This window comes from Kocuria sp. KD4, from assembly GCF_011769905.1.
Classification (GTDB): domain Bacteria; phylum Actinomycetota; class Actinomycetes; order Actinomycetales; family Micrococcaceae; genus Kocuria; species Kocuria marina.
Map to the genome: position 1 here is coordinate 2468723 of NZ_CP050449.1, position 57066 is coordinate 2525788.

56 protein-coding genes and 1 riboswitch (2 of these 57 only partly in view) are annotated in these 57066 nt (G+C 69.7%); of the genes, 27 read left to right on the forward strand and 29 right to left on the reverse strand.

Annotated elements, in window-relative coordinates:
- The 6 genes from HBK84_RS11015 to HBK84_RS11040 form a co-directional block, all read right to left on the reverse strand.
- Positions 1-340, reverse strand: the start of a protein-coding gene (locus tag HBK84_RS11015) for a hypothetical protein (protein ID WP_167318905.1). The gene continues 602 nt to the left of window position 1, outside the view; the window shows 340 of its 942 coding nt (coding positions 1-340); it begins with the start codon at positions 338-340; its stop codon lies beyond the left edge, outside the window.
- Entirely contained in the window at positions 337-1542 is a 1206-nt protein-coding gene (locus tag HBK84_RS11020) for an acyl-CoA dehydrogenase family protein (protein ID WP_098053639.1), read from the reverse strand. The genes HBK84_RS11015 and HBK84_RS11020 overlap by 4 nt, the downstream gene beginning before the upstream one ends.
- Positions 1535-1789 carry an acyl carrier protein gene (locus tag HBK84_RS11025; RefSeq protein WP_167318906.1) on the reverse strand — a complete coding sequence of 85 codons (255 nt, stop codon included), beginning with the start codon at positions 1787-1789 and terminating at the stop codon, positions 1535-1537. The genes HBK84_RS11020 and HBK84_RS11025 overlap by 8 nt, the downstream gene beginning before the upstream one ends.
- Before the next feature lie 82 nt (positions 1790-1871).
- Positions 1872-2327: a holo-ACP synthase gene (locus tag HBK84_RS11030; protein ID WP_129699753.1), complete on the reverse strand. Its 456-nt coding sequence runs from the start codon at positions 2325-2327 to the stop codon at positions 1872-1874.
- Positions 2324-3469, reverse strand: a complete 1146-nt coding sequence (locus HBK84_RS11035) for an alpha/beta hydrolase family protein (RefSeq protein WP_167318907.1) — start codon at positions 3467-3469, stop codon at positions 2324-2326. Before HBK84_RS11035 ends, HBK84_RS11030 begins: the two co-directional genes overlap by 4 nt.
- Positions 3457-5103: a hypothetical protein gene (locus tag HBK84_RS11040; RefSeq protein WP_167318908.1), complete on the reverse strand. Its 1647-nt coding sequence runs from the start codon at positions 5101-5103 to the stop codon at positions 3457-3459. Before HBK84_RS11040 ends, HBK84_RS11035 begins: the two co-directional genes overlap by 13 nt.
- A gap of 550 nt (positions 5104-5653) precedes the next feature.
- Between HBK84_RS11040 and HBK84_RS11045 the strand changes: the two genes are divergently transcribed.
- The 5 genes from HBK84_RS11045 (at position 5654) to HBK84_RS11060 (ending at position 9885) form a co-directional block, all read left to right on the forward strand.
- Entirely contained in the window at positions 5654-6913 is a 1260-nt protein-coding gene (locus HBK84_RS11045) for a glycosyltransferase family 4 protein (RefSeq protein WP_131333603.1), read from the forward strand.
- A gap of 51 nt (positions 6914-6964) precedes the next feature.
- Positions 6965-8005, forward strand: a complete 1041-nt coding sequence (gene gmd, locus HBK84_RS11050; protein WP_035964951.1) for a GDP-mannose 4,6-dehydratase — start codon at positions 6965-6967, stop codon at positions 8003-8005.
- A 59-nt stretch (positions 8006-8064) separates the two neighbouring features.
- Positions 8065-9066, forward strand: a complete 1002-nt coding sequence (locus HBK84_RS11055) for a GDP-L-fucose synthase (RefSeq protein ID WP_167319209.1) — start codon at positions 8065-8067, stop codon at positions 9064-9066.
- 140 nt (positions 9067-9206) lie between these two features.
- Entirely contained in the window at positions 9207-9413 is a 207-nt protein-coding gene (locus HBK84_RS12920; protein WP_240918991.1) for a hypothetical protein, read from the forward strand.
- A gap of 10 nt (positions 9414-9423) precedes the next feature.
- A complete protein-coding gene (locus HBK84_RS11060) occupies positions 9424-9885 on the forward strand; it encodes a zinc-binding dehydrogenase (protein ID WP_240918992.1) in 462 nt (153 codons plus the stop codon).
- Here HBK84_RS11060 and HBK84_RS11065 read toward each other — a convergent pair.
- The 3 genes from HBK84_RS11065 to HBK84_RS11075 all read right to left on the reverse strand — a co-directional run bounded on the left by HBK84_RS11065 (position 9872) and on the right by HBK84_RS11075 (position 12369).
- A complete protein-coding gene (locus tag HBK84_RS11065; protein ID WP_167318909.1) occupies positions 9872-10021 on the reverse strand; it encodes a phosphatase PAP2 family protein in 150 nt (49 codons plus the stop codon). The genes HBK84_RS11060 and HBK84_RS11065 overlap by 14 nt on opposite strands.
- Positions 10022-10261: 240 nt before the next feature.
- Positions 10262-11521 (reverse strand): lipopolysaccharide biosynthesis protein, encoded by a 1260-nt coding sequence (locus HBK84_RS11070; protein ID WP_064845616.1) that lies wholly within the window; start codon positions 11519-11521, stop codon positions 10262-10264.
- A complete protein-coding gene (locus HBK84_RS11075) occupies positions 11515-12369 on the reverse strand; it encodes a glycosyltransferase family 2 protein (protein ID WP_167318910.1) in 855 nt (284 codons plus the stop codon). Before HBK84_RS11075 ends, HBK84_RS11070 begins: the two co-directional genes overlap by 7 nt.
- Before the next feature lie 376 nt (positions 12370-12745).
- On the opposite strand from HBK84_RS11075, the gene HBK84_RS11080 reads away from it, so the two are divergent.
- The 7 genes from HBK84_RS11080 to HBK84_RS11110 all read left to right on the forward strand — a co-directional run bounded on the left by HBK84_RS11080 (position 12746) and on the right by HBK84_RS11110 (position 21088).
- Positions 12746-13390: a YveK family protein gene (locus HBK84_RS11080; protein ID WP_167318911.1), complete on the forward strand. Its 645-nt coding sequence runs from the start codon at positions 12746-12748 to the stop codon at positions 13388-13390.
- A complete protein-coding gene (locus tag HBK84_RS11085) occupies positions 13387-14649 on the forward strand; it encodes a hypothetical protein (RefSeq protein ID WP_167318912.1) in 1263 nt (420 codons plus the stop codon). The genes HBK84_RS11080 and HBK84_RS11085 overlap by 4 nt, the downstream gene beginning before the upstream one ends.
- Positions 14650-14689: 40 nt before the next feature.
- Positions 14690-16339 (forward strand): hypothetical protein, encoded by a 1650-nt coding sequence (locus HBK84_RS11090; protein WP_167318913.1) that lies wholly within the window; start codon positions 14690-14692, stop codon positions 16337-16339.
- Between the two features lie 80 nt (positions 16340-16419).
- Positions 16420-16956, forward strand: a complete 537-nt coding sequence (locus tag HBK84_RS11095; RefSeq protein WP_085106563.1) for a putative colanic acid biosynthesis acetyltransferase — start codon at positions 16420-16422, stop codon at positions 16954-16956.
- Positions 16957-16961: 5 nt separating this feature from the next.
- Entirely contained in the window at positions 16962-18077 is a 1116-nt protein-coding gene (locus HBK84_RS11100) for a glycosyltransferase (RefSeq protein ID WP_167318914.1), read from the forward strand.
- Positions 18078-18204: 127 nt separating this feature from the next.
- On the forward strand, positions 18205-19401 hold the full coding sequence (gene serA / locus HBK84_RS11105) for a phosphoglycerate dehydrogenase (protein ID WP_167318915.1): 1197 nt from the start codon (positions 18205-18207) through the stop codon (positions 19399-19401).
- Positions 19402-19459: 58 nt separating this feature from the next.
- Positions 19460-21088, forward strand: coding sequence for a DASS family sodium-coupled anion symporter (locus tag HBK84_RS11110; protein ID WP_167318916.1), 1629 nt, complete (start codon positions 19460-19462; stop codon positions 21086-21088).
- 172 nt (positions 21089-21260) lie between these two features.
- Here the strand turns inward: HBK84_RS11110 and HBK84_RS11115 are convergent, their stop codons facing one another.
- Positions 21261-21845 carry a Dps family protein gene (locus HBK84_RS11115; RefSeq protein ID WP_162229868.1) on the reverse strand — a complete coding sequence of 195 codons (585 nt, stop codon included), beginning with the start codon at positions 21843-21845 and terminating at the stop codon, positions 21261-21263.
- Between the two features lie 501 nt (positions 21846-22346).
- On the opposite strand from HBK84_RS11115, the gene HBK84_RS11120 reads away from it, so the two are divergent.
- On the forward strand, positions 22347-22607 hold the full coding sequence (locus tag HBK84_RS11120) for a hypothetical protein (RefSeq protein WP_240918993.1): 261 nt from the start codon (positions 22347-22349) through the stop codon (positions 22605-22607).
- Positions 22608-22659: 52 nt separating this feature from the next.
- Positions 22660-24708, forward strand: a complete 2049-nt coding sequence (locus tag HBK84_RS11125; RefSeq protein ID WP_167318917.1) for an NADPH-dependent 2,4-dienoyl-CoA reductase — start codon at positions 22660-22662, stop codon at positions 24706-24708.
- A 167-nt stretch (positions 24709-24875) separates the two neighbouring features.
- On the opposite strand, the gene HBK84_RS11130 is transcribed toward HBK84_RS11125, so the two are convergent.
- Complete coding sequence (locus tag HBK84_RS11130; protein WP_167317864.1) at positions 24876-25607, reverse strand: hypothetical protein; 732 nt, start codon at positions 25605-25607, stop codon at positions 24876-24878.
- Between the two features lie 281 nt (positions 25608-25888).
- On the opposite strand from HBK84_RS11130, the gene HBK84_RS11135 reads away from it, so the two are divergent.
- The 7 genes from HBK84_RS11135 to pknB are packed head-to-tail and all read left to right on the forward strand — an operon-like array spanning position 25889 to position 35800.
- Positions 25889-26734 (forward strand): DUF3662 and FHA domain-containing protein, encoded by an 846-nt coding sequence (locus HBK84_RS11135; protein ID WP_167318918.1) that lies wholly within the window; start codon positions 25889-25891, stop codon positions 26732-26734.
- 1 nt (position 26735) lies between these two features.
- Positions 26736-27257 (forward strand): FHA domain-containing protein, encoded by a 522-nt coding sequence (locus HBK84_RS11140; protein ID WP_131333633.1) that lies wholly within the window; start codon positions 26736-26738, stop codon positions 27255-27257.
- 3 nt (positions 27258-27260) lie between these two features.
- The gene (locus HBK84_RS11145) at positions 27261-28835 is read left to right on the forward strand and encodes a PP2C family serine/threonine-protein phosphatase (RefSeq protein ID WP_144998546.1); all 1575 of its coding nucleotides are present in this window, start codon (positions 27261-27263) and stop codon (positions 28833-28835) included.
- Positions 28832-30562 (forward strand): FtsW/RodA/SpoVE family cell cycle protein, encoded by a 1731-nt coding sequence (locus HBK84_RS11150; protein ID WP_144998549.1) that lies wholly within the window; start codon positions 28832-28834, stop codon positions 30560-30562. The genes HBK84_RS11145 and HBK84_RS11150 overlap by 4 nt, the downstream gene beginning before the upstream one ends.
- A complete protein-coding gene (locus tag HBK84_RS11155) occupies positions 30559-32001 on the forward strand; it encodes a penicillin-binding protein 2 (protein WP_064845630.1) in 1443 nt (480 codons plus the stop codon). The genes HBK84_RS11150 and HBK84_RS11155 overlap by 4 nt, the downstream gene beginning before the upstream one ends.
- Positions 31998-33809 carry a protein kinase gene (locus HBK84_RS11160; protein WP_144998555.1) on the forward strand — a complete coding sequence of 604 codons (1812 nt, stop codon included), beginning with the start codon at positions 31998-32000 and terminating at the stop codon, positions 33807-33809. The genes HBK84_RS11155 and HBK84_RS11160 overlap by 4 nt, the downstream gene beginning before the upstream one ends.
- A gap of 5 nt (positions 33810-33814) precedes the next feature.
- Complete coding sequence (gene pknB / locus HBK84_RS11165; RefSeq protein ID WP_167318919.1) at positions 33815-35800, forward strand: Stk1 family PASTA domain-containing Ser/Thr kinase; 1986 nt, start codon at positions 33815-33817, stop codon at positions 35798-35800.
- Positions 35801-35891: 91 nt separating this feature from the next.
- Here pknB and HBK84_RS11170 read toward each other — a convergent pair whose 3' ends face one another.
- Positions 35892-36533 (reverse strand): aminodeoxychorismate/anthranilate synthase component II, encoded by a 642-nt coding sequence (locus HBK84_RS11170; RefSeq protein ID WP_144998561.1) that lies wholly within the window; start codon positions 36531-36533, stop codon positions 35892-35894.
- 189 nt (positions 36534-36722) lie between these two features.
- On the opposite strand from HBK84_RS11170, the gene HBK84_RS12705 reads away from it, so the two are divergent.
- A complete protein-coding gene (locus HBK84_RS12705; RefSeq protein WP_186317209.1) occupies positions 36723-37466 on the forward strand; it encodes a cell division protein CrgA in 744 nt (247 codons plus the stop codon).
- Positions 37467-37506: 40 nt separating this feature from the next.
- Positions 37507-37758: a hypothetical protein gene (locus HBK84_RS11180; protein ID WP_144998563.1), complete on the forward strand. Its 252-nt coding sequence runs from the start codon at positions 37507-37509 to the stop codon at positions 37756-37758.
- A 111-nt stretch (positions 37759-37869) separates the two neighbouring features.
- On the opposite strand, the gene HBK84_RS11185 is transcribed toward HBK84_RS11180, so the two are convergent.
- The 4 genes from HBK84_RS11185 to HBK84_RS11200 form a co-directional block, all read right to left on the reverse strand.
- The gene (locus HBK84_RS11185) at positions 37870-38424 is read right to left on the reverse strand and encodes a YceI family protein (protein WP_167318920.1); all 555 of its coding nucleotides are present in this window, start codon (positions 38422-38424) and stop codon (positions 37870-37872) included.
- A 152-nt stretch (positions 38425-38576) separates the two neighbouring features.
- Positions 38577-39236, reverse strand: a complete 660-nt coding sequence (locus HBK84_RS11190; RefSeq protein WP_183085804.1) for a flavin reductase family protein — start codon at positions 39234-39236, stop codon at positions 38577-38579.
- A 222-nt stretch (positions 39237-39458) separates the two neighbouring features.
- Positions 39459-39986: a flavin reductase family protein gene (locus tag HBK84_RS11195; protein ID WP_144998569.1), complete on the reverse strand. Its 528-nt coding sequence runs from the start codon at positions 39984-39986 to the stop codon at positions 39459-39461.
- 141 nt (positions 39987-40127) lie between these two features.
- Positions 40128-40838 (reverse strand): alpha-ketoglutarate-dependent dioxygenase AlkB, encoded by a 711-nt coding sequence (locus HBK84_RS11200; RefSeq protein ID WP_064845637.1) that lies wholly within the window; start codon positions 40836-40838, stop codon positions 40128-40130.
- 281 nt (positions 40839-41119) lie between these two features.
- Between HBK84_RS11200 and HBK84_RS11205 the strand changes: the two genes are divergently transcribed.
- Positions 41120-42097 (forward strand): LLM class flavin-dependent oxidoreductase, encoded by a 978-nt coding sequence (locus HBK84_RS11205; protein ID WP_167318921.1) that lies wholly within the window; start codon positions 41120-41122, stop codon positions 42095-42097.
- 125 nt (positions 42098-42222) lie between these two features.
- Here HBK84_RS11205 and HBK84_RS11210 read toward each other — a convergent pair whose 3' ends face one another.
- The 12 genes from HBK84_RS11210 to HBK84_RS11265 form a co-directional block, all read right to left on the reverse strand.
- Positions 42223-43038, reverse strand: a complete 816-nt coding sequence (locus tag HBK84_RS11210) for an alpha/beta fold hydrolase (protein WP_167318922.1) — start codon at positions 43036-43038, stop codon at positions 42223-42225.
- Between the two features lie 140 nt (positions 43039-43178).
- Positions 43179-43934: a hypothetical protein gene (locus HBK84_RS11215; protein ID WP_167318923.1), complete on the reverse strand. Its 756-nt coding sequence runs from the start codon at positions 43932-43934 to the stop codon at positions 43179-43181.
- Positions 43934-44869, reverse strand: a complete 936-nt coding sequence (locus HBK84_RS11220) for an ABC transporter ATP-binding protein (RefSeq protein ID WP_240918994.1) — start codon at positions 44867-44869, stop codon at positions 43934-43936. The genes HBK84_RS11215 and HBK84_RS11220 overlap by 1 nt, the downstream gene beginning before the upstream one ends.
- Positions 44866-45228 carry a GntR family transcriptional regulator gene (locus tag HBK84_RS11225; protein ID WP_098053664.1) on the reverse strand — a complete coding sequence of 121 codons (363 nt, stop codon included), beginning with the start codon at positions 45226-45228 and terminating at the stop codon, positions 44866-44868. The genes HBK84_RS11220 and HBK84_RS11225 overlap by 4 nt, the downstream gene beginning before the upstream one ends.
- A gap of 149 nt (positions 45229-45377) precedes the next feature.
- Positions 45378-46253: a prenyltransferase gene (locus tag HBK84_RS11230; protein ID WP_085106584.1), complete on the reverse strand. Its 876-nt coding sequence runs from the start codon at positions 46251-46253 to the stop codon at positions 45378-45380.
- Positions 46243-46662 (reverse strand): lycopene cyclase domain-containing protein, encoded by a 420-nt coding sequence (locus tag HBK84_RS11235; RefSeq protein WP_167318924.1) that lies wholly within the window; start codon positions 46660-46662, stop codon positions 46243-46245. Before HBK84_RS11235 ends, HBK84_RS11230 begins: the two co-directional genes overlap by 11 nt.
- Positions 46659-47024: a lycopene cyclase domain-containing protein gene (locus tag HBK84_RS11240; protein ID WP_085106586.1), complete on the reverse strand. Its 366-nt coding sequence runs from the start codon at positions 47022-47024 to the stop codon at positions 46659-46661. The genes HBK84_RS11235 and HBK84_RS11240 overlap by 4 nt, the downstream gene beginning before the upstream one ends.
- Positions 47024-48652: a phytoene desaturase family protein gene (gene crtI, locus HBK84_RS11245; protein ID WP_035964988.1), complete on the reverse strand. Its 1629-nt coding sequence runs from the start codon at positions 48650-48652 to the stop codon at positions 47024-47026. Before crtI ends, HBK84_RS11240 begins: the two co-directional genes overlap by 1 nt.
- On the reverse strand, positions 48649-49548 hold the full coding sequence (locus HBK84_RS11250) for a phytoene/squalene synthase family protein (RefSeq protein ID WP_098053666.1): 900 nt from the start codon (positions 49546-49548) through the stop codon (positions 48649-48651). Before HBK84_RS11250 ends, crtI begins: the two co-directional genes overlap by 4 nt.
- A gap of 11 nt (positions 49549-49559) precedes the next feature.
- Entirely contained in the window at positions 49560-50846 is a 1287-nt protein-coding gene (locus HBK84_RS11255; protein ID WP_240918995.1) for a polyprenyl synthetase family protein, read from the reverse strand.
- Positions 50843-51349, reverse strand: coding sequence for a MarR family winged helix-turn-helix transcriptional regulator (locus tag HBK84_RS11260; RefSeq protein ID WP_167318925.1), 507 nt, complete (start codon positions 51347-51349; stop codon positions 50843-50845). The genes HBK84_RS11255 and HBK84_RS11260 overlap by 4 nt, the downstream gene beginning before the upstream one ends.
- 172 nt (positions 51350-51521) lie before the next feature.
- The gene (locus tag HBK84_RS11265) at positions 51522-52391 is read right to left on the reverse strand and encodes a fructosamine kinase family protein (RefSeq protein WP_167318926.1); all 870 of its coding nucleotides are present in this window, start codon (positions 52389-52391) and stop codon (positions 51522-51524) included.
- 48 nt (positions 52392-52439) lie between these two features.
- Here HBK84_RS11265 and HBK84_RS12710 point away from each other — a divergent pair, with 48 nt between their 5' ends.
- Positions 52440-53228 carry a thermonuclease family protein gene (locus HBK84_RS12710; RefSeq protein ID WP_206069155.1) on the forward strand — a complete coding sequence of 263 codons (789 nt, stop codon included), beginning with the start codon at positions 52440-52442 and terminating at the stop codon, positions 53226-53228.
- Positions 53229-53351: 123 nt separating this feature from the next.
- Here HBK84_RS12710 and HBK84_RS11275 read toward each other — a convergent pair whose 3' ends face one another.
- A complete protein-coding gene (locus HBK84_RS11275) occupies positions 53352-53504 on the reverse strand; it encodes a hypothetical protein (RefSeq protein WP_167318927.1) in 153 nt (50 codons plus the stop codon).
- A gap of 166 nt (positions 53505-53670) precedes the next feature.
- Positions 53671-53787, forward strand: a riboswitch (SAM riboswitch).
- A 44-nt stretch (positions 53788-53831) separates the two neighbouring features.
- On the opposite strand from HBK84_RS11275, the gene HBK84_RS11280 reads away from it, so the two are divergent.
- Complete coding sequence (locus tag HBK84_RS11280) at positions 53832-54821, forward strand: methylenetetrahydrofolate reductase (RefSeq protein ID WP_035964997.1); 990 nt, start codon at positions 53832-53834, stop codon at positions 54819-54821.
- 197 nt (positions 54822-55018) lie between these two features.
- Positions 55019-57066: the 5' portion of a 5-methyltetrahydropteroyltriglutamate--homocysteine S-methyltransferase gene (gene metE, locus HBK84_RS11285; protein ID WP_167318928.1), read on the forward strand. The gene runs 442 nt beyond the window's last position; only the first 2048 of its 2490 coding nucleotides appear in the window; its start codon is at positions 55019-55021; its stop codon lies beyond the right edge, outside the window.

Here is a 57066-nt window from a genome sequence, read left to right on the forward strand (position 1 = left end):
CGTACGTGGCGAGCAGCTCACGGTGGGCCTTGTTGTCGCCCTCGAACGCGGAGATGGTCCCGAGTAGTTGCGGGAAGGACGCGACGTAGTCGGTGCGCTCGAGCAACCGGGTCCCGTTGACCGGTGGGAAGCGCAACCGGCGCGTTCCCGCGTCCGGGGACAGCCGCGCCGCGACCTTGCGGGCCGCCGCGGCGATGCCCTGCACGACGTCCTCGGCCTGCGGACCGAGCCCAATCACGCCGTCCCCGAGGGTGGGCAGAAACCAGCCGTGGGCTTCGAGGCCCTCGCGGAAGGTGTCCTGCAGCTGGGAGAGGTCCTGTGTGGTGTCCGTGGCGCTCATCGTTGCCCCCTGGAAACGAGTTGGAGTGTGGCGGTGTGGAGCAGGATGCGGTCGTTGTTGACCATGACCGAGGGCCCGATGCTGTCCCGGTACAACCGGGCCAGGCTCACGGGCGAACGATTGGCGAAAGCGGTGATGCCCACGATCACCATGGCGTCCCCCACGATCCGGCGCACTGCTTCCGCGCCCGAGACCTTGAGGGTGTTCATGGCGATCGCGAACTGCATGGACTCGGTCACGGCCGGATCGTCCCACGCGGCCTCGTAGCGGGCCACGCTCGCACGCACCACGTCTGTCATGGACTGCAGCTGCACCTCGAGTTCCGCGAGTCGCAGCGCGGACGGCGGTGTGGTCCCCGGGGTCTTACGCGCGGCCTTTTGCACGACGGACCGGGCGGTGAGCCCGGCCTGGGTAGCCATGCCCAACCACGCGGAGGCCCACAGACAGTGGGCCGCCGGGAGCATGGTCTGCGCGGAGATCGTCTCGAACAGCACCGTGAACATGGCGTCCGCGGGCGTGGTGGCGTCCAGCTCGAAGGACTCGGAGCACGTGCCCCGCATCCCCAGGGCGTCCCAGCCACGCTGGCGGTCCAGCTGCAGGTTCTCGGCCTCGACCACCAACAGCACCTGGTCGCTCGACGCCGCGTCCTCGCTGCGCCGCGCGGTCACCAGGATCGCGTCCGCGTACGCACCGTAGGAGATCACGGGGCAGCTCTTGTGCAGGGCCACCCGGCCGTCCTCGATCGGGCGCACGGCGCACGTGGAATTGCGGGTGTCCCCGCCGATCTGGGCCTCGGTCGTGGCGGAGGCCAACAACAGCCCCTCGGCGGCCACACGGCGGGTGTAGTCCCGCAGGAAGTCGGTGTCCGCGTGGCGGGTGAGGCACAGCACCTGGGAGTGGTGCATGGCCAGGATCATGGCCGTGGAGGTGCACTCCCGACCCACGCGCTCGAGCATCCGACACAGCTCGGTGATGCTGTAGCCCAGCCCGCCGTCCGCCTCCGGGATCGGCGCGGCCAACAGGCCCTGGGCGCGGGCCTCCTCGATGGCCTCCCGCGGGAACCGGGACTCCGAGTCCACCGCGTCCGCGAACTCGCGGGCCACGGCGGCCACGGCCTCCGCGCGCGCGGCGACCCGCTCGGCCCGGTCGGTGTCCTCGGCACCCCGCTGCGGGGTGTCGGTCAGTACTGCATGATCAGTCATTGTTGATCGCCTCCACGGCCTCGGTGATGGAGTTGATGGACGTGAACGTGGCCTTGGTCAGGCGCTCCTCAGGAAACTCGATGTCGAACTCGTCCTCCAGGCCCAGCATCACGTTCACGGACGCGTGGGAGGTCATGCCTGCGCGGTACAGGTCCGCATCCGCGGCGATCGTCCCGGCGTCCTCGGACAGCTTCCCGTGCTGGCCCAGCACGGAGCGGACGGTGGTCTCGATGGTGGTGGAATCCATGGGGTGAACCTCTTTCGGTTGATGTGGTGGTTTTCGATGTCCGCGCCCCGGGTACCGGTCGGCGCGGTGGTCTGGCCTCCGGTCAGGGCTGGGGTGAGCGGATGGCCAGGGCCACGGCCATCGCGAAGCCTCCGTCGTGGGACGTGCTCACGCTCCACGCCCCGAGTCCGGCGCCGCGGGCCAGGCGGGCGGCCGTGCCCCGCAGTTCCACGCGAGGGGCACCGTGGGCGTCCGAGCGGATCATGATCTGGGGCCAGGCCACGGCGTCGTCGGCGCTCGGGCGCAAGACCTTCAGCACGGCCTCCTTGGCCGCGAAGCGCCCCGCCACGGACTCCGCCGCGAGCGGGCGTCCGTCCGGACGCGTGAGGTCGGCGATCTCCTCGGGCGCAAACAGTGCCCGCAGGTACCGCTGCCCGCGCTGCGCGAGCGCTTCGGCCACGGGCGCGACCTCCTGCAGGTCGCAGCCCACGCGGGGTACGCCGACGACGCCGTCCCCTGCCTCGGTCCCGCGTGTCACGGCCACGGGCGCGCTCGTCATGACGAACTCCGTGAGGTCACGTCCTCGAATGCCGAGGGCACCGACGGCTGGGGCGAGGTGTGCTTCACGCCCACCCGATCGGCCCAGCGCCCGAGGGCGACCGTGGCCGCGGGGGTCCAGCACGGGAACTCGTGGCCGCCGTTGCACTGGCCCGCCTGGCCGTACTCGGTGTACTGGTAATCCACTCCCTGTGACTCGAGCTCGCGCGCCATGGTCACCGTGGTGTCCTTCAGAGCGGGTTCGATGTCCCCCTCCTGGCCGTTGCCCCGACCGGCGAAGAGTTGCACGTGGACATTCTTGAGCTCTCCGCTCCGGACCGCGGGATCGTTCGCACGCCACTGTTCCTCGGTCGTGACCGAGCCGTTGCCGAACACCGAATCGGTGCGGCCCGTGGCCTCCTGGGATCCCGTGGCGATCGTCTGCTTGGCCTCATCCGAGGACAGGTCCAGCAACCCGGACAGGCTCACGGCCTCCCCGAAGAGATCGGGACGTTGCTCGGCGTAGCGCATGGCGCCGTACCCGCCCATCGAGTTGCCGATGATCACGCGGTGCTCGCGGTCCGCCCTGGTGGACAGGTGCTGATCCACCCACGGGACCACCTGGTCCAGGTGGAATGTCTCCCAGTTCTGCGTGAGTTCCTCCTGGGACGCCCAGTCCGAGTACCAGCCCACCTTGCCCCCGCTCACGATGACAGTGATCACGGGCAGACCCTGGGTGAGCTGCTCGGCCTGACCCGCCTCGTACCACTGCAGGGCAGGGGACTCCGTGGCACCGCTGCCCGGGAGGAGATACACCACCGGGTACTTCTTCGCGGGGTCGTAGTCCTGCGGGGTGATCACCACCACCGAGTTGCGCCCGCCCGGGGCCTCGGCAGAGACCTGGTCCGTGCTCACCGCGAGTTCCGCGGCCCGCTCCGAGAGCCCCCGCGCACCCGTCACGGTGATCCCGTGGGACGGTTGCGTGAGTTGCTGCGGGTCCGCGAAACCCACCTGGGACAGCGCGGCGTCGTCGAAACCCAGGCTCTCACCGGAGGAGGACGGCGCGTGGTCGCCGGACCCGCCGGCCGCGCAGCCGCTCAGCAGCACGGCCGTGAGGGCGCACCCGGCGAGCGCGCGGGCGCTGCGTGTTCTCAGACGGCGCACGGGACGACCACCTCGGCGGGTGAGGGGCTCAGGCCCAGGGCGGCGTCCACGATCTCGAGGGCCGTGAGGCGTGAGGCGTGGGCCTGGAGGGAGTGGTCCAGGGCGGGCACGTGGGCCACCCTGATCCGGCGGCCCTGGCGCTGCAACCGGGCCAGACCCTCCTCCCCGCGTTCCTGCTGGAAGAGCAGACCGTCCTCCGGCCCGAAGTAGAACGTGACCTCGGCGCCCCGGGACGCGTACTCCATGACCACCTCGGGAACGTTGGGGATGTTGCGCCGGCCCAGCACGAGCCACGCGATGTACGGCATGCGGCGGCGCACCCGGTCCTTGGCGCGCGTGCGCCAGCTCGTGGTGACCTCCACGTCGCTCATGGTGCGCAGCTGTTCCAGCACGGCGTCCACGTCCCAGTTGCGATAGAGCTTGTCGTAGTAGCTCTCCGCCGCGCGCCACGCCACGTTGTTGAGCACCACGCGGGTGGTCATGGCGCTCGTGGGCGGGGCCATGGCGACCAGCCAGCCGCCCACGCACAGCCCCACCCCGGTGACTTTTTCCCCGGTGCGCTCGGCCAGCCACGCGGCACCCAGGTCCAGGTCCGCCACGCCCTGCCCCGTGTAAGGGTTGATGTCCTTGACCTCGTCCAGGCCAGCGGCGTCACCGCAGTGGTGACGCTCGATGCGCAGCGCGGGGACACCGCGCGCGGCGAGTCGGCGTGCCTGCACGGTCCACAGTCCCGTGGGCCCGTCCTTGGGGTCCGCGGACGGCGGTGCGAGCACCACCGCGCCGGCCCCGGTGCCGTCGCGGCCCACGGGGTGGGTGTAGGAGGCCGGCAAGTGGTCCGGGCCCAGCTCCAGCAGGTCCTCCTGGACCTCCGCGCCGAACTCCGCCACATGGAAGCACGCGGTCGTCGTGGGACGCCAGCCGCTCACGTCCACCCAGTCCTCCCTGTGGGACGTCGTGGGGACGGAATCGTCCAGTCGACCCACGAGGGCGGCGATCGCCTCCGGACTCGCCTTCGCGTAGATCGCGGCCACGCCGTATAACTTCTTGGCGATGCGCCGGTCCTCCTCGCGCACCGTGATCAGACCCGGGGTCTTGATCTTGCGGGGATCCGGTAGGGCGCGGATGGCCGCGGCTTCGGCGTCGGTGAAGTGTGCGCCGCCGATCTCCACGCCGTCGGGGACCTCAGGCGGCAGGATCAACCCGCTCGTGCGCCGCAGGCCCGTGTACTGGCGCATGTAGACGGCGCCCGAGACCGGTTCCCACAGCACGCGCCGATCGAACGGCAGGGGTGAGGTCGCGAGCACACCCGCACCGATGCGCAGCCCGATCCCGTGCACGGGCAGATCAGGTCCTACGAGCTCCCGCGCGGCACTGTGGGCCACCGCGAGGTCCTCGTGCCACACCTCGAGCGGGTTGCTCAGGGCCGGACGCGCACCGGATTCGGAGGTCCCGCTCCACGCCAGGCGGATCACGAGCCACCCGGATTCCGCGGCGCGCGCGGCCACGAGGCGCATGCTGCGGTGACTCACGACCTCCTCGCGCGCCAAGGCCGGCGCCACGATCACGGCGCCGCGCACACGATCGTCCGCGGGGCCGTGGACCCACGCGTGGATGGTGTGGTCGTGGTCCGTCAAGAAAGTTGCCTGCCCGGCAATACGCATGAAATCTCCCCCAGTTCTGCTCCGGTGCGCCTCAGCCGCGCCCCTTCGCACGTCCCCCGTGGTGATGGGTGCCCTCTCGAAGACCGGGCCCCACCCCGAAGTGCGGATCGATGCCCCGAACTCCGCGTCACTTTCGCGTTCCCCCGCGGGAGTCGTGCATGTTTGCACTCATAAAGCATAGCCAGGGAGACACCGGTCGTGACCGAGATTACCGTCCCCTAATGTGTGGTTTTACATCAAGATCACTGTTTTTCGCGCTCCCACCTGAGGTGATACCCACGTGTACCTATATGAGCCCACACAGAATTGTCATCACTGTGGTGTTAGGTGCTTGTGCACACGATTATGATGGCAAACGTCGGGACACGCGGGATTCGTGTTTCGGCGACATTCACCGCTCCCGGTGGGACAGCCATGAGGCATTGCTGCACCACGTGGCGCGGAGGCGGACTGGGGAAGTCCGCCCATTCGGGAAAAGCGGCAGCGGCTGAGCTGTTCCGCTTTTCATGGGGGAGGAGATAGCGTGGCAGCACGCGTCCTGATCATCGGACTCAACTATTCACCGGAACACACGGGCATCGCCCCGTACACCGCCGGCATGGCTCGCGCGCTGCGCGAGGAGGGATGGGACGCCCGGGTCATCACGGGTCTCCCGCACTACCCGCAGTGGCGCGTCCACGAAGGGTATTCGCACCGCCGCGCCGCGCACGAGGAGATCGACGGCGTACCCGTCCTCCGCGTGCCGCACCCCGTTCCCCACGACGCCGGACAGCTGCGCCGGCTGGGAATGGAGATCGTCTTCGGTCTGCGTGCCGCGACCGCCGCGTGGGGCGATCCCGACGCCGTCGTGGTCGTGAGCCCCGCCCTGTTCTCGTCGGCGATCGTGCGGGTGCGCGCCGCGCTGAGCCGCACGCCGGTAATCGCGTGGGTGCAGGACATCTACACCGCCGGGCTCACCGAGACTGGCGCGGCGAGCGGACCCGTGGCGCGCGTCATGCGCGGTATCGAGAGCACCTTCCTGCGCTCGTGCCAGGGGGTGGTCGTGATCCACGACCGCTTCTCGGACTACCTGCGCCGCGAGATGGCCGTGCCCGCGCGCCGGATCAGCACCGTGCGCAACTGGACCCACATCTCCCAGACCCCCTCGGTGGACACCGACGAACTACGGCGTCGTTTCGGGTGGGGCGCGGGCGACGTCGTCGTCCTGCATACGGGCAACATGGGGGCCAAACAGGACCTCGCGAACGTCGCCGCGGCCGCGGACGTTGCCGAGCGCACGGGAGCGCCGCTGCGGTTTGTGCTCGTGGGCGGCGGGCACCAGCGCCCGCAGCTCGAGGAGCTGGCCCGACGCACGCCGCGCTTCGAGGTCCTGCCCGGGGTCGACGACGAGACCTACGCCGGACTGCTGCGCGCCGCGGACGTCCTGCTGGTCAACGAACGACCGGGGCTCAAGGAGATGTGCGTCCCGAGCAAGCTCACGAGCTACTTCACCGCTGGCCGTCCCGTGCTCGCGGCCGTCGAGGCCGAGAGCCCGTCCGCCGCCGAGCTCGACGCCGCGGACGCGGGCATCCGTGTGGCGCCCGGGGATCCCGAGGCACTCGTGGCGGGCGCCCTACAACTGCACGAGGAGTGGATCGCGACCGGCGGCGCCACGCACCGCGGCGGACGCCGCTACGTGCGCGACGTCCTCAGCGCCGGCGCCGCGGTCCGCGCCTTCAGCACCGCGCTGCGCGCACTGCTACCCACCGAGACCACCGCACCTGCGGCGGCACTGCATTCCTGATCGGCCGGGACACCCGTCCCGACGTACCACGTCACACAGGGGAGACCACTCATGACCAAGAAAGCACTCATCACCGGCATCACCGGGCAGGACGGTTCCTACCTCGCGGAGCTGTTGCTCGCCAAGGGCTACGAGGTCCACGGCCTGATCCGCCGCGCGTCCACGTTCAACACGTCCCGCATCGACCACCTGTACCAGGACCCGCACGACCCGCAGGCGCGGCTGTTCCTGCACTACGGCGATCTTTCCGACGCCGCCCGTCTGGTCACGCTGCTGGGCGAGATAGACCCGGACGAGGTCTACAACCTCGCGGCCCAGTCGCACGTGCGCGTGTCCTTCGACGAGCCCGAGCACACGGGTGACACCACGGGCCTCGGCACCGTGCGTCTGCTCGAGGCCGTGCGCCGCGCCGGGGTGAAGTGCCGCTTCTACCAGGCCTCGACGTCCGAGCTGTTCGGGGCCACTCCCCCGCCGCAGAACGAGGACACCCCGTTCTACCCGCGCTCCCCGTACGGCGCGGCCAAGATCTACTCCTACTGGATCACCAAGAACTACCGCGAGGCGTACGACATGTTCGCCGTGAACGGGATCCTCTTCAACCACGAGTCCCCGCGCCGCGGCGAGACGTTCGTGACCCGCAAGATCACGCGTGCCGTGGCCGCGATCGCGGCGGGCAAGCAGGACCTGCTCTACATGGGCAACCTGGACGCCGTGCGCGACTGGGGCTACGCGGCGGAGTACGTGGAGGGCATGTGGCGCATGCTCCAGGTGGACGAACCGGAGGACTTCGTGCTGGCCACGGGCCGCCCGTCCACGGTGCGCGAGTTCCTGGAGACCGCGTTCGAGCACGCCGGGCTGGACTGGGAGAAGCACGTCCGCTTCGACGACCGTTACCTGCGCCCCACCGAGGTGGACGCGCTCATCGGTGACCCGTCCAAGGCCGAGCAGAAGCTCGGGTGGAAGGCCACGGTGCACGCCCCGGAGCTCGCGCGGATCATGGTGGACGCGGACCGCGCTGCCCTGGAGTGCGCCGGTTCCCCGTGGATCGACACCGTGTCCGAGCGCATCTGGACGCCGGAGCACGCGGCGTGAGCGCGGACGTGGCGAACCGCCGGGACACCTCTGCCGGCCAGGAGCACTGGCCGCACACGGTGAGCGACCCGGCCGATGCCCGCACGACCGACGACGTCGCCTACACCCCCGGCGCGCTGGACCGCTCCGCGCCGTTCTACGTGGCCGGTCACCGCGGTCTCGTGGGTTCCGCCATCTGGCGTCACCTCCAGGACGAGGGTTTCGAGAACCTGATCGGTGCGAGCTCCCGTGAGCTGGACCTGCGGGACCGTGCGGCCGTGGAGGCGTTCATGGCCGAACACAGGCCGCGCTACCTCGTGCTCGCGGCGGCCAAGGTGGGCGGGATCGGCGCGAACAATTCCCAGCCCGTGGACTTCCTGTCCGACAACCTGCGGATCCAGCTCAACATCCTGGACGCCGCACGCACCGCGGGCGTGGAACGCGTGCTATTCCTGGGCTCCTCCTGCATCTACCCCAAACTCGCGGAACAACCGCTGCGCGAGGACTCGCTGCTCACGGGGTACCTGGAGCCCACCAACGACGCCTACGCGATCGCCAAGATCGCCGGCATCCTGCACGTGCAGTCGATGCGACGCCAGTACGGGCTGCCGTGGATCTCCGCGATGCCCACCAACCTCTACGGCCCCGGGGACAACTTCTCCCCGTCCGGCTCCCACGTGCTGCCCGCCATGATCCGCCGCTACGACGAGGCCGTGCGTGCCGGTGACACCGAGATCACCAACTGGGGTTCGGGTTCACCGCGGCGCGAGTTCCTGCACGTGTCGGACCTGGCCACGGCGTGCCTGTACCTCATGGAGCATTACGACGGGCCCCAGCAGGTCAACGTGGGCACCGGCGAGGACGTGACCATCAAGGAACTCGCCGGCCTTGTGGCCTCGGCCACCGGGTACGAGGGCACCACCTCGTGGGACACCTCCAAGCCGGACGGGACGCCCCGCAAGCTGATGGACGTCTCCCTGTTGCGTTCGCTGGGCTGGTCCGCCTCGATCGACCTGCCCACCGGGCTCGACGACGCCGTGGCCTGGTACCGCGCGAATCGCGAGCAGGCGCGGGGCGCCTGAGCGACCGGATGCCCCACTTGATGCGGGGACACTCCGTGTGATGAAGGGACACTCCGTGTCATGGGCGAACTCTTCGCATGATGCCGTGACGGCCCGCGCGATGCGGGTCATCTCCGCTGCCCCGCGGGGATGGCCGCGGCGTGCCGACCGCAAATAGCATGGGAGCCCGGCGTTCAGAGCCGAGCGCCCTGCTCGAGAAGGCGTCCATGAACATCCACGCCTACGTGGTCGATCACGTCGATGCGCCGTTCCGGTGGGAAGAACTCACCGTGGACGAGTCGGGTCCCGGTGAGGCGGTGGTTAAGATCGTGGCCACGGGCCTGTGCCACACGGACCTGAACACCTAAGCGGGCAAATATGCCGCTGCCGCTGCCCGGAGTGCTGGGCCACGAGGGTGCCGGGATCGTCACGAAGATCGGCCCGGGCGTGGAGAACGTGGCCGTGGACGAGTCCGTTCCCCTGGAACTCGCGGGCCCCCTCGCGTGCGGTATCACCACCGGGGCGGGAGCCGTGCTCAACACCGCGAACCCCGCCCCGGGTGAATCCGTGGTGGTCTACGGTGTGGGTGCCGTGGAACTCGGGGCCATCATGGCAGCCCACAATTCGGCCGCGGCCACGATCATCGCGGTGGACCTGCATGACTCCCGCCTGGAGCTCGCCCAGCGCTACGGGGCCACGCACGGGATCACCTCCCGGAAGGAGGACTCGCTGGAACGGATCCGGGAGATCACCGGAGGGGCAGCGGATTACGCCATCGAATGCACCGGTGTGATCGCCGTGCTCGAGGAGGCCATCGAGGCGGTGCTCACGCTCGAGTGAGCTCCGCCCGCCGCGCCGCGGGACGCCACGCGTCCACGCCCACGACCAAGCCCAGGATCGCGATCGCGAGCAGCATCGAGGCCGTCACGTCCGTGAGCCAGTGGTACCCCAGGTAGAGCCGACTGAACGCGACCACCCCGATCAACACCACCCCCCGCCGCGGCCACCCACCATCGGGTGAGCGGGGAGCGGGAGGGGCGCAGCGTCGTCGTACCCGTTGCGGCCTCAAAGGACGACGCCGCCGCGGGACCCGCCGCCGGTGACCGCGGGCTCGTCGAGACGCCCGCGCAGGAACGTGGACCGGCCGGTCGCCGGGGTCGAGGTGGTCATGGCGTCATGCTGCGTCCGCAGACCGGGAACGGGTTGTGCGTTGGCCCTATGCCACCAGGAGCCAGCAGCCCGCCAGCCCAATGGTCGAGAGGACCGCAGCCACCAGGAACGACCGCCACGGCGCACTGCGACCCACCAGGACGTATGCGACGAGGACCACGGCGAACTCACGGATGACCAGCAGCGTGGCCGCGAGGTGCAGGTCGAACGACGCGACCCATGCGATCAGCGCACCGAAGACCACGCCGATCACCGGACCCACGAACGTCTTCCAGGCCGCACCGGTGCGCACGAGCAGCACGGAGGCCGCCCAGGACAGCACTACGGGGAAGGACACCATGGCGATGAACGGCACCATGGACATCGCGGGTTTCCAGTCGCCACCCAGCAGGGGCGTGAGGACCACGCTCGCCGTGAGGGCGATCAGCACGCACGCGAAGGCGAGCATGAGCGCGCGCAGCAACAAATGGTCACTCGCACTCCGGATCTCCTCCGGGGTCTCCTTGTCCGCGATCCCCACGCGCACCACGTTCGCGGTGGACGCGGCCAGGGCGTCCCCCGGGGCGCGGCCCACGGCGCTGCCCGCGGTGTAGGTACCGAGGACGGCGGTGCCGGCGAACACGGCCATGAACAGTCGCTCGGCCTGGCCCTGGAACCAGGACACCAGCGCGTAGCCGGACATCGTGCCCATGTCGGAGAGGATCGAACGCTCGCCCGGAGTGGAGTGCGGCAGGGGCTGGGTGTTACGGCGCGCACGGCGCCAGCACAGCAGGGCGAACATGCCCTCCGTGACGGCCAGCTGCAGGGCCGGGCCCAGCAGCGAGTGGGTCAGCACCAGGATGGTCCCGCCCACGAGCAAACCCACGAGGGAGGCCCGCAACTGCATCCGGGCCAGGGTCCCCCACTGGTTGGTGGCCTGCAGCGTGCCCACGTACAGCAGACCCAGGGCCCCGAAACCGGGCGCGAGCGCCACGGGCAGCACCTGGAAGAACTCGCCCCAGTTCTCGAGCGTCCCGTTGTGCAGCAGGAACAGCATGAGCCCGGTAAGGATCACGAAGGCCAGGACGGGCATGATCACCCGGTAGCGGTTCATGATCTTCATGCCCCCGGGTTCGGTCAGCACACGGATCACCGCGAACCGGGCCCCGGAGTCGATCGTGACCTGGATGGCCGTGTAGAGCAGGGTCACCACGTTGTAGATTCCCACGTAATGCGGGGACGTGAACGCGGCGAGCGTGAGGATCACGATCGCGGAGGACATCCGCGGGATCGCGCGCTCAATGAGCGACTTGATCTGGTTCAGCATGCCGGTGCCGGGATGAGGGTGGCGGCTCTCGCCAACTGACGCCGCGTGTAGTGCCGCGTTCCGGGGCGCACCCCGGCCACGATGGCCTCGAGCTGTTCCCGCGTGCCCCGGATGGATCCGGGGACCCCGCCGTTGGCCTCGAGCCACGGCCGCCCGGAGGCGTGGGCCCACGCGGTCCACGCGCGCCGGATCTCGGGGTCGGAGACGATGCGCTCCAGGTAGGTGTCCGAACTCGACAGCTGGCTCTCACTCAACCGGTAGGCCACCACGGGGGTGGCCAGTTTCACGATCCGGGCCCCGGCGCGCAGGGCGTCGAGCCACAGGACGTAGTCCTCCGCGGTGTTGGGTCGCGCGTAGGCGTCCGCGGCCACGAGCGCCTCCCGGGTGGCGAGCATGCTCGAGTGGAACAGGGGGTTGACGAACGGCAGCAGCAGCCCGATCTCGCGGGTCGTGAAACTGCCCGGGTACCCGGGGCGCGGGAGCATCCCCCGACCGAAGCGGATCCCCGTGCCGCACACGATGTCCGCGTGGCGCACGGCCCGGAAGCCCACCCGGAAACGCCACGGCAGGGAGATGTCGTCCGAGTCCATGCGGGCCACGAGCTCGCTGTCCGTGGACTCCAGGGCCCGGCGCATGCATGCCACGGTCCCCCGGTTGACGGCATCGGTCCGGACGACGACGCGGCGGTCCGTCACCCGGCGGGCCGCACGTTCGGTCTCGGCGTCCGGGCCGTCCACGGACACCACCAACTCCGCGTCCCGCGGCATGGCCCGCAGCGTGGAACGCATGGCGCTCTCCACGGTGGCACCCGACCGATAGGCGGGCATGATGACAGTAAGCCTGGGCATGGTGGTCCTCTCCCCCGTCACCACATCCCACTCCACCCGTCGAGGCTCCCCGGAGTGAGAAATTGCTGACAAATTCTTTGTCATATAAACAATAGATCAACATGGAGGCTATCATGGTTACAGGCATCCGCGGCCCAGGGAGACGGCACACCGGTTTTACCCCCGGTACCATGCGGATGTAGCGGGCTGTAGGGGTTGTTTCCAGGGGGTTCTGCGAACCGTCCACGGGAATTTACAACCCGCGGATCGAAGTCAATCCTGTCCCCTAAACAGGGGTAATTAGATAAAGATTAGTCCACATTCAGGACGACAAATTTAATCAAAGAGGTGTGCTCTCGTCGGGCTGACGGGAGCACAGAGGAAATTGGGGGATCACGTGTCTTCACGTGCACGCAACACTGTTGCCAAATTCTTGGCCGTCGTCCTGAGCACCATCGTGCTCGGCGCGCTCGTCGGAGGGCTCGCGGCGGCGCTGCGACCACAGACCTACACATCGACCACCACCGTGATGGTGACCCCGGCGCAGAACCTGCCGAGCGGTCAGACCGAATCTGTGTCGCAGTACATCCTGAGCAACATGCCCACGTACACCAACCTGGCCATGACCTCGAGCGTGCTCAACGAGGCCGCGGATCACGACCGGAGCACGGACGACATCGCCAAGGACCTCTCCGTGGAGGTCCCCACCGGCTCGAGCCTCGTGAAGCTCGCGTACACGGACACCAACGGTCAGCGCAGCGCGGCCATCGCCGATGACCTCGCGACCGGCCTGCGGGACTCCATCCGGCAGTTCTCGCCCCAGAGCGAGGGCATGTCCCAGGTGGACGTGGCCATCGTCCAGCAGGCGGAGGCCGCCACGTCCGACAACAAGCCCAGCGTGAAGCGTTGGGCCCTGATCGGCTCCGGGATCGGGGCCGTGGCCGGCATCGCCCTGGCGCAGGCACTCGGACGGCGACTCGGCTCCCACCGGCACCCGTCCGGAGCCACCGCGGTGAACCGCTCGAGCTACTCGGCGTCGTGAACTGGCAGCGTGCCGTCACGTTGGACCGGGTCCCGGTCCTGACACTGATCCTCTTCCTGCTGGTCAGTTGGGCGTCCACGGTGTACTTTCTGGACCACTCCGTCGTGACGATCCCCAGCCCCTTCACACCCGTGTGGGGTGCCTACGACCACGAGGACGCTGCGCGCCTGGTGTCCTGGGCGATCGCGGGGCTGATCCTGGCCCTGCTGGTCCCGCTCCCGGGGGCCACGGTCTCCTGGCGTTCGCTCATCCACACGGTGGGTGCCCAAGTGCGGTCACTGTCCTGGCTGTGGTTGCTGGTCACGTTCGGGACCCTGGCATTGATGATCCTCACCAAGGGTCACTACCTGCTGGAGGCGCCCCGGTACCTGGAGTTCGTGGCACCCGCACCGCTGGTCTCGGCCGTGAGCGTGGTACAACCGGCGGCCGTGTTGGCGGCGGGGTTCCTGTCCGTGAAGCATCCCACGTTGGCACGGGTGGCCATGGTGTTGTGGCTCGTGGTCCTGTTCGCGTGCGCCACGCGGGTGTTCGCCGGCGTCATCCTGCTCTACATGGTGGGCAAGTTCCTGGCAGGCGGCAAGATGTCCTGGTTGGGCTGGCTCGGCACGGCGATCATCACCGTGATCCTGCTGCCCATCCCGCTCTACTGCCGTGAACTGAACATGCACGGGTTGATCCCCTACGCCCACGCGATGGAGAAGATCCTCCAGGACCCCGCATTCTTCGGGAAGTCCCTGGTGACCACCACGAGCAGTTTCGGGTTCAGTGTCCCGCTGTTGATCTTCGTGAGCCGGCAGCAGGGGATCACGGCGTCGGACATGCTCATTTCGCTCAACCCCGGCCCGGGATCCATGGTGGGCTGGTACGACATCCTCTTCCACATGCGCGTCCACGAGTTCATCCCGTATTCCGCACTGGGTGAATGGGCCAGCTTCGGCGGGTTCGTACTCCTGCTCTTCACGCTCGTGTGGGCCCTGGTGGTGCGTATCTGCCTCAAGAGCGTGGCGTCCAACCCCCACCCCACCATGGTGCTCTTCCTCTCCGCGGTGCTGGGCATGTCCTTGCTCATGGTCGTGATGATCACGCAGTACAACACGCGCGCCGTCAGTCGGATCGTGTCCATGATGATCCTGGTGACCGTCCTGGACCGCCTCGTCCGGCCCTGGACCGCGCGCTATCTGCAGCGCCGGTCCGCGCGGCTCGCGCGATGGCACCGCGCGGACGGGGTGCGTGAGGATGCAGTCATCGATGCGGGATGAGCGGGCCCCGTCACGGGGAGTCTCCGTCACGCGCCGCGGTTTGTTCGTCCTGACCGGATCCGCGGCGGTCCTGCTGGCCGCGTCCTGCGGGGAGGATCCGGACCGGACCACGTGGACGCGGGGCGCGGATTCCCTGCCCGACCGGCAGGTCTGGGCGCACATGGTGCCCCAGGGGCTGCCGCTGAGCGAGGATCCGCAGACCCACTACGGCAGCGAGCGCCCACTCTTCCTCGCCCCGGCGGGCACGCCCTACCCGCAGCTCGTGCAGTCGCAGCTCGACCAGGCCCGGGCCGCGGGTCTCACGGGGATGCAGATCCTGCTGCTGGAGGACGTCAATTCCGGTGACGACTTCGTCACCGACTGGATGGCGGCGGCGGACCCGACCTGGCAGGACGGGGCCCGCGGTTTCGCGGTCGCCGCGTGCATCCAGGTCACGTCCCGCTCCGGGGCCGAGTCCCTGATCAGGGAGTACGTGGCCGCGGCGAAGGACCGCCCGTCCGCCGCGCGGATCGACGACGCGCTGGTCGTGTGGGTCTACGACGCCCGTGCGCTGTCCCCCGACGACTGGCTCGCGTGCCGCCGCGGTCTCGAACGGGACGGGATCGCCGTCTACGTCGTGGCCGAGCTGCGCACCGCCGCGAGCCAGAACGACAATGCCTTCGATGCGGCCGCCGTGGACCCGTACGCCGGACTCTTCGAGGCGGTGTGGCTCTTCGACGACCACGACTCCATGATCCTTCCCGACGTCGCCCGCTGGGCCCGCGAGCACGACACCGCGTTCGCAGGCGGGATCCTGCCCGGGTACAACCGGGAGACCACCAACGGCGGGTACGTGGATGCTCGGGCCACCGAACTGTGGCGCTCCCAGTGGCAGCTGCAACGCGACGCCGGCGCCGGGTGGGCCACCGCGGTGACCTGGAACGACGTCGTGGAACGCACGGCCGTGCAACCGACCACCGACTGGGGCACCACGCGCGCGGACCTCACGGCCCACTTCGCGGCGCAGTTCCGCGGCGAGACCCCGCCCACCCGGGACCCCGTGGGCTACGTGACGTCCCCCCAGTTCCTGATCGAGGGTCGTAACGTCCTGGCGGAGGGCCTGGCGATCAACCACGGCGCGGAGCCCGTCCGGGTGCGGGTGCGCGTCATCGCGCGGGACGAGCGCGACCTCGCGAGCTCCGACCCCGTCACGGTCGCCGCAGGCGAAGCCGGGGCGGCGGTGCTCGATCGCGGAATCGAGGCGGACGCCGGGAGCTGGGTGTACGCCGTCGTGGACGTCACGGACGGAACCGGGCGAAGACTCAGCAGCACCCGTGGGGCGCCGGTCGTCGTCTACGCGCCCGAGGACCCGGCCGTCCCGCAGCCCGCCCGCCGCACGTACTACTCGCTCGCCTCCGCTCGCAGCGCGGCGTTCACCGACCTCGTGGCGCCACCGCCCCGCGACGCCGACGCCCGGTCCCTCCGGCTGACGGCGCGCGAGCCCGTGCGCTCGCTCGAGGTGCTGCACAACACGTGGCCCGCCGGCCTCGCCGTGGGGCAGCAGGACGTGGCGTACGAGGATCCGCCGCAGAGCATCGTGGGCGGGCAGGACGTCGCCACCCCGGCGCACGGCTTCACGGTCGCGCGCGCCGTCGGGCAGGACGGCAGCATCGCGTATTCCACCCCGGTGTACCGCCGGGACGACCCATGAGAAGACCGCCGAGGCACGCACCTCGGCACGCAGACCACGACCATCGCACCGCCATCGCGGTCCCGGGCAAGGGAGAGACCATGACACACACGACGAGACGCCTGGCCACCTTCACCGGCCGCGGCTACGACAAGGGCCGGGGAACGCTGCAGTGTGCCGCGTGGGCCCTCGTGGCGGAACCGCTGCAGCGGTCCGTCCTGTGCCCGCCGAGTGTACGCACCCGCATCCTGCGGGCCTTCGGCGCGCAGATCGGGGAGGGCACACTGATCCGCCACGACGTGCGGATCCACTGGCCGTGGAAACTGGCCGTGGGCGAGAACTCGTGGATCGGCGTGGGCGCATGGTTGCTCAACCTGGAGCCCATCACGATCGGCTCGGACGTGTGCGTGTCGCAGGGCGCCATGCTGTGCACGGGCAGCCACCGCGCGGACGACCCGGCCTTCGAGTTCGACAACGCCCCCATCACCGTGGCCGACGGCGCATGGATCGCCCTGCGAGCCACCGTCCTGCGCGGCGTCACGGTGGGCGAGGGCGCCGTCGTGGGAGCCACCGCGCTCGTCACGCGGGACGTCCCGGCCGGGGCGCGCGTGCTCGCCCCCGTGGCCACGAAGGCGTGAGCGGCATGCGGATCCTGCAGGTCGTCGCCCTGGTCTCGGGCACCAACGCGTACGGCGGGCCCACCACGGTGGCCCTCAACCAGTGTCGTGCGCTCGCCGACGCCGGACACGACGTGATCCTCGCCGCGACCGGCTCCGATCTGGGCGCGCCCCTGCCCACCGAACGCGACGGCGTGCGCACGCAGCTCTTCCGTCCCGTCCAGGCCCTGCCGGGTGCGGGTTTCGCGGGTCTCACATCGCCGGCCATGCTGTCGTGGCTGCGCCGGGTCGCGCCGACCGCGGACGTGGTGCACGTGCACACGGCGCGTGACCTGCTGACCCTGCCGGCCGCGTGGCTCGCGGAGCGCGCGGGCACCCGAACCGTCCTGCAAACCCACGGGATGATCGACCCGTCCGAGAATCCCCTCGCGGGGCCCCTGGACGCCCTGCTGACCCGGCGGGTGCTGCGGGACGCGCACCGGGTCTGCTATCTCACCCCTCAGGAGGAACAGGACCTCACCGAGGTCGCCCGCGGGCCCGTGAACCTCATGGAACTGCACAATGGGATGCCCGTATCCTCGCGCCCCCGCGTGCCGCGGGAAGACGACGAGTGTCGCGTGCTGTTCCTCGCGCGTCTGCAGGATCGCAAGCGTCCGCTCGCGTTCGTGGCCGCCGCGCGATCCCTGGCCGAGCGGTTCCCGCGCGCCACGTTCACGCTCGTGGGCCCGGATGAGGGCCAGGGGGACGCGGTGCGCGCGGCGATCGCGGCCGCGGGCCTCGGCGAGCGCCTCTCGTGGGCCGGCCCGGTGGACTCCGCGGGCGCGGCGCGGTGGATGGCGGAATCGGACGTGTACGTCCTACCCTCCGTCCACGAGCCGTACCCCATGTCGGTTCTCGAGGCCATGTCCGCGGGACTGCCCGTGGTCGTGACGGACACGTGCGGGCTCGCGCCCACGGTCGCGCGAACGGGGTCCGGCGCGGTCGTGGACGACACCCAGCCACCCCTCGAAGATGCCCTCGCGCAGCTGATCGCCGATCCCGAGCGGCGACGGCGAGCGGGTCGGGCGGCCGCGGACACGATCGCGCGCGAGTACGGGATGCGCGCCGTCGTCGAGAAGCTGCTGGGCGCGTACCGGGACTGAGCGGACGGCGCGGTCCCGGAGGACGACGCCGCCGGGTCACCCCGCGCGCGAGCGCCGCGCTCGGGGGTGACCCGGAATGCTACGTCGTGAAACGGGGCGCCCGCGCCCCACCCCATAGGATGGACGGGTGAAGGCCTTACTGCTCGAGAACATTCATACCGACGCCGTCGACTCGCTGCGTAGCCGCGGCTTCGAGGTGGAGACCCGCAAGGGTGCCCTGGACCCGCAGGAACTGATGGCCGCGCTGGACGGCGTGGACCTGCTGGGGATCCGCTCCAAGACGCGCGTGACCCGCGAAGTGTTCGAGGCGCACCCCACCCTCAAGGCCGTGGGTGCGTTCTGCATCGGGACCAACCAGATCGATCTCACCGCCGCCACGGACACCGCCACGGCCGTGTTCAACGCGCCGTACTCCAACACGCGTTCCGTGGTGGAGCTCGCGCTGGGTGAGATCATCGCGCTGGCGCGTCACCTCACGGACAAGAACTCCGCGATGCACCAGGGCGTGTGGGACAAGACCGCCAAGGGCTCCCACGAGGTGCGGGGCCGCACCCTGGGGATTGTGGGCTACGGCAACATCGGCAAGCAGTTGTCGGTCGTGGCGGAGGCCTTCGGGATGAACGTCTACTTCTACGACATCGTGGACCGCCTGGCCATGGGCAACGCGACCAAGTGCGATTCCCTGGAGCAACTGCTGAACACGGTGGAGACCGTGACCCTGCACGTGGACGGGCGCGAGAGCAACACCAACATGTTCGGCCGGGAGCAATTCCGCCAGATGCGCCCCCGTTCCCTGTTCCTCAACCTGTCCCGCGGTCACGTGGTGGACATCGAGGCCCTGCGCGAGGCCCTCGTCTCCGGCCACCTGGCCGGGGCGGGCCTGGACGTCTACCCGTCCGAACCCAAGGTCGCCGGCGAGGCGTTCGAGTCCCCGCTGCAGGGGCTGCCCAATGTGATCCTCACCCCGCACGTGGGTGGTTCCACGGCGGAGGCCCAGGAGAACATCGGCGGTTTCGTCTCCGGCAAGCTCATCGACTACTGCCGCTACGGCACCACGAGCCTGTCCGTGAACTTCCCCGAGGTGCAGCTGGACCCCCACATCCACGGCACCCGGTTGCTGCACATCCACAGCAACCTGCCCGGCGTGCTGGCTCGCGTGAACGCGGTGCTCGGCGAGCACGGGATCAACGTGGACCGCCAGCAGCTCGTGACCAAGGGGCAGATGGGCTATCTGGTCACGGACTGCGGCAACGGTGTCACGGAGGACGTGGTGGCGGCCGTCAAGGCCCTGCCCGAAACCATCCGGGTGGCCACGGTCAGCTGAGCCGCGCTGCCGTACGCTGGGATGACCGACCTTTTCCCCACAACGATGTGGAGACATCATGAGTCACCCGGCCGTACCCGGCGCGCACCTGCAGAACATGGACCCGGACCCTCACCGCGGTGAGGAGGTGGACTTCCAGTCCCCGGGCGAACGGGCGGAGGCGGAGAAACCCCGCACCCGCACCGTCCGCTGGATCGGCCTGGCGGGCGGTCTGTTGCTCGCGGTGCTCATCTACACCCTGATGCCGCAGGACGTCCCCCACGCCGCCCGGCTCACGGCCGCCACGGCCGTGCTCATGGGCGTGTGGTGGATGACCGAGGCCCTGCCGTTGCCCGCGACCGCCCTGGTCCCCCTGGTGGTGTTCCCCACGCTCGGCACGGACGTGAAGTTCGACACCGTCGGGGCGTCCTACGGCAACAACGTCATCTTCCTGTTCATGGGCGGGTTCCTGCTCGCGCTCGCGATGCAGCGCTGGAACCTGCACCGGCGGATCGCCCTGCTCACCGTCAAGGTGATCGGTACCAAGCCCACACAGATGATCGCGGGGTTCATGGTGGCCACGGGCTTCCTGTCCATGTGGGTGTCCAACACCGCGACCGCCGTGATGATGCTGCCGATCGGCGTGTCCGTGCTGCTGCTCGTGACCAAGATCGGTTCCGGTGCCGACGCCGCCCAGGGCACCTCCGCCGCGCCCGCACGGGAGGAGATCGAGCCCCAGGACGACGAGGTCAAGGGGGAGATCGTCAAGTCCAACTTCGGCACCGCGCTGATGCTCGGGATCGCGTACGCGGCGTCGATCGGTTCATTGGGAACCATCATCGGCACCCCGCCCAACACCCTGATGGCCGGCTACCTCTCGGACGCGCACGACATCACGATCGGTTTCGGTCAGTGGATGCTCGTGGGCGTGCCCCTGGCCGTGGTGCTGCTCGCGCTGTGCTGGGTGCTGCTGACCAAGGTGTTGTTCAAGCCCGAGATCACCGAGATCCCCGGCGGCAAGGAACTCATCAACGACGAACTCGCCAAGCTCGGCCCTATGTCCCCGGGTGAGAAGCGTGTGCTGACCATCTTCGTGCTCGCCGCGCTGTCCTGGGTCTTCGTGCCGGTGCTCTTCGCGGATCCCATCATCTCCGACGCCGGCATCGCCATGGCCGTGGGGCTGCTGCTGTTCCTGTGCCCGGCCGGTGCGGCACCGGGCGTGCGCCTGCTGGACTGGGACTCCGCGGTCAAATTGCCGTGGGGCGTGCTGTTGCTGTTCGGCGGTGGCCTGGCCCTGTCCGCGCAGTTCTCCACCTCCGGGCTCACCGAGTGGATCGGCGAGCGCGCCCAGGGTCTCGGCGGACTGCCCGTGGTGTTGCTCGTGCTCATCATGGCCGGCGGCATCCTGCTGCTCACCGAGCTCACGTCCAACACGGCCACCGCGGCCACGTTCCTGCCCGTGGCCGGCGGTGTGGCCATGGGGATCGGCGTGGACCCCATGCTCCTGGCGATCCCCGTGGCGCTCGCCGCCACGTGCGCGTTCATGCTGCCGGTGGCCACCCCGCCCAACGCCATCGCGTTCGGTTCCGGGTACGTGACCATCGGGCAGATGATCAAGGGCGGGATCGGGCTCAACCTGATCGCCCTGGTCCTGATCACCGCCACGACCATGACCCTGGGCGTGTGGGTGTTCAACCTGGCGTTCTGACCCGCGGTCGCCCATCCGGCGACGACGGCGCGACGCCGCCTTAGCAGGGTGACCGCAAGCGGCGTCGTCGTTCTCCAAGGCATACGACAGCGTGCGGCGGCACCCGACCGCAGAGGAAGGACCCCCGGACCCGCATGATGCGGATCCGGGGGTCCTTCTACTACATGTGTGGTTACTTCTTTTTGGCGACCCGGCCGCGCTTGACGGCCTTGGCGGCGTCCTTCTCCGTGCGGGCGGCGGAGTTCTCCAGCACGCCGGAATCGGACTCGATGTGCGAGCGCATGAACCACTGGAAGAGCTCGAGCCCGCGGACCTGGGCGATCAGCATGTCCTCGGTGATGGGATCCACGTCGCTGATGCGGGCCAGGGCATCCCGATGGTCGGTGATGACGCCGTCGTAGACGAGGTCCAGTGCCGCGAGGTGCTCCACGCCGGAGGCGCGCTGGACGTCGTAGTCGTCCCACGTGCGCTCGGCCACGATGGCGCCGGGCAGACCGTTCGGCGGCACACCCAGGGTGGCCATGCGCTCGGCGAGCTCGTCCACGTACCCGCGGACCTCCTCGATCTGCGGGTCCAGCATCTCGTGGACGGAGATGAAGTTGGGACCCACCACGTTCCAGTGGGCGTGCTTGAGGGTCAGTTGCAGGTCGTTGAGCGCGTGCAGCCGCTGCTGCAGGATCTCGGCCACACCGTGGCCCTGCTCCGTGGTGAGACCCGGAACGGTGTAGTTGGCGTTCTTCGTGGATTTCTTGGCCATGACAACCTCCTCGTGGGGCGGTGGTCCCGGGGTGGAACCACGCCATGCCGTCTTATTTTGATGTATTCAGAATAACAAGGACGCGAGCATTTCACCAGGGGTCACTCGGGAGCCACCGCCCTGGGGCGCTCGTGGCCTGGGGGTGCCCGGAAGATCGGCCAGACGGTGCTCTGGCTCCGGAGCGCCTCTACGGTGCTCTGGCTCCGGAGCGCCTCTACGGTGCGGCGGCACGACACCCCGCTGACGGAACGCGAGCGGGAATCCGCGAGCGGCCCGGATGCGGGTTGTGAACTCCGCCTGAACCGACCCCTCGACCCATCCCGCCGCGGACGCCGAACGGATCGGGGGTTTCCTGCTGAACTGGTTCCCGCCGCGCCACACCGAGAAGTTACGCCGGACCGACCGGGACACCGTGCGCATCCTGGGTGGTTACATGCGGGGCACCGCTGCGGTGGTGGTGATCGAGATGCTCGCGATCGCGGTCTGCTGTGGTTGCTCGGTGTGCCGCTCGCGACCCCGCTGACCATGCTCATGTTCCTGGGAGCGTTCATCCCCATCGTGGGCCCGATTGTCGCCGCAGCGCTGGCCGCTCTCGTGGCCCTCGTGACCACGGGACCGTGGGCCGCGCTCGTGGTGCTGCTGAGCATCGCGCTCGGCACGCTCGTGGACGGCGTCGTGGGCGCCGCCCTGGCGGTACCCCCTCACGGCGGTGGCGTGGTCCGTGGTCCAGTTGTGGCTGCCACGGCCCGGTCGGATTGGTGATCCAGCTCACGGGCTCTAGGGTGGAAGAAATACCTGAGACCTGGAGTATCGGATGAGTTCCTATCCCCATCTTCTGTCCCCGCTGCGCGTGGGGTCGCTGACCCTGCCCCACCGCGTGATCATGGGGTCCATGCATACCGGCCTCGAGGAGGTCCCGGGCGGTGAGCACGAGCTCGCGCGGTTCTACGTGGAACGCGTGCGCGGCGGCGCCGGGCTGATCGTCACGGGCGGGATCTCCCCCAACCCGGAGGGCGCTGCCCGCCGCGGCGGTGCGCACCTCAGCCGCGAGGACCAACTGGGCCCCCACCGCACGGTCACGGACGCGGTACATGGCGAGGGCGGGCTGATCGCACTGCAGCTGATGCACAGCGGACGGTACGCGATGCACGAAGATGCCGTGGCGCCGTCGGCCATCCGCGCTCCCATCAACAAGGTCACGCCGCGCGAGCTGAGTACGGCGGAGGTCGAGCGCACGGTCGAGGACTTCGCGAACGCCGCGCACCTCGCGCAGCGCGCGGGTTACGACGGCGTGGAGATCATGGGCTCCGAGGGATACCTGATCAACGAGTTCCTCGTGGCCCACACGAACGAGCGCACCGACCGGTACGGCGGGTCCGACGCCGCTCGCCGCCGGTTCGCCACCGAGATCGTCCGGCGCGTGCGCGAGGCCACGGGCCCGGACTTCCTCATCATGTACCGGCTCTCCGCGCTGGACCTCGTGCCGGACGCCCAGCAGTTCGCGCAGGTCCTGGAGCTCGGCCGGGAGATCGAGGCCGCGGGGGCGTCGATCATCAACACGGGGATCGGGTGGCACGAGGCCCGGATCCCCACGATCGCCACGAGCGTGCCGCCCGCGGGGTTCACATGGGTCAGCAGGGCACTGCGCGAGCACCTGAGCTTACCCGTGGCCGCGGTCAACCGGATCAACACCCCGGAAATCGGGGAAGCGGTGATCGAACGCGGGGACGCAGACCTCGTGTGCCTGGCCCGCCCGTTCCTGGCGGACCCGCAATTCGTGGCCAAGGCCCGCGCGCAGCGCCCCGCGGAGATCAACACGTGCATCGCATGCAACCAGGCGTGCCTGGACCACACCTTCTCGGGCCGCCGCATGTCATGCCTCGTGAACCCGCGCGCGATGCGCGAGGACGAGCTGGTGCTGGGCCCCACGCGCACCGCGGAGCGGATCGCGGTGGTGGGTGCCGGACCGGCCGGGCTGGCCTTCGCGGAGGCTGCGGCGCAGCGGGGTCACCGGGTGACCCTGTTCGAGGAGCAACCGGAGTTGGGCGGCCAGTTCCAGTTGGCGCTGCGCATCCCGGGCAAGGAGGACTACGCCCACACCGTGCGCTACTTCAGCACGCGCCTGGCCGAGCTGGGGGTCACCGTGCGCACGGGGCACACCGCCACCGCGCAGGACGTGGCCTTCGCGGACCGCGTGGTCGTCGCCACCGGCGTGACCCCGCGCGTCCCCGGCATCCCCGGGGAGGACGGCCCCACGGTGCTCGGGTACAAGGACGTCTTGGCCGGCGCCCCCGTGGGTGAGCGCGTGGCGGTCGTCGGCGGCGGCGGGATCGGTTTCGACGTCGCGCACTTCCTCACGCACGACCCGCACTCCGACTTCTACACCGAGTGGGGAGTGGACCGCTCGCTGGAAGCGCGGGGCGGGTTGCTCGCCCCGGCGCCGTCGAAACCGAGACGGCACGTGACCCTGCTGCAGCGCAGCGCCGGTAAGCCCGGAGCGCGACTGGGCACCACCACGGGGTGGATCCACCGCGCCGAACTGCGCATGGCGGACGTGGAGTTCGTAACCGGGGTGCAGTACGTGCGGATCGACGAACAGGGCGTGCACGTCCTGGCACCCGCGCAGCGGGATGCGTCGCAGACCGGCCACCCGGACACCGGGGACCGGATCGAACGGATCATCCCCGCGGACACCGTGGTGCTGTGCGCGGGCCAGGAACCCCGCGCCGAGCTCGCCCGGGAACTCGCGGGAGAGAACGGGGAGCGCCCCGTGCACGTGGTGGGCGGCGCGCACGTGGCGGCGGAACTGGACGCGAAACGCGCGATCCGTGAGGCCGTGGAACTGGCCGCGTCGCTGCCCTGATACGGCGTCGCAGTCACGACGCGATCACCGAGCGCCCCGCTGTCAGTGTGCAGCGGGGCGCTCGGTCAGCGGCTCATAGGGGCGTCCCCGGTGATCCGCCCCCGCCTCCTCCCCACGAAGCGACAGGCGTGGGTGGCAAGACGGTATGTAAGCGGCGCCCCGGGACGTCAGCGCGCGGTGACGCTGCCGTTCTGCACGTTGACCGTGTACTCCTTGTCCCGGTTGTCGATGTCGAGCTCGACTTCCCAGCGCACGACGTCGTCGTCCTCGTCCAGGGAGGCCTCGTCCAGCACCTTGGTGCCCGACTCGGACTCGGCGGACTCGAAGACCCGCTTGATCGCGTCCTTCGCGCCCACGGACGCGGCACGCAGCTCGGCCACGTCGTCCTCATCCGCGCGGCCGTCCGCACGGTCCTCCTGGACGTTCTTGCCCGTGCCGTCCACCGTGACCTGGTGGGCGTTACCGTCCGCGATCAGGTCCACCTCAAACTTGTCCGCGCGGCGGTCGTAGTCGATCTCCACCACGTCACCACCCTGGTGCTGGGCCAGCGCGGAGTCAACGGCGGCCAGCGCGGCCGCCTGCCCGCCGTTGACGGCCGGGCCGGACGCCGAACCGCTCGGGCTCGCGCTGCCGGACGCGCTGCTCATGGGCGAGGCGCTCTCGGACGGCGAGGCGCTGTCCGTGGCGGACGCGGTGTCGGACGGGGATGCACCGGTCGCGTCGGGCGTGGTCGCGTCCTGCGTGGTGCCGGTGGCCGCCGCGGTGGCGTCCCCGGCGCCCTGGGTCGCGTCGTTCTGCGCGGGGGCCTGGTTCTGGGTGGTGTTCCCGCAGCCCACGAGCAACGAGGCGCTCAGCAGTGCGGCGGAACCGAGGGTCAGGATCTTCTGGGGTCGCTTCATGGTCCCGAGTATCGCCCGCCCCGGGGGACCGGGTCGAGGGTCCGTCGGTAGAAGTCGCAGTGTGTTGACCACCCGCGCTGCACCGCGGTACGCCGCGACGCGCCGGGCCGGCCACCGCGTCCTGCCCGGCCGGGCGCGCTCCCAGCGGGATCACGCGCGCTGTCACCGCCCACTCAGCCTGTCCGGCTACTATTCTGAACACTGTCCATGACCGTGTGTACCGCCGCCCCCTGCGGTCGCACGCCGCGCAGCGCCACTGGCTGACCGAGGAAGGAGGCGGGATGGGTTTCTGGACCGGGCTGGAGAACGGGATCGAGAAGGTGGTCCGCACCGCCTTCACCGCGGGTTCTCGCAAGCGGGTCGAGGCCGTGGAGATCGCAAGCGCCCTGCGCCGTGAACTGGACCAGGAGTCCTTCACCGTTCCCGCGGGCCGCACCATGGCACCCAACGTCTTCACCGTGGAGTTCTCCGACGACGACTTCCCCCGGGCCCAGGAATGGGGCGTCCAACTGGCCGAGGAACTGTGCGACGTCGTCATCCGCCACGCGCGCTCGCAGGCCTATACCCTGCAGGGCGCGGTGCGCGTGAGCTTCACGCGCCAGTCCGAACTCGAGGCCGGCCACTTCGACATCCTGTCCTCGTTCGAGCGCACAAGCACACCGGAGGTTCCCGCGGACGCCGGGACCTCCGCGCGCGCACCCCAACCTCCGGCGCCCGCCCCGCACGCCCGCCCGCGCGATGACCAAGCCGCTCATTCGGCCGACGACAACGCTGCGGGCCACGTTCCCGGCGGCTATCACGACCCGGTCGACGACCAGGCCGGGTTGCAACCGGTGCCCGTGATCCAGGTGGGCGCCGAACGTTTCACGCTCAACGCGGACCGCGTGAGCGTGGGCCGCTCCGCGCAGGCGGACGTGACCGTGGAGGACACGGGGGTCTCCCGCGAGCACCTCGAAATCCGGCGCCAAGGGGACCATTTCCTGGCTGTGGACCTCGGTTCCACGAACGGTTCCTATGTAGACGGCCAGCGGATCCAGGGCAGGGCCCAGCTCGTGGACGGTTCCGTGATCACCGTGGGGCGCACCAGGTTGACCTTCCGACTGATGCTCCCGAGGGAGAGGCGCTGACGTGTCCGAACTGACCGTGACCCTGCTGCGCTACGGATTCCTGGCGCTGCTGTGGATCTTCATCGCCGCCGTGGTCTTCTCCCAGGCGCGTGACCTGACCGTGGGCGGCAAGGCCCGCGCGGCCGTGCGCGGTGGCCGCGAGAAACTGCGTGACGCCCGCGCACGGGAACCCCGCCAGGAGGCACCCCAGAACCCCCGCCCCGCCGCCCCCACCACCGGGGGTGCGCGTACGCGCGCGCAACAGCTCGTGGTCGTGGACGGCCCGCTCGCCGGGCGTAGCTTCCAACTGGGATCGGCCCCCGTGATGCTGGGCCGTTCCGCAGAGGCCACCATCCCGCTCGAGGACGACTACGCCTCGGGGCGCCATGCCCGCCTGTTCGCGCAGGGATCCAAGTGGTTCCTGGAGGACCTCGGGTCCACGAACGGCACCTACCTGCAGGACCAGCGACTGTCCCGCGCCACCGTGGTGGACCCGGGTGCCCGGTTCCGGGTGGGGCGCACCGTGATGGAACTGAGGCCGTAGCCCATGCCCATTGCTTTCCGATATGCTGCTCGCTCCGACGTGGGCCGGGCCCGTTCCAAGAACGACGACTCCGCCTACGCCGGCCGCTACCTGGCCGTCGTCGCGGACGGGATGGGTGGTCACGTGGGGGGTGACGTCGCCTCGGCCTCCGCGGTGATCGACCTGACCCACCTGGACCACGCCGGTTACGACGGTGACGCCGAGACCGTGCTCGCGGACGAGATCCAGAACGCCAACCAGAACCTCGCGAAACTCGTGCAGTCCAATCCACGGTTGGGCGGGATGGGCACCACCGTGACGTCCCTGCTGATCGACGGGGACGTGATCTGCGTGGCGCACATCGGGGATTCCCGCGCGTACCGGTTGTCCGAGGCCGAGGGTTTCGAGCAGGTCACTACCGACCACACGTTCGTCCAGCGGCTGATCGACGAGGGCCGGTTGCAGCCCGAGGAGGCCGAGACCCACCCCCACAAGAACGTGCTCATGCGGGTGCTCGGTGACGTGGACGCCTCCCCCGAACTCGAGGTGCGCACCGTGCGCCCGGCCGTGGGCGAGCGCTGGTTGCTGTGCTCCGACGGCCTCAACGCGGTGGTGAACGCTCAGACCATCGAGAACGTGATGCGCTCCACGGGGGATCTGAACCAGATCGTGAACTCCCTCGTGGAACTGACCCTGGACCGCGGGGCCCCGGACAACGTGACCGTGGTTGTGGTGCAGGTGGACGAGATCCCCCAGGGCAGCGAGGCCCACCCCATGACCGGGGAGAGCCAGGGGGCCGTACCGGATCAGTCCCGCACGTCGGACGAGCAACTCATGAGCGAGTCCGAGGTGGAGCACTGGGACGGACCCATGGACTCCCCCGTGGCCGGCGGCGGCACCGACTATCGCGAACCCGGCTACCCCCACACCACATCGCAGCCCACCCAGTCCTCGGCCTCCGTGCTGCGCCGGGACCTGGCCGAGCGTCCCCACCTGCTCGTGGGTGCCGCGGCGAACGCGACCCAGACGGGGCGTATCCCTACCGTCTCGGATTCGGCGATCCAGCGCCGCGCCACGATGCTCGCGACCTCCACGCTGGACGTGACCACCGATCCCGCCGAGGTACGCAGCCTGTTGCGTCGCAAGGGTGACGACCCCGCGCGCGGGACCAAGCGCCGTCGTGCGGCGTGGATCGTGGGTGTCGTCGTGCTCGCCCTCGCGCTGCTGCTCGGCGGGTGGGGTGCGCGCGCGTGGACCTCGTCCCAGTACTACGTGGGTGAGGACCGGGGTCACGTGGCCGTGTTCCAGGGGGTCTCGCAGTCCCTGGGTCCCATTTCGCTGAGCGAGTTGAGCGCGACCACCGAGATCCCCGTGGACTCCCTGTCCCAGTACGCGCAGGACCGCGTGCGCGCCACGATCCCCGCGGGCAGCCGCGAGGAGGCCGAACAGATCGTCGCGGACCTGGAGTCCTCGCGCGGACCCGAACCCCGCCCCACGGGCCGGGTGACGGTCACGACCCCCACACCGAACCCGTCCGCGAGCGCGTCGCCGAGTGGCTCGGCCACCCCGCGCACGTCCCCCGGGGGTGAGAACCGATGAGTTCGACCGTGAACGCCGCGCCCGAGCGCGGCACAGAGGCTCCCGTGCGCCCCAGGCCGCGGCGGATCACCGAGTTACTGTTGCTGCTCGTGGCCCTGGCGATCGGCGTGAGCGCCAACATCCTGGTGGATCCCGAACGCGCCCAAGCGGATCCCCGCCACATCATCATGAGCGGTACCGTGCTGGGCGTGGGCGCCCTGCTGGTGCACGTGGTGCTGTGGATCCGGGCGCGCTACGCGGACCCCTACCTGCTCCCGCTGGCCGTGGCGCTCAACGGGCTCGGGCTGGCGATGATCCACCGCATCGACCTGTCCACCAACCAGAGTGCCGCCAACACCCAGGTGGTGTGGACCGGCGTGGCCATGCTCGCGTGCTGCGTGGTGCTGTGGTTGCTCAAGGACCACCGGCGACTGCGCAACGTCACGTACATCATGTTGCTGCTCTCCGCCGTGCTCCTGCTGCTGCCCATGATCCCGGGCCTCGGCGTGGAGATCAACGGCGCCCGACTGTGGATCTCGGTGGCCGGGCGAACGTTCCAGCCCGGTGAGATCGCCAAGATCACGCTGGCCATCTTCTTCGCGGGCTACCTCTCGACCAACCGGGACCTGATCCTGCTGGCTGGGCGCAAGATCGGCCCCGTGCGCCTGCCGCGGTTCCGGGACATCGCCCCCATGCTCGCGGCGTGGGTGATCGCGATCGGCGTGCTGGTGCTGCAGAAGGACATGGGTACCGCCATCATGTTCTTCGGCCTGTTCCTGGCCATGGTCTACCTGGCCACGGGACGCCTGGGCTGGATCGTGTTGGGCGTGCTGCTCATGGCCGTGGGAGGTTTCGCCGCGAGCCGCATGTTCTCCCACGTGGCCCTGCGCCTGGACGCGTGGCTGGACGCCTTCAACCCGGACGTCTACAACCGCTCCCCCGGTGGCTCGGCGCAGATCGTGCAGGGACTGTTCGGTCTGGCCTCCGGCGGACTGTTCGGTCAGGGCCTGGGCCAGGGGCGCCCGGACCTGGTCTCCTATTCCAATTCGGACATGATCATCACGGCGTTCGGTGAGGAGCTCGGGCTGATCGGGCTCGGCGCGATCCTGGTGATGTTCCTGCTCTTCGCGACCCGCGGGTTGCGCGCGGCCCTGGGTACCCGTGATGCGTTCGGCAAGCTGTTGGCCGCGGGCCTGTCCTCGCTCATGGTGCTGCAGTTGCTCGTGGTGATCGGCGGTGTCACGCGGTTGCTGCCGCTGACCGGTCTGACCACCCCGTTCATGTCCGCCGGTGGCTCGTCCCTGCTGTCCAACTGGATCATCGTGGCGATCCTGCTGGCCATCTCCCACAGCGCGCGGCGCCCCGTGGTCACCGGCCCCGCCACGGACGAGGACCTCGCGACCTTCGAGCGCCGCCTCCGCGCCCGCGAGGAACGCCGCGACGACGAGCGCACCCGCACCGACGGCGCCGACGCCGCCCCGGGCCGGGAGCCGGCCACGGAGCCCACCCCGTCGCTGTCGCGGACCACGTCCGTATCCCACGACGCCGCGGCGTCCCCGGGCGCGGCGGAATCGGCATCCGCGACCGAGGCGATCTCGCGGATCACGCATCGCTCGAGCGGTTTCGCCGGCTACGGTGCCACGCGCGCCTCCCGGAGCGACCGCACCGGGGGTGACGCGGCGTCGTCGTCCGGTGAACGCGGCGCATCCGGTGGCAACGCGCACGATCAGGAAGGGGGGACCCGGTGAACAAGGCGATCCGGCGCATGTGGCTCATGGCCGTGGCCATCATGGTGGTGCTACTACTGACACTGACGTACGTGCAGTTCTTCGCGGCCAACGCCCTCCAGGCCAACCCGTGGAACAACCGCACGCTGTATGAACAGTTCGGCCGGGACCGCGGCTCGATCCTCGTGGGCGGGAAGGAGATCGCTCGCTCCGTGCCCGCGGACGGCGACTTCGCGCACCAGCGCGTCTATTCGGACTCCCCCCTGTACGCGAACCTCACCGGGTACTTCTCCCTGGTCTACGGGGCCACGGGACTCGAATCCGCCATGGGTGACCAGCTCTCGGGCGCGTCCGACGACCAGTTCTACGACCGCGTGGTGTCCCTGTTCTCCGGGAACCAACCCAAGGGCGCCTCGGTGGAGCTGACCCTGGACCCCGAGCTGCAGCGCATCGCGTACAACGCACTGGAGGGTCACAACGGCTCCATCGTGGCCGTGGACCCCAAGACCGGCGAGATCAAGGCCATGGTCTCCCGCAAGAGCTACGACGCGAACGCCCTGTCCTCGCACGACACGAACCAGGTGGTCGCCGCAGCCCAGTCCCTGAACGCGGACCCGGACAAGCCGCTCGTGAACCGCGCGATCAGCGGGGACCTGTACTCCCCCGGTTCCACGTTCAAGATCATCGACACCGTGGCCGCGCTGGAGTCCGGAAAGTACACGACCGACACCACGCTGCCGAACCCCAACGAGCTCCCGCTCCCGGACACGACAGTTAGCCTGCCCAACTACCGCCAGGGCGGGTGTGCCGCGCGCTCCCAGGTGGACCTGCGCTTCGCGCTCGAGCAGTCCTGCAACACCCCGTTCGCGCACATCGCCATGGACCTGGGCCAGGACAAGATCCGCCAGACCGCGCAGAACTTCGGCTACGGCCAGAACCTGGACATCCCGCTGCAGGTCACCCCGTCCGTGTTCCCCGAGGACATGAACCAGGCCCAGCTCGCCCTGTCCTCGATCGGACAGTACGACGTCCGCACCACCCCGCTGCAGGTGGCCATGGCCTCCGCGGCTATAGCCAACGACGGTGTGATGATGCGTCCCAGCCTCATCAAGACCGTGCGCTCCTCGGACCTGTCCGTGATCGACCAGTTCCAGGCCGAGCAGCTGCGCCGCTCCACGGACGCGGAGACCGCGCGCACCGTCAAGGACCTGATGACCTCCGTGGTCAGTAACGGCATCGCGTCCGGCGCGGCCGTGCCCGGCGTGCAGGTGGCCGGGAAGACCGGCACGGCGGAGATCGGCAGGGACGGATTGAACGATTCGTGGTTCACTGGATTCGCGCCCGCCGACGACCCCCAGTTGGCGGTGGCCGTGGTGGTCGAGGACGTGGACGTCACCACAGGGTCTTCCCTGACCAGCCCCAGTGCACGGCAACTCTTCGAGGCGGTGTTGAACAAGTGAGACCATCGTCGAACACCACCCTGGGCGGTCGTTACGCCCTGACGGAACGAATTGCCATCGGCGGCATGGGCGAGGTGTGGAAGGCCAAGGATCAGGTCCTGGGTCGGATCGTCGCGGTGAAGATCCTCAAGGACGAGTACAACGGGGATCCCACGTTCCTGCAGCGTTTCCGGGCGGAGGCCCGTCACACCGCCCTGCTCAACCACCCGGGTGTGGCCAACGTCTTCGACTACGGCGAGGACGAGGGCTCCGCGTTCCTGGTCATGGAACTCGTGCCCGGCGAACCGCTGTCCAACATCATCGACCGGCAGAAGTCGTTGGACCCGGACACGGTCTTGAACTACATCGGCCAGACCGCCCGCGCCCTGGCCGCCGCGCACGCGCAAGGGCTCGTGCACCGGGACGTGAAGCCCGGCAACCTGATCATCACCCCGGACAACCGCGTCAAGGTCACCGACTTCGGCATCGCCCGGCTGGCGGACCAGGTGCCGCTCACGGCCACCGGCCAGGTCATGGGCACGGCCCAGTACCTGGCCCCCGAGCAGGCCACCGGTCAGACCGCCACGGGCTCCTCGGACATCTACTCCCTGGGGATCATCGGCTACGAACTGCTCGCCGGCCGGCGCCCCTTCACGGGGGAATCCCAGATCGCGATCGCCCTGGCCCAGGTCAACGACAACCCTCCCGCGCTGCCGGACTCCATCCCGGACCCGGTGCGCGCCCTCATCATGTCCATGCTCGCCAAGGACCCGGAGGAACGCCCGGAGAACGCGGGCAAGCTCGCCAACGCCGTGGATGCGCTGCGCCGCGGGGACGTCACGGCCGCGGTCACGATGGTCCCGGGGATGCAGCCGTTCCTGTCCCAGGACTTCTCCGACGAGCAGCCCACCGAGGCCATCGCACCGGTCTCGGGACCGAGCACCCGGCCCATGTCCGGGACGGCCGCCGCGGGAGTGACCGGTTCGGCCGCGGCCGCGGCCCAGCCGGACCCCAAGTACAGTGCCCACCCCTCTACCGCACAGTTCGACACCGTGAACCGGCCACCGAGCTCGCAGCGCGGTTCCACCCCGCAGGGTGAGCGGCGCAAGACGTCCGTGTGGGCGTGGTTGTTGCCGCTGCTCGCACTTCTGGTGGCCCTGGCCGTGGCCGGGGTGTACTTCTTCTCCTCGCGGGACGATTCCGGCTCCCCCGCACCGGGCACCGTCACGTCCTCCACCGTGAGCCCCACCGCGAACACCGTGGTGTTGCCCGCCAACATGGTGGGCCGCGACGCGGACCAGGTCGCCTCCGAGATCACCGCCATGGGCGTGAACGTGGACAAGCGGCTGCAGCAGGGCACGGGTCAGGCGGAGAACACCGTGGTCTCCGTGGAACCCGCGGCCGGTTCGCGGGTGAAGGTCGGTTCCACCGTGGTGATGTACGTCGCGTGGACCCCGGGTGCCCAGACGACCTCGGGCGCCGGGACCGGGGGCACCGGTTCCACGCAGTCACCGCAGCAACAGCCCGAGCAGAACCAGAACACCCAGGCACCGCAGCAGACCGCTCAGCCCGCTCCCACCAACGGCGGGGGCAATGGCGCCGGTAATGGCGGCGGCGCGGACAACGGCGGGGCCGGTAACGGAGCCACCAACGGCGCCGGGGAGACCGGCCAGAACGGAGCGAACACCCAGGCGGACACCGGCGCCCAGGGGACCACGGATCAGAGCGCCCGCACCGAGGCAGGATCGGGGCAGTCCAACCCCGTGCAGGGCACCGGTGACGGGGCGCTCGCGGCTCCGAGCGCTCCCGGCAGCGGCGCGGGCGGCTGACACGCATGGGGACGTCGGGACTGCCGGATCTGATCAACGACCGGTATGAGGTCGGTGAGGTCATCGGCCGCGGTGGCATGGCCACGGTGCACGTGGGACAGGACGTGCGTCTGGGCCGCCGCGTGGCGATCAAGATCCTGCGTCCGGAACTGGCCGCGGACGAGACGTTCCACGAGCGGTTCCAGCGCGAGGCCCACGCCGTGGCGTCCCTCAACCACCACTCGATCGTGGCCATCTACGACACCGGGGAGATCCGCCCCCAGGGCCCGGACGGTGTCCTGCGCCCCTACATCGTCATGGAATACGTCCCCGGGCGCACACTGCGGGAACTCATGCACGGGCCGGGGGTCACTCCGGAACAGGCCATCGAGTACATGCTCGGCATCATGGACGCCCTGTCCTTCAGCCACCGCGCGGGGATCGTGCACCGGGACATCAAACCCGCCAACGTCAAGGTCACCCCGGACGGCAGCGTCAAGGTCATGGACTTCGGGATCGCGCGCGCCGTGGAGGACACGCAGGCCGCGCTGACCCAGTCCCAGGCGGTGCTCGGCACCGCACAGTACCTTTCCCCCGAACAGGCCAGCGGGGCCGCGGTGGATCCCCGCTCGGACCTGTACTCCGCCGCGTGCGTGCTCTTCGAGTTGCTGACCGGGCGCGCGCCGTTCGTGGGGGAATCCTCCGTGGCGATCGCCGCGCAGCACGTGCGGGACGCGCCGCCCGCGCCGTCGGCGGTGAACCCGCAGTTGCCGCCCGCCGTGGACCGGTTCATGGAGCGCGCCCTCGCCAAGGACCCGCGGGACCGGTTCGCGGACGCCGGGCAGATGCGCCGGGCCCTGCGTGAACTGGGCGGGCAACTGCCCGGCAATCTCGGGGCCACACAGCCCATCGACGTCACCCACACCGTCGATTCCCACACCAAGACCCTGCCCGCGGTGGGTGCCGGTGCCCCGGCCGCCGCCGTGACCGCCGCGGGGCGCAGCGAGGATGCCGAGCCCACCGTCTCCGCACAGTACGGCAGGTTCGACGACGACGCCGCGGCCGACGACCCAGCGCCCGTCGCCGCCCCCGCGTCCGCCTCCGCGCCGTACGAACGGCGCCGTCGCAGGCCCCTGTGGGTGGTGCCCGTGGTGCTGCTGCTCGTGCTCGCGCTGCTGGTCGGCGGAACCGTGCTGGGCGTGCGGTGGTGGCAGGACCAGCAGGTCGAACAGGTCGCGCAGGTGAGCGTCCCCCAGGTCACGGGGATGGACAGCACCACGGCGGAGAACACCCTGCGGGACGCGGGGCTGAACCCCACGTTCACCACGCAGCACAGTGACAGCGTGCCGGACAAGCACGTGATCAGCATGAGCCCCGCCGCGGGGACCCAGGTGGACCAGGGGTCCTCGGTGGCCGTCGTGGTCTCCGAGGGGCCCGAGAACGTGACCGTGCCCAACGATCTCGTGGGCCAATCCTTGGACTACGCCCGCCAGTCCCTGCAGCAGGCCGGCCTCACGGCGGGCCCGGTCAGCACGGTCAACAGCGCCACCGCGCCCCACAACGTGGTGCTCTCGACCGATCCCGGACAGGGCGTCTCGGTGGCCCGGGACAGCGCGGTCAAACTGCAGGTGTCCACGGGCAAGGTCACGGTCCCGGACGTCGTCGGCCGCAGCCGCGCGGAGGCCGAACAGGCCTTGCGGGCGGACGACGTGCGGCTCAACTACGACGTGGAGATCCGCGAGACCGAGGATGCTGAGGCTGGCACGGTGCTGCGGCAGTCCGCTCCCGCGGGGTCCTCCGTGAGCCAGGGGTCCACGATCACGCTCACGGTGGCCCGGAAGGTGACGCCCACGCCGAGCCCCACCCCGTCCCCGACGAACGAGGACGAGCCCACGGCGGAACCCACGACTCCCGCCGAACCCACGGATGCCGCACCCCAACCCACGCAGCCCCAGCCCGCGCAGCCCCAGCCCACGAGTCGCCCCACCGCATCCCGCGGGGGCGACGGCTGAGATCGGCCGGGCCTTACTGTGCGGGGCCCTGCTTCGACGGACCTCGCTCCGACGGAGTGTGCGGTCCGGGTGCCTCTGACGGAACTGGTTCTCAGGCGGTCATGAGCGGGGACAACCCCGCGGCCGCTGCGGCGGCACCGTGCTGGCCCACTTCCTCGAGCCAGTTGCCGAGCATGAGGTAGCCACCCTCCGTGAGCACGGACTCTGGGTGGAACTGCACACCGTGCAGCGGGGCGGAGCGGTGCTTGAGCCCCATGACCACCTGCCCGTCGTCGGTGGTCGCGGTGACCTCGAGGCAGTCCGGGACGGTGTCCGCGGCCACGGCGAGCGAGTGGTACCGGGTCGCGGTGAACGGCGACGGGACCGAGGCGAAGACGCTGTCCCCGTGGTGCACCAACTGGGACGTCTTGCCGTGCATGAGCTGTTGGGCGTGGCCCACGCGAGCGCCGTAGACCTCACCGAGCGCCTGGTGGCCCAGGCACACGCCGAGCAACGGTGTCCTGGTGTGCTCCGCCCAGCGGATCAGGTCCGCGCACACGCCGGCCTCCGCGGGGGCACCGGGGCCGGGGGACAGCAGGACACCCTGGTGTTCACCGGCGAGAGCGGTGGCCGCGGCGACGTCCAGGTCGTCGTTGCGCACCACGGTCGTCTGGGCCCCCAATTGCTGCAGATACCCCACCAAGGTATAGACAAAGCTGTCGTAGTTATCCACGACGAGAATCTTCACAGACACTCAAGAACTCCTGCGCGTTCACCAATTGACAGAACTCGCGCCAGTCTACGCCCGCTCGGGCGGATAGACTGAACGCCGATCTCGCGGCAGGAACCGGTCCCCGCCGCACCCGCGGGCCGCCACGGCCGCGAGCCCACCCCCGGGCCACGCCCGGACGTGGTGCCCACGCAGCAGGAGGAAAGAACGCCAGTGTCTGAGCCCAAGAAGCGCTTCGGTCGATCCCGTAAGTCGCAGGACGACACACAGGACTTCGCCCTCACGGAACGGGACCGCGAACTCGCCGCCCTCGCGGCGGAGATCCTTCCCCGCAACAGCGCCGCCGCGTCCTTCGAGCGTTCTGCCGCGCGCAAATCCGGGTCCTCGGCCGTCTCCACCAAGGATGCGGCGACCGACCACGGTCTCGCCGACGACGCCGCTGCGCCCGGTACCGGGGATGCGTCCGGTGACCCGGCTGTGCCCGCTGGCAAGACGACGTCCGTCGGTAAGAGCCGGGCAGGGAAGAAGCGGGCGGCCGCGGCATCCGTGTCCGCTGTAGCGAACGAATCCGGCATGAAGGGGGCCCGGGCCGGTACGTCCGGAGCGGACGCGTCCGGCGAGGCCGGGTCCACCGACGAGCCGGGCGTCGGCACGTCCGATACGAGCGAGGACGCGGAGACGCCCGCGGCGCGCAAGAAGCTGCAGCGGGACGAGCGACGTCGTGCGGCGAAGGCCGCCAAGGCGGAGAAGCGCGAGCGCCGGTCCACCGACTACCAGCCCACGCCGCTGTGGTACAAGGTGGTCATGATCGGGTTGATGATCCTGGGGCTGTTGTGGATCATCACCTACTACCTGTTCCAGGGCATGGTGCCCATCCCCGGGATCAGCGTGTGGAATCTGGTGATCGGGCTCGGGTTCATGCTGGCGGGGCTCATCATGACCACCAGATGGCGTTGACCCTGCCACCGATCCGCACTCGCGCCCCGCAGGAGGCCTCGTGAACACTTCCCCTCACCCCTCGTCACCCGATGACGGGCGGGGCGGCGGGCCCCCCGATCGGAACTTCCCGGACGACGACGCCGCTCCGGGACCCCTGTCCGAGGCGTCGTCGCGCCGAGGCGCGAACGGAACCCGCCGCGAGGGGTACCGGATCAACCCCGCGCGTATGGAGGTGCGGGTGCGGCGCATCGCGCTCGTGGGACTCGTGCTCGTGCCGCTGATCTACTTCATCGTGCAGTCGTTGCGCTAGCCGCGCTCCTGCCCCGCGGAACGCAAGTGCCCCATCGGTCGGACAACCGGTGGGGCACTGTTCACGCGGGGAGCGAGTCGCTCGGGCGCGAGATGCTCAGGTGCGAGTCGTTCAGTTGGCGGACTCCGGAGCGGTGAACTCCACGTCCAGGTCGATGCGCACCTTGTCGGAGACCATGACCCCGCCGGCCTCGAGGGCGGCGTTCCAGGTCACGTTGAACTCCTTGCGGGAGATCGAGGTGGAGGCGGTGAAGCCCGCGCGGGTGGTGCCGAAGGCGTCCACGGCCACGCCGTTGAACTCGGCGTCTAGCTTCACGGGCTTGGTCACGCCACGCAGGGTGAGCTCGCCGGTCACGGTGCCCTCACCGTCGTTGAGCTCCAGGCCGGTGATCTTGTAGGTCATCTGCGGGTGGTTCTCCACGTCGAAGAACTCGGCCGAGCGCACGTGGTTGTCGCGGGTCTCGTTCTTGGTGTCCACGGAGTTCATCCCCACGGCCACCTGGCCGTTGGACTGCGAAGCGTCCTCGGCCACGTTGAGCTCACCGGAGACGTCGCTGAACACACCGCGCACCTTGGAGATACCTGCGTGGCGGACGGAGAACGCGACCTCCGTGTGGGCGGGGTCCAGGGTCCAGGTTCCGGGGGTCATACCTTCGAGCGTGGCCATTCGTTTCTCCTTGGCATCGGGCGGGCCGTCGTCGGGCGGCCCAATTAGTTGATTCGGAAACTAATTTACGATCCGCTGTTTGATGCGTCAACCTATTCTGGAGAAAACTTTGGGTGAACAGCGTCACACACGGCACAGCGAAGGCCCGCCCGTCAGAGGTGCAGGTCCAGCACCGAGCTGTTGCTGAGGCCGTGGAACTGCCGCTGGTGGTACACAAGCGGGCTGCCCGAGCCCTCTTCACCCAGGACCTCCACGACGGCGGCATTGAACACGAGCGCCGGCCCGGCCTTGATCCGCGCGAGCGGGATGGCCCGCAGCACGCGGCGCACCCCGAGCAAGCGGGGCTCGCCTGTGGACAGCGTGGTCCACTCCATGTCGTCCCCGAAACGGGGTGCACCCGAAATGGCGAAGGAACGTGCGAGTTCCACGTTGTCCGAATCCAGGAAATGCACCACGAAGGAATCGGCCGTTGCCACGACGGCCGCCGAACCGCGCTTGGCCTGCAGCGAGAAGCCGAGGATCGGGGGGTCGGCGGAGATGGAGGAGACGGAGGACGCCGTGAGGCCCACGGGGCCTTCCGGCCCGGCGACCGTGATGATCGCGATGCCCGCAGGATGCTGACCGAACGCGGACTTGAACCCTTCCGTCAGGCGCGGATCGCTGTGCAGCGCCTCCGTGGGGGCCACGAGGTCCACGGCATGTGCGGCGACCCGTTCTGCCTCACCCCCGGATGCCGGGACACCGTCCAACCCCTGGCCGGGGTCGGGGGTCTCGGGATCGGCTGAGGTGTTCTGGCTGACGCGGTCCGGCATGGTGGGTCCTCTCACACGGCTGTGTTCCCGGATCGGCGGTCCGGCCGCCGTTATCCGGACAGGCTAAATCCTGCCAGGCATCTCATGTCCAACACATGGTTTCGTAGTCCACATTCTGGGCCACACGGCGCAATGAGACGTCACATTGGGGGGACACCACCGCTGCGCACCGTGCGACGAGCGATCCCCCACTTCTCACCGTACGCCCACCCGCGGCCGGGATCACCCGATGCTCTTGTACTCCCTCGCGAAATGGATCAGGGGACGGTCCGCGGCACCCGCGTCCACCCCTCGGCCCATGGCCGTGACACGCCCCACGACCACCAGGTGGGTTGCCGCGGTGTGGGTGGACACGGTGTCCAGCTCGAACCAGCTCAGGCACCCGTCGATCACAGGCGTCCCCGTGCGCTCGGTGCGGTGGAACGGGACGGTGTCCAGCAGTCCGTCCACGGGGTTGCCCGGACTCGCGAGCCAATTCGCCACGGAGCGCTGATCCGCGTTCAGCAGGGACAGGGCCCAGGATCCGGAGCCCTCCACGGCCTCGCACATCCGCCCCATGTCGTACAGGCACACGAGCATGGTGGGCGGATCGTAGGAGACGTCCGCGAACGCCGTGACGGTGATCGCGTGGTCCTTGCCCCGGTAGCGCGAGCACACCACGCCCACCCCCACCGCGTGATCGGCGGCCAGGGTGCGATAGCGCTCCACCTGCACGTCCGTGGGGCTGGGATCCAGGGTCTCGTTCTGCATGACCCCAGTGTGTCATCGCGCCCGTCGCGGCCCCGGGTCCGAGCGGGGCACCGGTTCTCGTGGCCGAGCCGCGCGCAGACCCTCGCGTTCGAGCGGGGCGCCCGACCCCGTCTGCCGACAGACGGGGTCGCTCTCAGCACGTCAGCGCGCTCGCCGGTGTCCACCCGTCATGCGTAGCGTGATGTTCAACCGCCCGCCGTTCTTCAACCCCAGGTGCAGGCCACCCGTGCCGGGGAACACTTTGGGCACGCCGTGGAACGCGTACCGGGAGGGTCCGCCGAACACGAACAGGTCCCCCGAGCGCAGTTCCACGTCCCGGTACGGAGCCGTGCGGGTCTCGGTGTTGCCGAAGCGGAACGTGCATGTGTCCCCCAGGGACAGGGACACGATGGGCGCCGCCGAGAACTCGTCCTTGTCCTGGTGCATCCCCATGTGCGCGGCGCCGTCGTAGTAGTTGACCAGCGCGGAGTCGGGGACGAAACCGCGGACGACGTCCTCGACTTCGGGGACGCCCACATCTCCCGCGTCCACCACCCCGTACGCGTCCGCCACGGCCCGCGCACCCAGGTCCACGAGCCAGTCCGGCAGGGCCGCGACCTCCGCTCCCCCGGTGGCCCCGTAGCGGTAGGGGGTCCGATTCGCGCCGAGCATGACCGACTGCACGGACATCCGACCGCCGCCCGGCATCACCTGGTGACGCATGGGGGCCGAGCGCACCCAGTCACGGCACGCGGCCACGAGATCGTGCTGCCGGGCGACGGGGAGCCAATCGGGAACGTGCACGGCCCCGGGCGCGAGCACGGTGGGCTCGCGGGGGACGGTGAACAGCTCAGTGACCTCGTACTCGGCCATGCCCGTGAGCTTATGACCGACCCCCGACACCCACAACGCGCGCCGCCAGGCGCCGGCTGGGACGATCCGAGCAGGGCGCCCCGAGAACTGAACCGGCAAGTCCGGGTCCGGTGGTGGCCCCGAGTCTGCCGGTAGGCGCTCCCTCATCCCGCTCCCCCGCTCATCCCCTCCCACCCCGAGCAACCCGTTCAGCACACCCGGGAGAGCAGCGGCCCGCGGAATATCGGGCCCCGTGAGCCCGTTATTCCTACAGCAAGTTTTCTCTGGAAAGGGTTTCATTCATGGCACTGCCCCTATCGGTCATCGACTTCGCCACCGTGCGCGAGAACCAATCGGTGGGTGAGAGTTTCGCGGATTCCGTGACCCTTGCCCGGCACGCGGAGCGGTTGGGATACACGCGGGTCTGGTACGCGGAGCACCACAACATGCCCACGATCGCGTCCTCCGCACCGGCAGTGTTGATCGCTCACGTGGCCGCGCACACGGAACGCATCCGGCTCGGTTCGGGCGGCGTCATGCTGCCCAATCACTCCCCGCTCACGATCGCGGAACAGTTCGGCACCCTCGCGGAGCTGCATCCCGGCCGGATCGACCTGGGGCTCGGCCGCGCCCCGGGGACGGATCCGCGCACGCTGCGCGCACTGCGTCGTTCCCCCGAATCCGCCGAGAGCTTCCCCCAGGACGTCAAGGAACTGCGGGGCTACCTGACCGGCAACTCACTCATCCCGGGCGTGCAGGCGATGCCGGGTGCGGGGACCGACGTGCCGCTGACGATCCTGGGCTCGTCCCTGTTCGGGGCCCAGTTGGCCGCGGCCTACGGGCTGCCCTATGCTTTCGCATCGCACTTCGCGCCGGACGCCCTCGTGGACGCCGTGGCCGCTTATCGATCCCAGTTCCAGCCGTCCGAACAGCTCGCGGAGCCGTACGTGATCGCCGCGGTGAACGTGATCATTTCCGAGGACGCGCAGGACGCCGCCCGTCAGCTGGAAGCGACCCAGCGCTCCCGGGTCAAGGCCATGGTGGGCCGCGGCCGGGATTTCACGGACGAGGAGATGGACATGGTCATGGCCTCCCCCGCCGCCGCCCAGATCCTGCACATGATCAGTTACACCGGCGCGGGCACCCCGGACACCGTGGTGGACTACCTGCACCGGTTCGCAGAACACGCTGATGCGGACGAGCTGATGATCTCCCCCACCGCCACGCGTCAACCGGACGTCCTCACAGCCATGGAGTTGCTCGCCGACAACTGGAACTGAGCGCCGGGCATCCCCGGGTACATCCATGCCCCGATAAAGCACCCGGATCGCGATTCCGAGGCATTATCGGGACTCAGATGTTCGCCCGCCATTCCGCCCGTGAGCGGCACCCGCGAGCCGCCCGATCAGACGAGGCGCGAGAGGAAGGCACCCAGAGCGGCGTCGTACTCCGAGGGGTTCTCCATGTTGGGCGTGTGCCCGCTCGCGGGGACCACCGCGAGCTCACCGTGGCGCAGCAGCTCGCTCATGGCCTGGCCCGCGCCGTTGTCGAACGCGTCCGAGTCCCCCACGATCACGAGCGCGGGCTTCTCCCACGCGCGCAGCGTCTCGGTGAAGTCGTTGCGTTCGGCGCGCCCGCGCATGGCCGCGGTGGAGCCCTCGAGCGGGGCGGTCCGGATCATCTCACGCACGCGCTCGGAGACCTCCGGCAGCCGCTCCACGTTCTCCTCCGCGATCATCTTGGACAGCACGTTCTGCGCGTAGGTCTCCATGCCGTCCCGCACGATCCCGTCCGCCGCCACATGACGACGACGCCGCCCCGCCGCGTCCTCGGACGTGGGCACCGTGTCGTTGATGATCAGCGCGCTCACCCGTTCGGGGTACGACGCGGCGATCTGCATGGCCACCTGCCCGGACATCGAGAAGCCCAACAGGATCACGGTCTCCAGGCCGAGCTCGTCCAGCAGCGCGACGATGTCCGCGGCGAACTCCTCGGTGTACACGATCCCCTCGGTGACCTGGGACTCGCCGAACCCGCGCAGGTCCGGGGCGATCACGCGCCAACCCTGCTCCGCGAGAGTCGTGACCTGCCCGTCCCACATGGAGCGGTCGTACGCGTGGCCGTGCAGCAGCACGACGGACTCGCCCCGGCCCTCGTCCGTGTAGGCCAGCTCGGTGTCGTTGACGTGGGCGGTGTGCGTGGTGAATGTCGATCGGCTCATGGGGCCATGATGTCAGGTGGGGTGGGCCCGGGAGCGGGTGATGTCAGGGATGCAGTCCACGCACCGCCCGCACGACACGCCCCGCACACGACGACGTCGCCCACCCCCGGGAAGGGAGCGAGCGGCGTCGTACCGGGAGCTCAGATCTCCGCGTACCGCACCACCGCGCGGCTCGCGAGACCGGCGATCAGCGTGACGACCACGAGACCGAGCGGGATGCCCCACCGTCCGAGCTCGCTCGCGAGATCCAACCACAAGTCCGGCCAGGCCACGATCGCGGCGAGCAGACCCAGTGCCACGAGCACCACGGCCACGATCGCGGCGAGCAGACCCAGTGCCACGAGCACCACGGCCACGATCGAGATCACGGTCCAGATCACCCCGGCCGCGCGGTAGATCCCGCCGAAACTCATGCCCGCGAAGAGGCTCATGAGACTCAGCAGGAACAATGTCACGGCCACGATTAGGGGGTTGCCGTCACCCAGGGCGTGAATGGTGAGGAAACTGATCCCCAGCCCGAACCCGGTCGCGGCCTCCGCGGCCAGAATCACGAGACCCACGACCGCGACCACCAGGGACGTGATCATGAAACCCATGGCCGTGCCCGCCCAGAAGTTCCGGCGGGTGCTGCCGAACGCGAGCGCGCCGGCGAAACCCCGGTTGGCGGTCAGCGCGCCGTGGGAGATCAGGAAGCCCGGGAGGGCCCAGAACACGGCCAGGTTGGCTTGGAATCCGTCCTGGACCGGCTGCGGTAGGGGCAGACCGGTGCGGATGCCGATGATCAGCCCGATCACGACCGTGAGGATCGCGACCAGGACCAGGATGGCCGGGGCCACCACGAAGGAGTTGAGTCGGTTGGTCAGGTACAGCGCGAGGTTCCGGCGGGCGTACTGCATCACACACTCATTTCTGCGTCGTCGGTGCCGCGCATGCCCCGCGCGGCCACGAGTTCCTGCAAGGTGACGGGTTCCACCGAGACATTGGCGGCGTCCGCGCGGCGCCGGTCCTCGGCGGTCGCGGTGCCGTCCACGGTGACGGAGAGGATGTTGCCGAGTCGGTACTCGCGCAGGACCCTGCGAGCGCCCACGACGTCCCGGACCACGGGTTCGAGTCCGCGCAGCACGAACGCGCTGTCCCGGGCGTCGTCGATGTCCGCGTCCACCGTGACCCGGCCGTCCTCGATCATGACCACGTTCTCGAGCAGGTCGGACACCTCGTCGATCAGGTGCGTGGAGAGGATCACGGTGCGCGGGTGCTCGGCCATGGCGCGGGCGAACTCCTCGTAGAACAGGGCGCGGTGCCCGGGGTCGAGCCCCAGGTACGGCTCGTCCATGAAGGTGTACGGCGCCCGCGCGGCCAGCGAGATGACGATCGCCAGCGCGCTACGCTGCCCGCGGGAGAGCTTGGTGGTGCGCGTGCTCATCGGCAGCTTGAACCGGGGCGCCAGGCGCTCGGCCAGGTCGGTGTCCCACGTGGGGTAGAACGTGGGCAGGATGCGCAGCAGGGAGGCCGGGGTGTCGTCGTCGTGGAACTTCTGGTCCTCGTGGACGAAGCACGTGCGTTCGAGCAACCGCGCGTTCTCCCGCGGATCCTCACCGTCGATCAGCACCTCACCGGAGCTGCGGAACGTGTGATTGAGGATCACGGACATCAGCGTGGTCTTACCCACGCCGTTGGCCCCGAGCAGCCCGTGCACCCGATCGGGCGCGAAATCCACGGTGATGTCCCGCAGCACGTGTTTCTTGCCGAAGGACTTGTTCAGGTTCCTGATCCGGATCCCCTGCCCCGGCACGCTCTCACGGTGATCCGTGTGTCGTACGGGAGAACTCATGGCGAGACCTTTCTGATGAGTGCGACCATGTCGTCGAGTGTGAGTCCGAGCCTCCGGGCCTCGGCCACGGCGGGTTGGATGAAGTCTTCATGGAACGCCTCCCGGCGCTGCGCTCGCAGGATGTCCGGGCCATCCGCGGCCACGAACGTCCCGATCCCACGACGCCGCTCCAAGACTCCCTGATCCACCAAACGTCCCAGCGCTTTCCCCGCCGTCGCGGGGTTGATGCGGTAGAACGCGGCGAGTTCGTTGGTGGATGGCACCGCGGAATCCACCGGGTAGTTGCCCTGGAGGATGTCGTCCGCGATCTGATCGGCCAGGACCATGAAGATCGGGCGACCGTCTTGTTTGGGTGTCATGGAGAACTTCCAGCTCCTTGGTTTATTACTCTACTAATGAACCACATAACCGGCGAGGCGGTCAAGGGTTCACGGATCGGATCAGGACGAGAACGACGACGCCGCCCGCCCCCGTGAGGGGACGAGCGGCGTCGAGCGACCGGCCGGGGTCAGACCGGGCGCACCGCGGCCCACCAGATGAGCAGCATGGTCACCAGGAAACCGGTGAGGTAGTTCAACCACAGGAAGGTCTTCCATCCCGCGTTGGCCCGCCCGGAATCGGTGTCCGTGACACCGCTGAAGCGCAGCACGTTGAGCAGGTACGGCACCGCGAGCAGTGCGGCGAGCTGGCCTGGCCACTCGGTGAACATCATGAGCCCACCCGCCAGGGCGTACAGCAGCGCGGCCACCCACACGGTGGGCCGGGCCCCGAGCACCGTGGCCACGGACGCGAGTCCGCCCTCCCGGTCCGGGACCACGTCCTGGACCGCGCCGAACATCTGGGAGGCCATGCCCCACAGGAAGAACCCGATGAGCAGCGCCCACAGTCCCGGTGTGAACGTGGCGCCCGCCAGCGTCAGGCCGTAGACCGCGGGCGAGACGAAGTGGGTGGCACTCGTCATCGCGTCCACGAACGGGCGTTCCTTGAACCGCAGCCCGGCCCACGAGTACGCCACCACGGCGAACAGCGAGACCGCGAGTACCGCGATGGACACCCAGTTGCCCGTGGCCACCGCGTAGCCCAGGAGCACCAGGACGAAGGGCACCGGGACCAGGCACGAGGCCAGCAACACGGGGCGTTGCGCGGCACGGTCCACCACGGCACCCTCCACGCCGCCCTTGCGGGGATTGCGCAGATCGGACTCGTAGTCGAAGACGTCGTTGATGCCGTACATGGCCAGGTTGTAGGGCACCAGGAAGAACACCGTGCCGAGCACCACGAGCCACCACGGGATGCCCCTGGTCAGCAGCACCGCCGCGGTGAACGGGTACGCGGTGTTCACCCAGCTCAGGGGGCGCGAGGCCCAGAAGAGCTTACTCAGCACGGACTCCCCTTTCCTCAGCCTCCGGCGTTCGGGCACCGCGAGCGCCGCGTCCGTCGTGCGACCCGCGTCCGTCGCCGGCACGACGTTCTTCACGGGCACCGCGTTCTTGGCGGACACCACCGAGCAACAACCACAGCGCCGGCAGCAGGAGCACCCCCGCGAACGGGTACGCGAAGTCCTCGAGCGGGGCCAGTCCGATCTGCACGCCGGAGATGTTGTGCTCCGTGTAGGTCATGATCCCGGCGGCGATCATGAGGTTGTCGAAGATCGCGGTGAGCACCCCGAGCAGCACGAAGGACGCCACCAGGGATCCCCAGAACAGCCCCCGCGGCCGCCGCACGAGCACGGCCACGAGCAGCACCACCGCCGAGATGCCCAAGAAGATGAAGTTCACGCTCCAGTACGTCACGCTCCGTGACCTCCTCGCAGTTCGGACGACGCCGCCGCGGTGCCCCGCCGGTCGCGCAGCCACCGCCACAGCACGGGTGCCCCGAGCACGTAGATCATGGTCTGGTAGCACAGGAATGCCAGGAAGAAGACCTCTTCGAGGGGCAGTTCGGGGGCCACCAAGATCCCCAGGGTCAGCGAGTTCTCGCCGTGCCAGAACAGCCCGTTGACGATCCCCACAACGTCCCACGCGAGGAAGAACAGGACCCCCACGACGAGCACGAGCCACGCCCGCAGTTTGTGCCCCGACCAGAAGTAGAGGTTCCACCGCCGGTCGATCAGCGCGTAGCACCCCAGGAACACGAGCAGCATGAGCAAATACATCAGGACACCCCGCTGTCCTCGCGGATGGCGTCCCACACCACCTGGGATGAGATCAAGCACATGGGCACGCCGATCCCCGGGCGCACCGAGGACCCTGCGTAGAACAGGCCCCGGATCCCGGGATCGGTCACACCGGGGCGCAGCATCGCTGACTGACCGAGCGTGTGACCGGGGCCCAGGAGGGAACCGCGCCACGCGTTGAACTGGGCGACGAAGTCCCCCGGCCCGTACGTGCGCCGCACCACGACCCGGGACTCGAGATCCGGGATCTTCGCCCAGCGGGCCAGTTGCGCCACGGCCGCGTCCGCGACCCGCTCGACCTGTTCCGAACCCGGTTCGTGGCGTTCCGGCGTGCTGATCCCGCCGCGACCCCACTCGGGGACGGCCGGTGCGGGCACCAGGATGAAGAGGTTCTCGTCCCCCTCGGGCGCAGTGGCGGGGTCCGTGGCCGACGTCATGGACACGTAGATCGAGGTCTCCTCCGCGAGCTCCCGCCCGGTACCGATGCGCGCGAAGTTGTCGTCCCAGTCCGCCGTGAACAGCAGGTTGTGGTGGGCCAATTGCGGCAATTTCCCCCGCACGCCCAGGCACACGAGCACCCCGGACGGCCCCGGGTCCCGGCGCTTCCACCGCGATTCCGGGGCCCGGTACCGCTCGGGCAGCAACCTGGTCTGGATGTGGTGCAGGTCCGTGGCACCCACCACGAGATCGGCGGGCACGGTGGTCTCCGCACCGTCGGCCGCCGTCCGCGGCGCATTCGAGGCCGATGACGTCGCACGGTAACGTACGCCGCGCACGGAGCCGGCCGAGCGACGTCGTGAACGGGCGGCAGCCACCTGGGAACGCACGGAGCGCGGTGCCCGCTCGACGTCGATCCCCGTGACGGTCGCCCCGGTCACGATCTCGACCCCGGCCGCGCGCACCAGCTCGGCCATCGCGTCCACGAGCGCGCTGAACCCACCCACGGGGTACTGCACTCCGTCCGTGAGATCGAGGTGACTCATGAGGTGGTACATGGCCGGAGCACTCGAGGGCGAGGCGCCCAGGAACACCGCGGGGTACCCCAGGATCTGGCGTTCCCGCGGATCGGTGAACCGCTGGTCGATGTAGCCCTTCATGGACCGGGTCAGCAGTGTGCCGAGCCGCGGGAGGTTCTTGAGCACCTGCGGGGTCATGAGCTCACGGGGGTGCGCGAAATCCGTGTAGAGAAAGTACTTCTTGGCGAGCTCGTAGACCTCCGCGCCGGAGTCCAGGTACATGCGCAGCGCACGGGAGGATCCCGGGTCCAGTTGCTCGAACAGTTCCTCTGCGTGCCCGCTGACCACGTCCGTCGGTGGCTCGTCCAGGTGCTCCTCGAAGAACGTGCGGTAGCCCGGGCTCAGGGTGCGCAGGTCCAGTTCTGCTGCGGCGCTGGAGCCCATGAGCCGGAACCACCGGTCGATGACCTCCGGCATGAGGTACCAGCTGGGGCCGGTGTCGAACGAGAAGCCCTCCGCGGACCATCGCCCGGAGCGCCCACCCAGGATGTCCTGTTGTTCCAGAAGGGTCACGCGGTGCCCGTCCTGGGCGAGCAGCCCCGCCGTGGCCAGGCCCGCGAAACCGCCGCCGATCACCACCGTCCGTGTCATCGTGTCACCACCGAATCCGAGAGGGAGCGCGCCGCGATCCGCAGCTTCACCGCGGTGGGCACGCTGATGCGTTGTCTGGTCAGTTCCCGCGCGGGGACGCGTTCGATCCGCCGGGACAGTTCCGCGAACAGTCCGTGCGCAATCAGGACTGCCCGGCGAGCGCGCCGGTCCAGGGCCAGGATCCCGGGCATCGCGGCGTCGAGATCCGCATTGAGGTCCGCGAGCAGCTGCGCCTTCTGGGTCTCGTCCAAGTGGGCGGGGTCCGCGCCCGGGAAATACGTGCGACCGAGCTGGTCGTGGTCCGCCCCGAGGTCACGCAGGAAATTCACCTTCTGGAAGGCCGCTCCCAGCCGACGGGCCGTGGCCCGCAGCATGTCCCGCTGCTCAGGGGTGTCCGCCCGTGTGCCGGGCATGTCCATGAACACCTCGAGGCACATGAGTCCCACGACCTCCGCGGAACCGTAGATGTACGACTCGAGCGACGCGCCGTCGTGCTCGGCCACGTCCAGGTCGGCGCGCATGGACGCGAAGAACGGTTCGGTCAGCTCCCGCCCGAAACCGTGACGGCGGGCGACGTCCGCGAAGCCGTGGATCACCAGGTCCGTGGCGAATCCCGTGGCCAGGGCCGAGTTCACAGCCGCTTCGTACCCGTCCAGGGCGGTGCGCACGCGGGCGGCTTCGAGGCCCGCGGCGCCCGCGGTGCCGTCCACGACCTCATCCGCGACGCGTACAAGCGCGTAGATCCCCGCAATGTCCCGGCGCACGGCGGGCGGCAGAGTGCGGCACGCCAGCGAGAAGGAGGTGGAGTACCGGCCGATGACCGACCCGGAGGCCGCGAGGGCCGTGGCGGTATACAGGCGAAGCGACGAGAGGGGCGGCGCGTCCGAATCCGGCATGGGGGTCCTCACTACGAGTGTCTGTTCAGGACGTGGTGGCACAGCGCGACGAGCTGATCGCGCTGCGCCGCGGGCAGGGGCAGTTCGTCCAGGGTGGTCCGGGCGCGGTCCACGAGATCCGTGGCCAGTTCCACGGCCACGTCCTTGGCGCCGGAGGCCGTGAGCGCTTCCCGCGCGTGATGCACCGTGGTGCGTTCCGCCGCGAGGTCCCTGAGGACCCGGCGGACCGTGGGTACCCCCATCCCGTGGGCAGTGAGCACGGTGGCCTTGCCCGAACGTAGATCCGCGTCCACCGATTTGCCGGTCAGTCCCGGGTCACCGAACGTCCCCAGGACGTCATCCACCACCTGGTACCCCACGCCCAGCATGGCGCCGGCCTGGGCCAGCCGCTCCGCGACGTCCGCGGGAGCACCCGCGAGCAGTGCGCCGGCCCGCAGCGGGGCCTCGAACGAATACGTGGCGGTCTTGAGCCGCTCCATGTCCAGGATGTCCTGCACCCCGGGGTGCTCGGCGCCGAAGCGATGCAGGGACAACAGCACGTCATCCAGCTCCCCGGCCGCGGAGGCGGTCACGGCGTCGAACACCACGTCCGCCACGGCGCGACACCGCGCGAGGTCCGATGCGCACGTGGTCGCGAGCCGCAGTGCCCCCGCCAACAACAGGTCCCCCGCGAGGATCGCCGCCGAGGCCCCCGCGTGTTCCGCTTCGTGCTCGGGTGCGCCGGCGCGGGCCGCGTCACGGCGGAACAGCTCTCCCACCGTGGGCATGCCCCGGCGCAGCCAGTCGCGGTCCACCACGTCGTCGTGGACCAGCAGGGCCGCGTGCAGCATCTCGAACGACGCCGCCAGGCGCACGCACTCGGGGTCCGGCACCTCTGTCTCCCGGTCGCCCGCCGTGTGGTTCCCGTCTCCGGCCGCATCGCGCACACCCGGCGTCTCCTCGGCATCCCCGGCGTCCGGCGCGACGAGCGGGTCAGGCGCGCTCGATCCATCCCCCGCGCCCCCGGCGAAGGAGGACCACGCGATCCAAGTCAGTCGCGGCCGGATGAGCTTGCCGCCCACCATGTGCTCGCGCACCCGCTCCCACAGCACCCCGAAACCCGGGCTCGTGGGAACTCGATTCGCGGGGGCCGCGAAGAACGCGTCCAGCTCTTCCCCCACGGCGGTGCGGAAACGGCACCAGGCGGCGTCGTCGACGGGGGCGACACTCGGGGAGGCCCCAGGATCGGTAACGGACGGGATCCCGGGAGCCGCTCGGTGGGATTCACGGGACCGGGCGGTGCGTACGCGTTCGGTCATGACCCACCCGCCCCGGGATCGTCCTGGGACGCCTGGTCCGCGCGCCCGCGCAAGTCTTCCAAGTACTCCTCCAGACGGGACTCGGTACCTCTCAGGAACCGGAGGACGGCCTCACGCCCGGGCTCATCCAAGACGTCGAGCTCGTCCTCGACCATCCCGATTACCGGCACGACGTGCTCCCGGGTTCGCTCCCTGGACGAGGTCACCGCGCGCACAGTCATCCGGCGTCGATCCCCCTCCACGGGCTCCCGGACCACGTGACCCGCGCGCACCAGTCGGTCCACCACCGCGGTCGCGGAGGCCGTCGTGATGTGCAGCGCGTGAGCCAGTTCCGTGGGCCCCATGGAATGGACTATGAGCATGGCCATGGCCGCGTAATCGGTTCCCTTGAGCCCCAAGATGCGGCGGATCTCGTACGCGATCTCCGCGTTGAGCACGACCACCCGGCGCAGCGCACGCGACTGCGGGCTCACCGGCCCGTACCACGTTGCACTGCTCTCCATCGCGTCCCTCGCGTTGTGGATAACTAGACAATCTAGTAAACATCATGCTGCACGTGCGGGGGACGTGTCCAACCATGTCACGCGGGTGGAAAACGTTGTCCGCACCTGCCTTGTAGCAGTCATCGGCCGAGAACGCCCTGTCCTCAGCGGGTGATGGACGCGCCCCGTAGTGTCACATCAGACTGCGCAGGGCCCGCAGGACCGCCCCGCCGTAACCACCGTCGAACCTGATCGCATGCACCAGCAGCGGCGGCAACTGGTACCACGGCACCCGGTCGTGCCAGCCGTCCGCGAGGGGGTAGACGTCGTCGTACGCCGCGAAGCATTCCCGCCCGAAACCGCCGAAGAGCTGCATCATGGCCAGGTCGTACTCGCGGTGTCCGTAGAACGAGGACGGATCGATGAGCCAGTTCGTCCCGTTGCGATCCACCACGCGGTTGCCTGCCCACAGGTCACCGTGTAGCAGGCTCGGGGGCTCGGGAGGGCCCGCGAGTTCGTCCGCTCGCGGCGCCAAGCGCGCCAGCAGGTCCGACGCCGCGGGGTCCAGGTGTCCCGCGTCGATCGCCGCGCGCAGCAACGGCTCGATGCGGCGGTGTAACAGGAAGTCGGCCCAGTCGTCCGTGGGCGTGAGATCCACCGGGAACGAGCCGATGCGTTCCGGCAGCTCCGCCGAGAGCCACCCGACGTGCGGGGCTCGCGCGCGGTGGATGGCCGCGAGACCGGCCCCCATGCTGCGTTCCGTGGCACGGTCCTGCCGTCCGGGACCCTCGTCGATCCACTCGAGCACCAGGGCCTCATCGCCCACGTGATGCACCCTGGGCACCCGCACCTCGGCGGGGGCGACGGCGCGCAGCGCCTCGAGTCCCGCCGCCTCCAACGCCAACACACCCGCCGGGGCACCCGGCATGGTCTTGGCGAACAGGGGCCCGTCCGGGGTCTCGAGCCAGTAGGCGCGGGCGGTGTCCCCGCCGCTCAGGGGACGGGCATCGCTCACGCGCAGGTCCGCGACAATCTCACCGGGAAGCTCATCGATGGTGGCCATGCGTCTTGTCTACACCATGCCGCACTGCGCACCACCCCGGACGACTCGGTGGCCACAGTGGAACGCGTGGTGGACGGGGACACCCTGGACGCCACGATCGCGGGGAAGTCCACGCGGGTGCGGCTGCTGAACATCAATACCCCGGAGGTCGCGCGGGACGGTCAGCCCGGCGAGTGCCTCGCGGACGAGGCCACGGCCAAGCTTGAGGACCTACTGCCCAAGGGATCCACGATCCACCTGGAATACGACGTGGAACGCACGGACCGCTACGGCCGCACCCTCGCCCGAGTGACCCGCGACGACGACGGGTTGAACGTCAACCAGGCACTCGTCAAGGCGGGCCTGGCAACGCCCATGACCGTGGGCGCCAACAGCACGTACCGGCGAGAGATGGACAGCGCGTACAACGTGGCCCAGGCCATGCAGGTCGGTTTCTTCGACCCGAAGCAGGACTGCGCGCCGCCGGGGGAATCCGCATCCCCCGACACCACAACTTCGAGCACCGCGAGCCCGAGCGCGACGCCGAGTCCCACCCCGTCCTCCACGTCCACTCCCACGCCGACGCTCGAGGCGCCTCCCGCGGTCGTGGAGGACGAGGTCGCCGTGGGCGATCCGGCACCCCAACCCAATCCCGCTCCGCAACCGAACTACAACTACAACCCCGCCCCCGCGCAGCCCGCGGCACCTCAGCTACCGGCCGCGCCCCGGGTACCTGCTGCCCCGCAGCTGCCGGCGGCACCCCACGTGCCCCCGGCTCCCGAGAGTGATGGCGGCTATCCCGGTTACACCGGCCCCCGGTGCTACGAACCGGGAGGAAAGGTCTGGCACCCGTGCTGAGTCGCTGATGACACGCCAAGGCGCGCCCACCCGGACGGTTGACCGGGTGGGCGTCCCTGCTTTTCGCCACGCTTTCGTCACGCGGGTGCACCGGCGAGCCGCCGGATGCACGGCGGCCCGGACTCAGGGTTCGTGACGACCGGGGTTGGCGGTCGCGCTGCGCAAGGGGGACGGCGTCGTCGTCGGAGCGGGTGCCTGCGAGGACGCGGACCCGCCCGCGGCCGGCGCCGCGGCTATCGAGCGCGAGACCCAGTTCTCGGGTCCCAACTCGGGCATCTTCATGTCCTGCACGTCGTGGGGCAGGATGACCACGGCAGGGCCCAGGTGCCCCCGTGCGGTCCATTCAGCCCGCTTGGGAAGACGAGCGCGGCGGGAGGCCGGCGGTTCCGTCATCGTTCGTGGGCCTCGTCACGAGGCTGTGCTACGCTCGCTCGTAACAAAGGATCATGAGTCCCGGTGCGAAGCTCTGGCTAACCGGGCGGCAACCCTCCAGCTGTAGTGGGGTGCCCCAGATGAGGATCCGGCCGCCGCGCAACCGCGTGGTCGGCAAGTACGGCGCTCGGAGCTCATCCTCCGGCGTCCTAACGCCGGAGGATTTTTTATATGCCCGCACCCCTCGCAGCGTCAGAACCCGCGCCCGTGACTGGCCCGCCCACGGGGACGTCCTGGCTGGTCCGGCGCCCGCGCCGCTCCACGCTTGTCTCGTTCGAAGTGTTCCCGCCGCGGCCCACCGCGGACCCGGACACTGTGTGGCGCAACATCGACGCCATGGCCCAGGCCGGGCCGGATTTCTTCTCGGTCACCCACGGTCACGCCGGCCATCACGGCGTCTCCCGCGAGGCGCTGCGCCACCTGCGCCGCACGACCAAGACCCCGGTCATGGCGCACTTCACGTGCGGTGGCACGGACCGCGCGGGTCTCGAGCGCGCCGTGGACCAGTTGCTGGACGACGGCGTTCGCGACCTCCTCGCGCTGCGCGGCGACCCGCCCCTGGGTACCGGGGAATGGCGGACCCCAGCGGGTGGCCTGGGCCGGGCCTCCCAACTGGTGGAGCTGATCCGGGACGTCGAACGACGTCGCTTCGGCACCGGGTTCCGCCCGGGTCAGCGACCGCTGTCCGTGTCGGTGGCGTGCTACCCGTCCCCCGCGCGAGGCCGCGACTTCGAGGCGGATCTCGCGTCCCTGTGGGACAAGCAGGAGGCCGGCGCGGACTACGCGATCACGCAGGTGCTCTACGAACCCGAGGACTACGCCACGTTCCTGGAACGCGCGCGCTCGGAGGGCATCCACATCCCCGTGGTCGCCGGGCTCATGCCGCTGAGCAACCCTCAAAGGTTGCAGCGCATGACCGAGATCACCGGGGTCCGGGTCCCGGAACGCCTCACCCGGTTCCTGCGCGCCGACACTCCCGAGGAACTGCGCCACCGAGGGGTCGCGGCCACCCTGTCCCTGATCGACGACCTCATGGATCTGGGCTGCGCCGGTTTCCACCTGTACACGTTCAACCGCCCCGAGGCGGCGCTGACCATCCTGGAGCACCTGCGGGTCCGGGATGCCGCACGCGAATACCGAGGCCGCAGCCCCGCGGCCTGACCTCCGCACCAGCCCCGGCCGACCCGTGAACCGATCGTGTTGGCTTCGACCGCCACATCCGGGCAGGCCGAAAACCGTTCGTAGCGGCACCACCCACGCTGACGTTCCCCTTACCCCGCCGCGCCGGAGCACACCCGTTGCCGCGGCTCATCACACCCCCTAACCGCCATACCCCACACCAGCTCCGAGGAGTTCCCATGAGCACCCAGCCCGTCCCGTTCCCCGCCGCCACGATCCTGGGCTACCCCCGCATCGGCCCCGACCGCGAGCTCAAGCGCGCACTCGAGTCCTATTGGAAGGACCCGCAACAGCACCCCGCCACCACCGTGCTGGACACCCTCGCCCGGTTGCGTGAGCGCACCGCCACGCGATTGTCCGAACTCGGCCTCACCACGGATCACGCGGTGCCGTCCGAGGGGTTCGCGGTGGACCACGTCCTGGACACGTCCCTGGCGCTAGGCGCGGTTCCCGCGCGGTTCATCGCGGACGGCTACGAGCCCGCCGCCCCGGACACGCCCCGCGGGATCGAGCTGATCACGGCGTTGTCCCGCGGCACCGATCGGTTGGAGCCGCTCGAGATGACCAAGTGGTTCGACACCAACTACCACTACTACGTACCCGAGATCGGCCCGGACACCCCGTTGCGTGCGAACCCCGAGAGCCTCGTGTCCCGCTACCGGACCACCCTCGGGACCACCGGGATCACCACCCGCCCGGTCCTCGTGGGCCCCGTGAGCCTGCTCTTGCTCTCACGCCCCGAGACCACCGATGCCGTCGCAAGTCACCCCCTGCAGCGCCTCGACGACGTCGTGGCCGAATACGCCGCGATCCTGCGAGCCCTGGCTGAGGCCGGCGTCGAATGGGTGCAACTCGACGAGCCGGCCCTCGCCGCGGACGGGTGGAGCGTGGAACGCACCGAACTCGTGGCCGCCCTCGAGAGCGCCTACACCCAACTCTCGAACGAGCAACAGCGCCCCGCGATCCTCGTGACCGTGGGCTACGGCGATGCCGGCGAGGACGCCCAGCTCGCCCTGGCCCACACGAACATCGACGCCCTGGCCATCGACCTCGACCGCGGGGACGTCCCCGGCAAGAAGGCACTCGAGGCATGGGGCGAACGCCCCGTCGTGGGCGGCGTCGTGGGCGGACGCACCGTGTGGCGCACCGACCTCGCGCGCGCCGTCGAGACCCTGGACCGGCTGCGCGCCGCGGCCCGCGGGCCGGTGGCCGTGGGCACCGCGACGCCGCTGCTGCACGTCCCGCACGACGTCGCCCGCGAGACCGCACTGGATCCGGACGTCACCAGCTGGGTCGCGTTCGCGGACCAGAAGGTGACCGAGGTGGTCGGGCTCGCGCGCGGCGTCGAGCACGGCTGGGATGCCATCCGGGACACCCTGGACGAGGACGCCACGATCCGCGCGGCCCGCGCCGAGCACCCGGCAACTCACAAGGCCGAGATCCGCGAGCGCACCGCCGCGGTGCAGGACGCGGACCGCCAGCGCGCGGACGCCGAACAGCGCCGCGCTGCCCAGCGCGAACGTCTGCGCTTGCCCGTGCTGCCCACCACGACCATCGGATCCTTCCCGCAGACGCCGCAGATCCGCAAGACCCGGGCGGACCACCGCGCGGGGCGGATCACGGAGGCCGAGTACACGGACGCGATCCGCGCGGAGATCGCCCACACGGTGCGCGTCCAGGAGGAACTGGGGCTCGACGTCCTGGTGCACGGCGAACCCGAGCGCAACGACATGGTGCAGTACTTCGCGGAGGGCCTGGACGGTTTCGTGACCACGCAGCACGGCTGGGTGCAGTCCTATGGATCGCGCTGCACGCGCCCGTCGATCCTGTTCGGGGACGTCTCGCGCCCCGCGCCGATCACGGTGGACTGGACCTCGTACGCGGCGTCCCTGACCGAGCGCCCCGTCAAGGGCATGTTGACCGGGCCGGTCACGATCCTCGCGTGGTCCTTCGTGCGCGACGACGCTCCGGCCGCCGAGGTCGCCGACCAGGTCGCACTCGCCCTGCGGGACGAGATCGCGGATCTCGAGCGCGCGGGAACGCCCGTGATCCAGGTGGACGAGCCCGCGCTGCGCGAGCTGCTGCCGCTGCGGGCGGCCGAGCGCCCGGCGTACCTCGAGTGGTCCGTGGGGGCGTTCCGCCTGGCCACGGGCGGGGCGGCCACGGACACCCAGATCCACACCCACCTGTGCTATTCGGAGTTCGAGACCGTCCTGGACGCGATCGA

Coding starts and splice junctions, on each gene's coding strand:
- HBK84_RS11020 (WP_098053639.1), bottom strand. CDS start 1,542: ATGACTGATCATGCAGTACTGACCGACACCCCGCAGCGGGGTGCCGAG.
- HBK84_RS11025 (WP_167318906.1), bottom strand. CDS start 1,789: ATGGATTCCACCACCATCGAGACCACCGTCCGCTCCGTGCTGGGCCAG.
- HBK84_RS11030 (WP_129699753.1), bottom strand. CDS start 2,327: ATGACGAGCGCGCCCGTGGCCGTGACACGCGGGACCGAGGCAGGGGAC.
- gmd (WP_035964951.1), top strand. CDS start 6,965: ATGACCAAGAAAGCACTCATCACCGGCATCACCGGGCAGGACGGTTCC.
- HBK84_RS11060 (WP_240918992.1), top strand. CDS start 9,424: ATGCCGCTGCCGCTGCCCGGAGTGCTGGGCCACGAGGGTGCCGGGATC.
- HBK84_RS11070 (WP_064845616.1), bottom strand. CDS start 11,521: ATGCTGAACCAGATCAAGTCGCTCATTGAGCGCGCGATCCCGCGGATG.
- HBK84_RS11075 (WP_167318910.1), bottom strand. CDS start 12,369: ATGCCCAGGCTTACTGTCATCATGCCCGCCTATCGGTCGGGTGCCACC.
- HBK84_RS11095 (WP_085106563.1), top strand. CDS start 16,420: ATGACACACACGACGAGACGCCTGGCCACCTTCACCGGCCGCGGCTAC.
- HBK84_RS11100 (WP_167318914.1), top strand. CDS start 16,962: ATGCGGATCCTGCAGGTCGTCGCCCTGGTCTCGGGCACCAACGCGTAC.
- HBK84_RS11110 (WP_167318916.1), top strand. CDS start 19,460: ATGAGTCACCCGGCCGTACCCGGCGCGCACCTGCAGAACATGGACCCG.
- HBK84_RS11115 (WP_162229868.1), bottom strand. CDS start 21,845: ATGGCCAAGAAATCCACGAAGAACGCCAACTACACCGTTCCGGGTCTC.
- HBK84_RS11125 (WP_167318917.1), top strand. CDS start 22,660: ATGAGTTCCTATCCCCATCTTCTGTCCCCGCTGCGCGTGGGGTCGCTG.
- HBK84_RS11130 (WP_167317864.1), bottom strand. CDS start 25,607: ATGAAGCGACCCCAGAAGATCCTGACCCTCGGTTCCGCCGCACTGCTG.
- HBK84_RS11135 (WP_167318918.1), top strand. CDS start 25,889: ATGGGTTTCTGGACCGGGCTGGAGAACGGGATCGAGAAGGTGGTCCGC.
- HBK84_RS11145 (WP_144998546.1), top strand. CDS start 27,261: ATGCCCATTGCTTTCCGATATGCTGCTCGCTCCGACGTGGGCCGGGCC.
- HBK84_RS11150 (WP_144998549.1), top strand. CDS start 28,832: ATGAGTTCGACCGTGAACGCCGCGCCCGAGCGCGGCACAGAGGCTCCC.
- pknB (WP_167318919.1), top strand. CDS start 33,815: ATGGGGACGTCGGGACTGCCGGATCTGATCAACGACCGGTATGAGGTC.
- HBK84_RS11185 (WP_167318920.1), bottom strand. CDS start 38,424: ATGGCCACGCTCGAAGGTATGACCCCCGGAACCTGGACCCTGGACCCC.
- HBK84_RS11190 (WP_183085804.1), bottom strand. CDS start 39,236: ATGCCGGACCGCGTCAGCCAGAACACCTCAGCCGATCCCGAGACCCCC.
- HBK84_RS11195 (WP_144998569.1), bottom strand. CDS start 39,986: ATGCAGAACGAGACCCTGGATCCCAGCCCCACGGACGTGCAGGTGGAG.
- HBK84_RS11200 (WP_064845637.1), bottom strand. CDS start 40,838: ATGGCCGAGTACGAGGTCACTGAGCTGTTCACCGTCCCCCGCGAGCCC.
- HBK84_RS11205 (WP_167318921.1), top strand. CDS start 41,120: ATGGCACTGCCCCTATCGGTCATCGACTTCGCCACCGTGCGCGAGAAC.
- HBK84_RS11210 (WP_167318922.1), bottom strand. CDS start 43,038: ATGAGCCGATCGACATTCACCACGCACACCGCCCACGTCAACGACACC.
- HBK84_RS11215 (WP_167318923.1), bottom strand. CDS start 43,934: ATGCAGTACGCCCGCCGGAACCTCGCGCTGTACCTGACCAACCGACTC.
- HBK84_RS11220 (WP_240918994.1), bottom strand. CDS start 44,869: ATGAGTTCTCCCGTACGACACACGGATCACCGTGAGAGCGTGCCGGGG.
- HBK84_RS11225 (WP_098053664.1), bottom strand. CDS start 45,228: ATGACACCCAAACAAGACGGTCGCCCGATCTTCATGGTCCTGGCCGAT.
- HBK84_RS11240 (WP_085106586.1), bottom strand. CDS start 47,024: ATGTATTTGCTCATGCTGCTCGTGTTCCTGGGGTGCTACGCGCTGATC.
- crtI (WP_035964988.1), bottom strand. CDS start 48,652: ATGACACGGACGGTGGTGATCGGCGGCGGTTTCGCGGGCCTGGCCACG.
- HBK84_RS11250 (WP_098053666.1), bottom strand. CDS start 49,548: ATGCCGGATTCGGACGCGCCGCCCCTCTCGTCGCTTCGCCTGTATACC.
- HBK84_RS11255 (WP_240918995.1), bottom strand. CDS start 50,846: ATGACCGAACGCGTACGCACCGCCCGGTCCCGTGAATCCCACCGAGCG.
- HBK84_RS11260 (WP_167318925.1), bottom strand. CDS start 51,349: ATGGAGAGCAGTGCAACGTGGTACGGGCCGGTGAGCCCGCAGTCGCGT.
- HBK84_RS11265 (WP_167318926.1), bottom strand. CDS start 52,391: ATGGCCACCATCGATGAGCTTCCCGGTGAGATTGTCGCGGACCTGCGC.
- HBK84_RS11275 (WP_167318927.1), bottom strand. CDS start 53,504: ATGCCCGAGTTGGGACCCGAGAACTGGGTCTCGCGCTCGATAGCCGCG.
- HBK84_RS11280 (WP_035964997.1), top strand. CDS start 53,832: ATGCCCGCACCCCTCGCAGCGTCAGAACCCGCGCCCGTGACTGGCCCG.